Annotated in this window: 57 protein-coding genes (2 of these 57 running past the window's edge); 22 read left to right on the forward strand and 35 right to left on the reverse strand. The window is 45.2% G+C overall.

The annotated features are described in order from the left end of the window. From LG211_RS15205 to LG211_RS15220, 4 genes are all read left to right on the forward strand, one after another. Positions 1 to 78 carry the end of a hypothetical protein gene (locus LG211_RS15205; RefSeq protein ID WP_148397128.1) on the forward strand. It extends 336 nt beyond the left edge of the window, so the window shows 78 of its 414 coding nt (coding positions 337–414); its start codon lies off the left edge, out of view; its stop codon occupies positions 76 to 78. Between the two features lie 4 nt (positions 79 to 82). Beyond that, positions 83 to 1,138: a type IV pilus twitching motility protein PilT gene (locus tag LG211_RS15210; protein WP_148397129.1), complete on the forward strand. Its 1,056-nt coding sequence runs from the start codon at positions 83 to 85 to the stop codon at positions 1,136 to 1,138. Positions 1,139 to 1,152: 14 nt separating this feature from the next. Beyond that, on the forward strand, positions 1,153 to 2,343 hold the full coding sequence (locus LG211_RS15215; RefSeq protein ID WP_148397130.1) for a BTAD domain-containing putative transcriptional regulator: 1,191 nt from the start codon (positions 1,153 to 1,155) through the stop codon (positions 2,341 to 2,343). A gap of 92 nt (positions 2,344 to 2,435) precedes the next feature. Next, complete coding sequence (locus LG211_RS15220) at positions 2,436 to 3,539, forward strand: S8 family peptidase (RefSeq protein ID WP_253020739.1); 1,104 nt, start codon at positions 2,436 to 2,438, stop codon at positions 3,537 to 3,539. A 326-nt stretch (positions 3,540 to 3,865) separates the two neighbouring features. Here LG211_RS15220 and LG211_RS15225 read toward each other — a convergent pair whose 3' ends face one another. From LG211_RS15225 to LG211_RS15255, 7 genes are read right to left on the reverse strand one after another with little or no spacing between them, the layout of a single operon-like run. After that, positions 3,866 to 5,305: a M23 family metallopeptidase gene (locus LG211_RS15225; RefSeq protein WP_269477913.1), complete on the reverse strand. Its 1,440-nt coding sequence runs from the start codon at positions 5,303 to 5,305 to the stop codon at positions 3,866 to 3,868. After that, positions 5,278 to 6,549: a DnaD domain protein gene (locus LG211_RS15230; RefSeq protein WP_148397133.1), complete on the reverse strand. Its 1,272-nt coding sequence runs from the start codon at positions 6,547 to 6,549 to the stop codon at positions 5,278 to 5,280. Before LG211_RS15230 ends, LG211_RS15225 begins: the two co-directional genes overlap by 28 nt. Further along, entirely contained in the window at positions 6,539 to 6,739 is a 201-nt protein-coding gene (locus LG211_RS15235; protein WP_148397134.1) for a DUF1858 domain-containing protein, read from the reverse strand. Before LG211_RS15235 ends, LG211_RS15230 begins: the two co-directional genes overlap by 11 nt. A gap of 2 nt (positions 6,740 to 6,741) precedes the next feature. Continuing rightward, positions 6,742 to 8,067: a replicative DNA helicase gene (gene dnaB, locus LG211_RS15240; protein WP_148397135.1), complete on the reverse strand. Its 1,326-nt coding sequence runs from the start codon at positions 8,065 to 8,067 to the stop codon at positions 6,742 to 6,744. Positions 8,068 to 8,085: 18 nt separating this feature from the next. Beyond that, complete coding sequence (gene rplI, locus LG211_RS15245; protein WP_148397136.1) at positions 8,086 to 8,529, reverse strand: 50S ribosomal protein L9; 444 nt, start codon at positions 8,527 to 8,529, stop codon at positions 8,086 to 8,088. Between the two features lie 27 nt (positions 8,530 to 8,556). Continuing rightward, on the reverse strand, positions 8,557 to 10,311 hold the full coding sequence (locus LG211_RS15250) for a DHH family phosphoesterase (protein WP_148397137.1): 1,755 nt from the start codon (positions 10,309 to 10,311) through the stop codon (positions 8,557 to 8,559). Between the two features lie 28 nt (positions 10,312 to 10,339). Next, positions 10,340 to 11,074, reverse strand: coding sequence for a DUF2232 domain-containing protein (locus tag LG211_RS15255; RefSeq protein ID WP_269477914.1), 735 nt, complete (start codon positions 11,072 to 11,074; stop codon positions 10,340 to 10,342). 145 nt (positions 11,075 to 11,219) lie between these two features. On the opposite strand from LG211_RS15255, the gene LG211_RS15260 reads away from it, so the two are divergent. Continuing rightward, positions 11,220 to 11,888 (forward strand): M15 family metallopeptidase, encoded by a 669-nt coding sequence (locus LG211_RS15260; protein ID WP_269477958.1) that lies wholly within the window; start codon positions 11,220 to 11,222, stop codon positions 11,886 to 11,888. Positions 11,889 to 12,173: 285 nt separating this feature from the next. On the opposite strand, the gene LG211_RS15265 is transcribed toward LG211_RS15260, so the two are convergent. The 15 genes from LG211_RS15265 to LG211_RS15335 form a co-directional block, all read right to left on the reverse strand. Continuing rightward, the gene (locus LG211_RS15265; protein WP_253020735.1) at positions 12,174 to 13,091 is read right to left on the reverse strand and encodes an amidohydrolase family protein; all 918 of its coding nucleotides are present in this window, start codon (positions 13,089 to 13,091) and stop codon (positions 12,174 to 12,176) included. Further along, positions 13,091 to 14,209: a DmpA family aminopeptidase gene (locus LG211_RS15270; RefSeq protein ID WP_269477915.1), complete on the reverse strand. Its 1,119-nt coding sequence runs from the start codon at positions 14,207 to 14,209 to the stop codon at positions 13,091 to 13,093. Before LG211_RS15270 ends, LG211_RS15265 begins: the two co-directional genes overlap by 1 nt. 17 nt (positions 14,210 to 14,226) lie before the next feature. Continuing rightward, positions 14,227 to 15,642 (reverse strand): MFS transporter, encoded by a 1,416-nt coding sequence (locus LG211_RS15275; RefSeq protein WP_148397142.1) that lies wholly within the window; start codon positions 15,640 to 15,642, stop codon positions 14,227 to 14,229. Positions 15,643 to 15,889: 247 nt separating this feature from the next. After that, positions 15,890 to 17,320 (reverse strand): sigma-54 interaction domain-containing protein, encoded by a 1,431-nt coding sequence (locus LG211_RS15280; protein ID WP_269477916.1) that lies wholly within the window; start codon positions 17,318 to 17,320, stop codon positions 15,890 to 15,892. Positions 17,321 to 17,400: 80 nt separating this feature from the next. After that, positions 17,401 to 17,631, reverse strand: a complete 231-nt coding sequence (gene rpsR / locus LG211_RS15285; RefSeq protein WP_148397144.1) for a 30S ribosomal protein S18 — start codon at positions 17,629 to 17,631, stop codon at positions 17,401 to 17,403. An 18-nt stretch (positions 17,632 to 17,649) separates the two neighbouring features. Further along, complete coding sequence (locus LG211_RS15290; RefSeq protein ID WP_148397145.1) at positions 17,650 to 18,081, reverse strand: single-stranded DNA-binding protein; 432 nt, start codon at positions 18,079 to 18,081, stop codon at positions 17,650 to 17,652. A gap of 12 nt (positions 18,082 to 18,093) precedes the next feature. Next, on the reverse strand, positions 18,094 to 18,381 hold the full coding sequence (gene rpsF, locus LG211_RS15295) for a 30S ribosomal protein S6 (protein ID WP_148397146.1): 288 nt from the start codon (positions 18,379 to 18,381) through the stop codon (positions 18,094 to 18,096). Between the two features lie 115 nt (positions 18,382 to 18,496). Then, complete coding sequence (locus tag LG211_RS15300) at positions 18,497 to 19,099, reverse strand: hypothetical protein (RefSeq protein WP_148397147.1); 603 nt, start codon at positions 19,097 to 19,099, stop codon at positions 18,497 to 18,499. Positions 19,100 to 19,191: 92 nt separating this feature from the next. Beyond that, positions 19,192 to 20,214, reverse strand: coding sequence for a PfkB family carbohydrate kinase (locus LG211_RS15305; RefSeq protein WP_269477917.1), 1,023 nt, complete (start codon positions 20,212 to 20,214; stop codon positions 19,192 to 19,194). A gap of 4 nt (positions 20,215 to 20,218) precedes the next feature. Then, positions 20,219 to 20,869 carry a bifunctional 4-hydroxy-2-oxoglutarate aldolase/2-dehydro-3-deoxy-phosphogluconate aldolase gene (locus tag LG211_RS15310; protein ID WP_269477918.1) on the reverse strand — a complete coding sequence of 217 codons (651 nt, stop codon included), beginning with the start codon at positions 20,867 to 20,869 and terminating at the stop codon, positions 20,219 to 20,221. Further along, positions 20,866 to 22,317, reverse strand: a complete 1,452-nt coding sequence (locus tag LG211_RS15315) for a UxaA family hydrolase (RefSeq protein WP_269477919.1) — start codon at positions 22,315 to 22,317, stop codon at positions 20,866 to 20,868. Before LG211_RS15315 ends, LG211_RS15310 begins: the two co-directional genes overlap by 4 nt. Before the next feature lie 2 nt (positions 22,318 to 22,319). Next, positions 22,320 to 23,759: a tagaturonate reductase gene (locus LG211_RS15320; RefSeq protein WP_269477920.1), complete on the reverse strand. Its 1,440-nt coding sequence runs from the start codon at positions 23,757 to 23,759 to the stop codon at positions 22,320 to 22,322. Positions 23,760 to 23,769: 10 nt separating this feature from the next. Then, positions 23,770 to 24,780, reverse strand: coding sequence for a zinc-binding alcohol dehydrogenase family protein (locus LG211_RS15325; protein WP_269477921.1), 1,011 nt, complete (start codon positions 24,778 to 24,780; stop codon positions 23,770 to 23,772). 21 nt (positions 24,781 to 24,801) lie between these two features. Next, positions 24,802 to 26,766, reverse strand: a complete 1,965-nt coding sequence (locus LG211_RS15330) for a M20/M25/M40 family metallo-hydrolase (RefSeq protein ID WP_269477922.1) — start codon at positions 26,764 to 26,766, stop codon at positions 24,802 to 24,804. A gap of 71 nt (positions 26,767 to 26,837) precedes the next feature. Next, entirely contained in the window at positions 26,838 to 28,436 is a 1,599-nt protein-coding gene (locus LG211_RS15335; protein WP_269477923.1) for an APC family permease, read from the reverse strand. Between the two features lie 285 nt (positions 28,437 to 28,721). Between LG211_RS15335 and LG211_RS15340 the strand changes: the two genes are divergently transcribed. The 3 genes from LG211_RS15340 to LG211_RS15350 all read left to right on the forward strand — a co-directional run bounded on the left by LG211_RS15340 (position 28,722) and on the right by LG211_RS15350 (position 31,915). After that, entirely contained in the window at positions 28,722 to 29,366 is a 645-nt protein-coding gene (locus tag LG211_RS15340) for a GntR family transcriptional regulator (protein ID WP_148397155.1), read from the forward strand. A 23-nt stretch (positions 29,367 to 29,389) separates the two neighbouring features. Further along, a complete protein-coding gene (locus LG211_RS15345) occupies positions 29,390 to 30,103 on the forward strand; it encodes a glucosaminidase domain-containing protein (RefSeq protein WP_253020724.1) in 714 nt (237 codons plus the stop codon). A gap of 117 nt (positions 30,104 to 30,220) precedes the next feature. After that, positions 30,221 to 31,915, forward strand: a complete 1,695-nt coding sequence (locus LG211_RS15350; RefSeq protein WP_269477924.1) for a M28 family metallopeptidase — start codon at positions 30,221 to 30,223, stop codon at positions 31,913 to 31,915. Between the two features lie 396 nt (positions 31,916 to 32,311). Here LG211_RS15350 and LG211_RS15355 read toward each other — a convergent pair whose 3' ends face one another. Further along, the gene (locus LG211_RS15355; protein ID WP_269477925.1) at positions 32,312 to 33,232 is read right to left on the reverse strand and encodes a nucleotidyltransferase family protein; all 921 of its coding nucleotides are present in this window, start codon (positions 33,230 to 33,232) and stop codon (positions 32,312 to 32,314) included. A 161-nt stretch (positions 33,233 to 33,393) separates the two neighbouring features. Between LG211_RS15355 and LG211_RS15360 the strand changes: the two genes are divergently transcribed. Together LG211_RS15360 and LG211_RS15365 are read left to right on the forward strand one after the other, a co-directional pair. Further along, entirely contained in the window at positions 33,394 to 33,852 is a 459-nt protein-coding gene (locus LG211_RS15360) for a shikimate kinase (RefSeq protein WP_253020721.1), read from the forward strand. Positions 33,853 to 33,871: 19 nt separating this feature from the next. Continuing rightward, the gene (locus tag LG211_RS15365) at positions 33,872 to 34,420 is read left to right on the forward strand and encodes a ferredoxin domain-containing protein (protein ID WP_148398156.1); all 549 of its coding nucleotides are present in this window, start codon (positions 33,872 to 33,874) and stop codon (positions 34,418 to 34,420) included. A gap of 10 nt (positions 34,421 to 34,430) precedes the next feature. Here LG211_RS15365 and LG211_RS15370 read toward each other — a convergent pair whose 3' ends face one another. Both LG211_RS15370 and LG211_RS15375 read right to left on the reverse strand, forming a co-directional pair. After that, positions 34,431 to 34,535 carry a M15 family metallopeptidase gene (locus tag LG211_RS15370; protein WP_336246075.1) on the reverse strand — a complete coding sequence of 35 codons (105 nt, stop codon included), beginning with the start codon at positions 34,533 to 34,535 and terminating at the stop codon, positions 34,431 to 34,433. A gap of 277 nt (positions 34,536 to 34,812) precedes the next feature. Then, a complete protein-coding gene (locus LG211_RS15375; RefSeq protein ID WP_148398157.1) occupies positions 34,813 to 35,451 on the reverse strand; it encodes a phosphatase PAP2 family protein in 639 nt (212 codons plus the stop codon). Positions 35,452 to 35,615: 164 nt separating this feature from the next. On the opposite strand from LG211_RS15375, the gene LG211_RS15380 reads away from it, so the two are divergent. Further along, positions 35,616 to 36,383 carry a lysophospholipid acyltransferase family protein gene (locus LG211_RS15380; RefSeq protein ID WP_253020719.1) on the forward strand — a complete coding sequence of 256 codons (768 nt, stop codon included), beginning with the start codon at positions 35,616 to 35,618 and terminating at the stop codon, positions 36,381 to 36,383. A gap of 372 nt (positions 36,384 to 36,755) precedes the next feature. Here the strand turns inward: LG211_RS15380 and LG211_RS15385 are convergent, their stop codons facing one another. From LG211_RS15385 to dnaA, 10 genes are all read right to left on the reverse strand, one after another. Then, a complete protein-coding gene (locus LG211_RS15385; protein ID WP_269477926.1) occupies positions 36,756 to 37,256 on the reverse strand; it encodes a hypothetical protein in 501 nt (166 codons plus the stop codon). Positions 37,257 to 37,294: 38 nt separating this feature from the next. Beyond that, positions 37,295 to 37,939: a zinc ribbon domain-containing protein gene (locus LG211_RS15390; protein WP_253020718.1), complete on the reverse strand. Its 645-nt coding sequence runs from the start codon at positions 37,937 to 37,939 to the stop codon at positions 37,295 to 37,297. A 31-nt stretch (positions 37,940 to 37,970) separates the two neighbouring features. Further along, a complete protein-coding gene (gene trpS, locus LG211_RS15395; protein ID WP_148398161.1) occupies positions 37,971 to 38,951 on the reverse strand; it encodes a tryptophan--tRNA ligase in 981 nt (326 codons plus the stop codon). Positions 38,952 to 38,967: 16 nt separating this feature from the next. Continuing rightward, positions 38,968 to 39,702: a SigB/SigF/SigG family RNA polymerase sigma factor gene (locus tag LG211_RS15400; protein ID WP_148398162.1), complete on the reverse strand. Its 735-nt coding sequence runs from the start codon at positions 39,700 to 39,702 to the stop codon at positions 38,968 to 38,970. Then, a complete protein-coding gene (locus LG211_RS15405; protein ID WP_148398163.1) occupies positions 39,696 to 40,100 on the reverse strand; it encodes an ATP-binding protein in 405 nt (134 codons plus the stop codon). Before LG211_RS15405 ends, LG211_RS15400 begins: the two co-directional genes overlap by 7 nt. 10 nt (positions 40,101 to 40,110) lie before the next feature. After that, entirely contained in the window at positions 40,111 to 42,624 is a 2,514-nt protein-coding gene (gene gyrA / locus LG211_RS15410; protein ID WP_269477927.1) for a DNA gyrase subunit A, read from the reverse strand. Between the two features lie 17 nt (positions 42,625 to 42,641). Next, positions 42,642 to 44,561: a DNA topoisomerase (ATP-hydrolyzing) subunit B gene (gene gyrB / locus LG211_RS15415; RefSeq protein ID WP_148398165.1), complete on the reverse strand. Its 1,920-nt coding sequence runs from the start codon at positions 44,559 to 44,561 to the stop codon at positions 42,642 to 42,644. Between the two features lie 190 nt (positions 44,562 to 44,751). Continuing rightward, entirely contained in the window at positions 44,752 to 45,834 is a 1,083-nt protein-coding gene (gene recF, locus LG211_RS15420) for a DNA replication/repair protein RecF (RefSeq protein WP_148398166.1), read from the reverse strand. A 2-nt stretch (positions 45,835 to 45,836) separates the two neighbouring features. Further along, complete coding sequence (gene dnaN, locus LG211_RS15425) at positions 45,837 to 46,955, reverse strand: DNA polymerase III subunit beta (protein WP_269477928.1); 1,119 nt, start codon at positions 46,953 to 46,955, stop codon at positions 45,837 to 45,839. 189 nt (positions 46,956 to 47,144) lie between these two features. After that, positions 47,145 to 48,497 carry a chromosomal replication initiator protein DnaA gene (gene dnaA, locus LG211_RS15430; protein ID WP_253020715.1) on the reverse strand — a complete coding sequence of 451 codons (1,353 nt, stop codon included), beginning with the start codon at positions 48,495 to 48,497 and terminating at the stop codon, positions 47,145 to 47,147. A gap of 339 nt (positions 48,498 to 48,836) precedes the next feature. Between dnaA and rpmH the strand changes: the two genes are divergently transcribed. The 11 genes from rpmH to LG211_RS15485 all read left to right on the forward strand — a co-directional run. Next, on the forward strand, positions 48,837 to 48,971 hold the full coding sequence (gene rpmH, locus LG211_RS15435; protein ID WP_148398168.1) for a 50S ribosomal protein L34: 135 nt from the start codon (positions 48,837 to 48,839) through the stop codon (positions 48,969 to 48,971). 100 nt (positions 48,972 to 49,071) lie between these two features. Then, positions 49,072 to 49,410 carry a ribonuclease P protein component gene (rnpA, locus tag LG211_RS15440; protein ID WP_148398169.1) on the forward strand — a complete coding sequence of 113 codons (339 nt, stop codon included), beginning with the start codon at positions 49,072 to 49,074 and terminating at the stop codon, positions 49,408 to 49,410. 12 nt (positions 49,411 to 49,422) lie between these two features. Continuing rightward, positions 49,423 to 49,632: a membrane protein insertion efficiency factor YidD gene (gene yidD / locus LG211_RS15445; protein ID WP_148398170.1), complete on the forward strand. Its 210-nt coding sequence runs from the start codon at positions 49,423 to 49,425 to the stop codon at positions 49,630 to 49,632. 12 nt (positions 49,633 to 49,644) lie between these two features. Then, entirely contained in the window at positions 49,645 to 50,352 is a 708-nt protein-coding gene (locus LG211_RS15450; protein WP_253020714.1) for a YidC/Oxa1 family membrane protein insertase, read from the forward strand. Positions 50,353 to 50,388: 36 nt separating this feature from the next. Next, the gene (jag, locus tag LG211_RS15455; RefSeq protein ID WP_269477929.1) at positions 50,389 to 51,171 is read left to right on the forward strand and encodes an RNA-binding cell elongation regulator Jag/EloR; all 783 of its coding nucleotides are present in this window, start codon (positions 50,389 to 50,391) and stop codon (positions 51,169 to 51,171) included. Positions 51,172 to 51,220: 49 nt separating this feature from the next. Then, positions 51,221 to 52,588 carry a tRNA uridine-5-carboxymethylaminomethyl(34) synthesis GTPase MnmE gene (mnmE, locus tag LG211_RS15460; RefSeq protein WP_148398173.1) on the forward strand — a complete coding sequence of 456 codons (1,368 nt, stop codon included), beginning with the start codon at positions 51,221 to 51,223 and terminating at the stop codon, positions 52,586 to 52,588. 10 nt (positions 52,589 to 52,598) lie between these two features. Next, positions 52,599 to 54,479, forward strand: a complete 1,881-nt coding sequence (mnmG, locus tag LG211_RS15465) for a tRNA uridine-5-carboxymethylaminomethyl(34) synthesis enzyme MnmG (RefSeq protein WP_269477930.1) — start codon at positions 52,599 to 52,601, stop codon at positions 54,477 to 54,479. Then, on the forward strand, positions 54,476 to 55,186 hold the full coding sequence (gene rsmG / locus LG211_RS15470; protein ID WP_269477931.1) for a 16S rRNA (guanine(527)-N(7))-methyltransferase RsmG: 711 nt from the start codon (positions 54,476 to 54,478) through the stop codon (positions 55,184 to 55,186). The genes mnmG and rsmG overlap by 4 nt, the downstream gene beginning before the upstream one ends. A gap of 89 nt (positions 55,187 to 55,275) precedes the next feature. Beyond that, positions 55,276 to 56,085, forward strand: coding sequence for a ParB/RepB/Spo0J family partition protein (locus tag LG211_RS15475; protein WP_148398176.1), 810 nt, complete (start codon positions 55,276 to 55,278; stop codon positions 56,083 to 56,085). A gap of 121 nt (positions 56,086 to 56,206) precedes the next feature. Further along, a complete protein-coding gene (locus LG211_RS15480) occupies positions 56,207 to 56,980 on the forward strand; it encodes a ParA family protein (protein ID WP_148398177.1) in 774 nt (257 codons plus the stop codon). Further along, on the forward strand, positions 56,980 to 57,671 hold the 5' portion of the coding sequence (locus tag LG211_RS15485; protein ID WP_269477932.1) for a ParB/RepB/Spo0J family partition protein. Its footprint extends 202 nt past the window's final position; 692 of the gene's 894 nt are visible here — the first part of the coding sequence; the start codon lies at positions 56,980 to 56,982; the stop codon falls past the right edge of the window. The genes LG211_RS15480 and LG211_RS15485 overlap by 1 nt, the downstream gene beginning before the upstream one ends.

The following is a 57,671-nucleotide window of genomic DNA, read 5'->3' on the forward strand; positions in this document are numbered from 1 at the left end:
GCAGCGTTCAGCACATATGACCGGGTAACAATCCTAAAATGGGAGACAGAGAATTTATTGCAGGAGGATAACCAGTAGCGATATGGACATCACGGATGTATTGAAAGACGCATCGAATAAAAATGCTTCGGATATTTTTATCATTGCCGGAAGACCGCTGGGTTTTAAGATCAACAGCCGCATCGTGGATTATTCTGATCAGGTATTAATGCCAAAGGAGACTCAGGAGCTGATCTTTGCCATTTATGGATTAGCTGGCAGCAGGCAGACAGAAAAACTGCTTCGCAGCGGCGATGATGATTTTTCATTCGCAATTGCCGGCGTTGCCAGATTTCGCGCCAGTATTTACAAGCAGAGAGGTTCATTGGCCGCTGTCATTCGGGTTATTTCTTTTGATCTGCCCCAGCCGGATCATATGCATATTCCCCTGCAGGTCATGGATGCGGCGGAATACACCAAAGGGCTTGTCCTAATCACCGGCCCGTCCGGCAGCGGAAAATCCGTCACCTTGGCTTGTTTGATTGATCGTATCAATTCCACAAGAAACTCGCATATCATTACTTTGGAGGAACCGATTGAATTTCTGCATCCTCACAAGAAAAGTATTGTCAGCCAGAGAGAAATTTCTCTCGATACGGAGAGCTATCTCACTGCCCTGCGAGCATCGCTGCGCCAGACGCCGGATGTCATTCTTCTGGGAGAACTGCGGGACCCGGAAACCATCAACGTGGCTATGACCGCTGCGGAAACCGGCCATCTGGTCATATCAACGCTTCACACATTGGGTGCCGCCAATACCATTGATCGAATTGTCGATAATTTTCCATCGCAAAAACAGCCGCAAATCCGATTGCAGCTGTCGATGGTGCTGCAGGCCGTCATTTCACAGCAGCTATTAGTCGCGGAGGATTCCTCCCTGATTCCGGCCTTTGAACTAATGAAAGCCACTCCTGCTGTGCGCACAATGATTCGCGATGCCAAGACTCATCAAATTGAATCTGCGATTCATTCAGGGGCAAAGGATGGCATGATTAGTATGGACTCCAGCCTGCTTGAGCTGTATAAGGCGGGTCGGATCGATAAACACACGGCAACGGCGCACAGCTTTTCGCCAGAAGCCTTTTTAAGAAAATTGTAGGGAGGACAAAACCTATGGCAAAAGTGGAAATTTATATGCTTGGTCGTTTTATGATCGTCGTTGATGGCATTGATATTGTTCCCAAGCTGGGAAACTCCAAAAAGAAACTAGCGCTTTTACAATATTTACTTTTAAATAAAGATACCAACATCAGCAATTTCAGCCTTTTTGAAAGCATCTGGCCAGGAGAGGAAAACGCCAACCCGGAAAGCTCTCTGAAAACTTTAATCAGCCGCTTACGGCAGAATTTAAAGGAGGAGGGCCTGGATAAGGCGATTATCACCAAGCAGGGGGCTTATCGCTGGAATGACGCTTTAAATGCGGACATTGATATTTTCAGATTTGATGAACTCTGCCAGGAGGCGCTGGACGTGACCGAATTAACCGAAGAAACGGAGCCGATTTTTGAGGAAATCCTGCGTTTATATCAGGGTGATTTACTGTCCGGCTATGATACTGAAACGTGGATCGTTCCCAAGAGCATGTATTTCCATAACATATACTTAAAGGTTCTCTATCTACAGATCGATCTCTTGGAAAAACAGCAGCGATACAACGATATTATGCATTTATCCAGAAAAGGGCTGGAGGTGGATATGTTTGACTCCAAACTGAATCTTCACCTTATGACCTCACTGCTCGAGCTGGGAATGAAAAATGAAGCCATGTCCCATTATAACTATACGGTTAATCTTCACTATACACAGCTGGGGGTAACGCCTTCCACGGAGATCCTTTCTTTTTACAAGGACCTGGTCAAAGTGGAGCATGATTCCAATGCCAGCCTGGATATTATTTGCCGGGATTTGCAGTCGGAGGAAGAGGATAATGCGGCCTTTGTCTGCGACTATTCGATCTTTAAGGATATTTACAAGTTGAACATGCGCAATCTGGAGCGATTGAACATCACCATTTTCCTGGGGCTCATCACCATTCTTCCGGCGGATAAAAAAGAGCACACGGATTTGCTCCTATTGGATAAGATCATGGAGATGTTTCTTGATACACTCAAACATAATCTGCGGAAGGGCGATACCATTTCCCGATATGGCCCATCCCAATTCGCGATCCTGCTCCCGGCCATCAACCATAAAACCGGAACCATCGCTATGGAGCGTGTGAAAAAAGCATTTTATAGCCAGCATTCAATCCCGGATTTTGTGATCAGCTATAAGATTAAACCAATTGTTTCAAAGCCAAGATAGGAATCGAAGGCTGTAGATCCTCCAACGCCCGGTACGTTTATCTGTATGTATTCATATACATATAGAAATGACCAGGTTTTGGAGGTTTTTTAATGGAACAACAGCAAGGGCGAAACCGCCCGTTTATTTTATATCCGCGGCAGAATATTGAAGATATTCGTTCATGTGTTCTTGAAAATTTCGGCCGCATCAAATATGAACTTCCCTTTCTCAATGCGTTGTGCGTTGAAATTCCGGAAGAAAAGGTTCAAGCAATCAAAACAAATCGCCGTGTAGCCATGATGTCGGAGGATGTGGCGGTATCTAAGCTTCCGATTCAAAGCGCTCCTGTCGGAAGTCGCTCTTTTGAATGCCGCAGCAGAGGCTATCGGCGCCGGGGAGAAGGCGTCGCCGTCGCTGTCATTGATACTGGCGTGGCACCTCATTACGATTTAATTAAGCCGTTTAACCGAATTCTTTATTTTAAAGACTTTGTAAATGGCAGAAAAACGCCCTATGACGATGACGGGCATGGTACGCATGTAGCTGGAATTGTTCTGGGGAATGGGTATTCCTCAGGCAAGTTCCAGGGAACCGCTCCTGGCGCCGCTCTGGTTTCGCTGAAGGCCCTTGACCAGGAGGGAAATGGAAATGCTTCCGATATTCTTGCCGCCATGCAATGGATTTATGATAACCATCAGCGCTATAACATACGGGTTGTCAATCTTTCTCTGGGAATCGCCTCTTCTCCTTATACACAGATCGATCCCCTCGTTCTGGGCGCTAACGCACTGGTTTTTAAAGGACTTTGTGTTGTTGCTGCCGCGGGCAACAGCGGACCTGACCGGCAAAGCATCACATCTCCCGGAACCAGCCCCTTTGTTTTGACCGTCGGTTCATGTGATTGTGATAATCATATTCCCGACTTTTCCAGTCGGGGGCCAACTCCTTCGGGCCAGCCTAAGCCGGATGTAGTTGCTCCCGGCGTTGATATCATTTCTTTGTCCTCACAAAACCCGAAAGGGTACATTGCTCAGACCGGAACGTCCATGTCCTCGCCGTTTGTAGCCGGTCTTGCTGCTGAATATTGCGCCAGGCACCCTCAGGCCCACCCTCTGGAGGTGAGAAGCGCCCTGCTGGATTTGGCCCGGCCGGTAAGCAGCGCCAGCCGCAATGAACAGGGCTGGGGGAGGTTATATAGGGGTGTTTTGCGGTAATTGGCAGACCAGCCGGTTCGCCAGTCCGGGCGGATTTTGATGTGCCAAGATTTTTGGTGATACCTGTGGTTTGATGTCCATTTTTTGCAAAAACAAAGAAGAGAAAATCGGCTGTCGATTATCTCTTCTTTATTCATTTCATCTTTCTTTCAATCCACAGGTCTCCCTGACATATAAATTATATCACGTTCTAGCAATAAGCATCAGCATTCATTTTCGTAGAAATTGTTCTATAATTTAACAAATCAGGGACTGCGTATAACTGAATATATCAAGCATTTTAAAAGCCAGTCCAATTTCCTGGACTGGCTTTCTTCTTTTTTCAACTATGGCAAATATTTCATCGGATCGACCGGATCTCCATTGACACGAATTTCAAAGTGACAATGAGGGCCAGTGCTCCTTCCGGTGCTCCCGGACTCCGCGATGTGATATCCCTGGTAGACCTTATCGCCTTCCTTGACCAGAAGTTTGGAGTTATGTCCATAATAGGTCTCCATTCCGTTCTGGTGGTCGATGATGACCAGGTATCCAAAGCTGCCTTTATATCCGGCCCAAGTAACGGTTCCGCCGTCAGCGGCAACGACATCACTTCCCATTGCACAAGCCAGATCGACACCATTATGGTTTCTTCCCCAGCGCGCACCGAACGGTGAAGATATGCGATAATTGGTAACTGGATATATGTATTTTCCTGATCCGATCGTAGGCGGCCTCTCCTTAGTGCCCACAAGAATGACCTCTGTCGTCGGTTCTTTTTCAACTTTTTCCACAATTGGAACCTTTGTTGATTCCTTGCCGTTGCTCTTTTCGACCCTGGCTGTTATGACTTTTGTACCCTTTTTGCCTTTGGTCTTGACTTCTTTTTCGCCTTCGTAGATCTTGTCGGACTTCTTTTCTACGGTTTCAAAATCGATAGGTTCTTCATATGTAACCAGCTCGGATGCCTTGAGTGTAACGACCGGTGCTTCCTCCTGCAGTTTAACCTCGCTGCCCACCTCCAGCTTTTTGGGGTTAATTTCCGGATTCATTTCTATGATCTGTTCTTCCGTCATATTGTTGCTTTTAGCCAGGTCCGCCAGAGTTTCTCCAGCAGTGACAATATGTGTTTTTTCAACAACAGATCCGGTTTTCAGCGCATGTTTAGCATCCTCTTCCTGCTGCAGGTTGTCCAAATCCGTGTTGACCTCTTTGATTTCTACATCTTCAACAAATTTTGCGTCCTCAACGACTACATTCTCGCCTTGATCGGTATACTCATCTTTAATTGCACTGAGCACATTCTTTGCAGATTCTTCACTGTCAACGACTGCTGCATGTTTTCCGTTAACAGTAATACTGTAAGCTTTTACATTGACATCGCCCACATAGGTAAGTCTTTTAAGCACTTCTTCCGAGGTATCGATATGGGTGTCTTTACCAAAGGCTGACACACGTTTAAAGTCGATATCCTTCTTTTTATCAATGACAACCTCGATATCCCGTTCTTCGGTAAGGGCGCTCTGTACCAGATCGGTGATCTTAAGAACGTCCTCCTTATCTTTAACAATTCCCAAAACCTTTCCATTATAGGAGTATGCATATGCCATATAGTGGTTGAATATGCCCAGCATTCCTACCGTTGCGACGATAAATGCAGTAAATACTGCTAAAATCAGAATTCTGTGATGTTCTGCAAATTTTCTAAATTGGGTAAATTTTCCCGGCTTTTTATTATTCAATTTTTCTGTTAATGTGTTTATTCGGTTGCTAAATTTTTCTGCCATAGTTCCGCCTCTCTCGTCCGGAGGTTAAAGCACTCGCAGCGCTCACCCTCGTCGTTAGTCCCGGTATCCTTACATATTTTACACTTATAGTGCACATCCAGATAATCGAGTTCAAAGTCGTTGTCCGTCAAAAGAACTGCTCTTTCTCTGCTCAAACTGTCTACCGTATCCTGCAGTCTCTTGACCTCAGTTTGTTTGTCTATCCTGTTCGAAATGATGACTTTAGACATTTGCATGCTGCAAGAATTCATTTCTTCTTCTACTTCCCGCAGACGCGGGATTTTGTTATAAACTTCTCTTTTGCGTGCCTCAGCTTCATCTTCTTCCTTATTTCGCAAGTAGTTGTAATATTTGAGAACTGTGGAAACAGACATTGCTTTGGGCTTGCCGTCAACTGTGCCATTCTTCTCTTCAAACCAGTTCACCAGTACTTTGTTGACATAATTGATGTTTGGGTTGGATATGCCGCTGGTCTTTCCGCAGGCCTCCAACACCTTGTCGATGGTGTAATTCATTTCTTCAAACCAGCGGTTCATGATCTTTTTTTCTTCTTCTGTCGGATTTCGATCAAACCCCAGCGCCTTAAGAACGCGTTTGTATAGGTAGTGCCTCTGGTCCCGCTCTTTCAAGTATTCCTCCACCGCCAGTACATCGTTTAGACCCTCTGCCACCCAGCGTTTGACAACAGCCGCTACATAGCGGATGTTCTTCTTCTCTCTGGAAACGCAGTAGGAGTATGCGTAAACGATAACTTCCGGTGAAGCGTTAAAATCGTTGATCCAGGAAAGGATTTCCATCATCTCGGCGCCGCTGATCACTCTGCCCACAATTCGCTCGATGGAACGATACATGCTCTGAATATTTTTATCTGCCATGACCGCTTTTGCGCTGTCATCCACTTGCTTCTTTTTCTTTTTGGGCGTCTTGCCGTATAGCAGCTCTTTTAGGTTAATAAATTCTACCTGATAATTAAATTTGTCTTCTGCATGTTTTCGGCATTTGCGAATAACACCCATGCTTTCCCAATAAGTCCATGCTTTGAGCACATCCTCTTCCTGCAGGCCCAGCTGTTTGGCTATGGTTTCATTTTCCATATCCTCCCCCAGGGTTCCATACATAAGGGCAAAAAGATAAACCTTCACATAGTCTCCGGGAGCTGAAGCCATGTATTCGTTGATAAAAATATTCTCGACATCCGTGTCCAATAAATAGTAGTCTTTTATTTGTTCTCGCCTAAAGTTCATTAGCCTTGTTCAGATCCTCCAATAGTTTGCTCAGATCGACGCTGTGGCCTTCTGCCGCATCCTGGAGGGTCTCGCCGCTGCTGCCCGGGCAGCCCACACAGTTCAGTCCGTGAGAGATAAAGACGTCCTCCAGCTGGGGATTTAAGTCTAATATCTCGCAAATCATCATATCCTTGGTGATTTCCTTCATGGTTACCTCCCAATGCTGCTCTTGTCAGCAAATCTTGTGTATTTACCCAGCCATGTCACATCCACTGTGCCGGTCGGGCCGCTTCTGTGCTTGGCAACAATAACTTCGCATTCTCCAGGCTTATCGGTATCCTCATTGTAATATTCATCCCGATAAAGGAAAATTACAATATCCGCGTCCTGCTCGATAGAACCGGATTCCCGCAGGTCAGCCAGCATAGGCCTGTGGTTGGGCCGCTGCTCCGGGGCACGTGACAGCTGAGAAAGAACAATGACCGGGCAGTCCAGCTCTCTGGCCAGGAGCTTGAGATTTCTGGAGAGGGCCGAAATTTCCTGCGTTCTGCTGTCCGTTTTTTTACCTTCCAGATTCATTAGCTGGAGATAGTCAATGACGATCAAGTCCAATCCGCTCTCTGCTTTCAAGCGGCGGCATTTGTTCTTCATCTCCATGATGCTGATGCCGGGCGTATCGTCGATATTTATATTTGCTCTGGAAAGAACGTCCAGCGCCATATTGATCTGGTCCCAATCTTTTCTTTCCAGGTTTCCTGTTTTTAAATTCTGCATATCAATACGGGATTCCATAGAGAGCAGTCTCTGTCCAAGCTGCTCTTTGGACATCTCCATACTAAAGATCATCACGCTGGCGTCGCCCTTGATCGCTGCTTGCTGCGCCACACTTAGGGCAAAAGCAGTTTTTCCCATGGCCGGCCTTGCGGCCAGTATGATCAGGTCGGATCTCTGCAGACCGGAAGTCATCTGATCCAGATCGCGAAATCCAGTGGTCAGTCCGGTCAAATTTCCGTCCAGCTGGGAAATTCTGTCGATAATATTGATGTTTTCCAGCAGTACGTCCTTAATATGGGCAAAATCGCTCTTCTGCCCTTTTTGGGCTATTTCAAAGATTCCCTGTTCCGCAAAATCGAGAATCGCATTGGTATCCATATTTTCTTCGTAGCTCTTTTGAACAATATCATCGGCCGTGGATATGAGCCTGCGAAGGGATGCCTTTTGTGAAATGATCTTTGCGTATTCGGCCGCGTTGGATGTGGATGGGACATCTGCCGAAAGTGTTGCTATGTACGCCCTGCCGCCTACCATTTCCAGCGAATTGCGTTTTTTCAATTCTTCGGAAACGGTCAGCGCGTCCACCGGCGCGCTTCGTTTATATAAATCCGTAATTGCTTTAAAAATCTCTTTATGGGTTTCGCTGTAAAAGTCATCCGGCGTCAAAAGCTCTACCACATCGAACAGAGCATCCTTATCCAGCAGTGCCGAACCTAGTACCGAGCGTTCAGCCTCTCCATTATGAGGAGGAATTCTTTCCATGTTTCGTTCCTCTTCTCTTTAGACTGTAACAGTCACTTTCAGCTGAGCGGATACTTCCGGATACAGCTTAATCGGAACAGTAAATGTTCCAGTCTGTTTAATAGGGCTTTCCAGTTCGATTTTTTTCTTGTCGACTTTGATCTTATGCTGGTCCGCCAGCGCCTGGGCGATGTCTTTGGATGTAATGGAGCCGAAAAGTCTGCCGCCTTCGCCGCCTTTTGTCTTGATGGTTACGGAAAGAGCGCTGATTTTTTTAGCTGTTTCTTCGGCAGACGCTTTTTGCTCTGCCTTTTTTTCTGCCGCGATTTCTTTTTGTTTTTTTAAGCTCTTTATATTGCCCTCTGTCGCTTCTTTGGCGATTCCCTTGGGAATCAGCATATTCCTGGCGTAGCCGTCGCTTACTTTTACAACGTCTCCGGCTTTGCCTGTACCTTTTAAATCTTTTTGCAATATTACTATCATTTTATTGTAACCTCCTAATGTGATGAGTTAAAGAAAATCTTTCAGAATTTCTTTTAATTTTTCCAAAGTTTCTTCCGGCGTCATCGTTACCTGAGCACCGGCCGTGTTGAGATGTCCGCCGCCTCCCAGCTGTTCCATGATCAGCTGCACGTTTACATCTCCCAGAGATCGGGCGCTTACCACGGTCTGGCCATGCTCGTTTTGTCCGGCGACAAAGGTCGCCTGGATTCCCTGTACCGTGAGAAGCTCATCGGCTACCTGGGAGTTGACGATTTGGGCGTTGGGGTTCCTTCCTTGACAAACGGACATCGCGATGCCGTCTTCCAAGAACTGAGCATTGGCAATGCACTTTGCCCGAATTTGAAAGCTTTCCAAATCCGCCTGAAAATATTTTTTAACGGTAACCGTATCAGCTCCGCATCTGCGCAGCCATGAGGCCGCCTCAAAGGTACGTACGCCGGTCTTTACAGCAAATCGATTGGTGTCTACGGTGATTCCCGCCAGCAGCGCCTCCGCCTCCATTTTTTTCAGAGACTTTTTATCCCCGGAATACTGGATGATCTCGGTTACCAGCTCGGAAGTGGAGGAAGCATACGGTTCCATGTAGGAAAGAATCATGTTGAGAATCGCTTCCTCGGCCTTACGATGATGGTCTATAACAACAATTTTTTCCAAATCCAGGAGCTCCGGGCATTCCACCAAACTAGGTCTGTGGGTGTCCAAAACTACGATCAGAACGTTCTCGTCGCTAAGGGAAATTGCTTTTTCTGAGTTAATAAAATTATATTCTTCCGTTTCCTTAGCTGCCTGGTAAATAGCGGTGAGAGCTTCATTGTACCCGTTTATCACGATATAGGCTTCTTTTTTTATGTTGGCTGCTATTCGAAAGATGCCCAAAGCAGCGCCGAAGCAGTCCATGTCAGGGTTACGATGACCCATAATAATTACTTTGGATGATTGCTCCATCAGCTGTTTGAGCGCATGGGCGATCACTCGGGATTTCCCTTTGTTACGCTTTTCCACAGTCTGCATCTTTCCGCCGTAATATTCGATGCGCCTTACGTTTTTGACCACCGCCTGGTCGCCTCCGCGGCCAAGAGCGATCTCCAGTGCATCATTGGCATACTGTTCCGTCTCCATTGGATTCTTGCCGGCTACACCGATGCCGATGCTCAAGGTTACGGGAAAGTCCGATTCGGTCTCCAGCTCGCGAATCTCGTCCAAAATCGGAAATTTTGTCTCAACCAGCTTTTCATAATATTTGTACTCGAAGACCATGAAATACAGATGTTCCTTGTATCTGGTAATAGATGCGCTCATCTTCGTTCCCCAGCTCCGAACCACCTTGTCGATCTCCGAAGCCAGCATCATTTGTTTTTCTTCTCCTGTGCTGGAAGTAAGTTCATCGAAGTTATCCACATTGACGATAGCCATACAGCTCCGTTCCTCGTTGTGAAGGGTTTTGAGCATCTCATAGGTGGTGACATCGAAAAAATACATAGCAATACTGGCCAGCTCACCGTCTCCGATAAAAGAAGTCAATATCTTGAAAATTTTATCGTTGCGGGAAATGGTCAGCGATCTGCCCTCCCTGGTTGCTGCTATAATCTCAGCATGCTTGATCCCTGTAAGAGCATATATATCCGCCCCCCGGATGCCGTCATAAATGAACACCTCGTCGATCTTGGAGCTGGCTCTGGATACTTTTCCCTGGGGATTGAGTACGCAAAGAGGCACCGGTGAATATGCGGCAAGTAATTTTTCTATTCGACTTACATACATGTAGTATAATCTCCTATTCCGGTATCATCTAGCTGAGTTTTTCTTTCAATCGGAACATTACGTCCGCGAATCCCAGGAGAAGCAGTGCGATCTTGCCCAGCCCGGTAAAAAGAAAGAAAAGAATGATGATAACAGCGATTGCCTTGGGCGCCCCTTTTTTATGACAGAACATAAAAATTACGGACATGCCCTGAAGGCAGAACACAAAGTTAAACAATGCGTTTATATTGGCATATAGCAGGTCTCCTATTTTTATCCCGGTTTTTGCCAGAACCCAGGATAAAAGGAATATTATCACCCAGCCGATAATAACATTTCTTGGGAGGTCAAATTCGCGAAATCTGGGCATTTTGAGCGCTAACGCGCCGCCCGGTTTTACGATCCTGCTAAGTATCGTATATTCGATATAAGCTGCGATTGCTGTAAAGATACAAATGGTGGACGGCACTAGATCAGCAGCCTGTCCATACACCTGGGTAAAAAACTGTACCCGCTCTGTCTCAGTCGTCTCTTTCCCAAGCAGGTCCCCGAACATCGGGTCCTTTGCCAAGGTTTGGGCCATGTAACGGACGCTTTCCTGGAGCGTATCTAAGATCCCGTTTCCTGTGGCAGAAGCAATAATCATAATAAGAATGGATCCGATAACTCCTGCAAAGATCCCTTCCAGTACCACCCGGTAAGGCGAAAGCCTTTTTCCCATGGCTTGAATCATGATGGGAACAGGCAGAACCAATGCCGCTATGAAAACAAATGTCAAATACATGAAAGGTTCCTTCCTTGCGGCAGTACCGCAATTCGATGGTTGAAGTTTATTATAACACAATTAAACGATCTTGTCTGCCACTAGATGTAGTGCCTGTTTTTTGATAAAATACTGTATATGAAAGGAGGGCAGCGTTTTGAATAAAATGACAATTTGCCTGGTCAGCTGCCTTTTACTGACGTCCACATCTGTTTTTCCTCAGATCACCCCGTCATCCGGCGCCGTTTATCAAGAAGGCTTTTCTTATTGCGAAATTACACCTTTTATTGCTTCCCGAATTGAAGGAAAATCCTACCGGGAAAACCCGGATATTTCGCTGGCTGATCTGCGTTATGTAAGGATCAAATACATTGATTTTGAAGGTAATGAAAAGGACGGCGAGCTGATTGTCAATCGCAGGATCGCCCGCGATACAGTGGAAATCTTTTATCAGCTTTATCGTCACAAGTATCCCCTGCAGGAGGTGTCTTTGATCGATGATTACGGGGCCAGTGACGACCGCTCCATGGAAGCCAACAATACCGCGGCCTTTAATTACCGCAAGATTACCGGCAGCACCAGTCTGTCCCGCCACGCCTACGGTATGGCCATCGATATCAATCCCCTCATCAATCCATATGTGAAGGGATCGACCGTGCTTCCCGCCGGCGGCAACGTTTACGCCCAGCGCAGCGCTGAAAAGTGCACTGGAAAATATGCTTCTTTTATGATCCAGCGAGGAGATTTTATCTATAAGCTTTTTATGGAGCATGGTTTTACCTGGGGCGGTGACTGGAGAAGTGTGAAAGATTATCAGCATTTTGAGAAGGAGTAGGGGCTGGATCTGTTTTGCGCCAGGCTCCAGCGCGTCCTGCAGCCTGGACAGCAAAGCGGCCGGCGTTGGCGGATAGACAAGGGGAACTCAGGGTCAGCGGCGGTGGCGGCAGGTCTTCCACAAGACAAAAGTTAAATCTTATGCCGGGAATCTATTCGAAATAGGAAAAAACAGGCTGCTTGTCCATAGAAAAACAGCCTGTTTTTTATTTTTCAGGGTTTGGAAGATTGTCTTTGCTTCCTTAGGGTTCACATAGAACTCTGCCAGGATTATGCGACCCACAGGCTAAGTTCTATTTTTTAGCAGCTCCTCCGCATTTTTATAAAAGACACGCGCTTCTAGTTCTTTGTCTCCACCGCAGGCTTCCTCCACAATTCGAATCGGGGCCGCTTCTTGTCCCCAGGGCCAATCGGTGCCAAAGAGGACCCGCCGCTCTCCGAATCTTTTCAGGAACTCCTTCACTACAGAAGATGGCTGGAATGACGTATCTACGTAAAGATTTTTCATATCTGCACCTTCCCATAACTGGTCATAATCAAACGTTCCGCCGCAATGAGCGCCCACGAAATTAATGTTGGGAAACCGGGACACTAATTCTAAAAAGTCCGGATTGGATCCATTTTCAGGCGCATTGCGGTAGCTTTCTTCCGGATGAAAGTAGCAGAAGCTATAAGTATGACAGATAACCGGCTTACCCGTTTCCTCCCAAGCCTTCAGCGCTTCTGCCACCTCAGAGGACAGCAGCTTTTTCCTCTGCAGGATAGGGTGTATTTTCAGGCCCGCCGCACCTTTTTCTGCATCCTGCACAATTTTTTTACTAGCAGCCTTTCCCAAGTCAAAGTCAATACATGTGAAAGGCGTTATTCTCGGATCCAGCTTGGATGCCGCCAATACTTCTTCAAAACCGACATGAGGCAGCACCGGCAAAATCCATATGCCGGTAATTTTGTTTTCATCCATTGACGTTTGCAAGTTCTGCAAAGTGGCTGTATGGTTCCTCGCCTGCTCTTCGTTGAGCGCACTTTCACTAAATACCAAAGGGTCTAAATTCTCAAATTCCTCCGGCATCAGCATATTGTTTGCTTCCAGCTGTTCCAAGTAATTATGATGGTCCCGCTTCCTTACATTTTGCTTAAAAGTAATGTTCTTTCCATAGAGGATATCGCCTAAATGGCCGTGCGAATCGATTATTTTTCTGCCCATTATCTTCTCCTTTCACTGAGGATTTCCGCAACCTGTTCTTTTGGTAATGCAAAGATTTTATTATGTTGGATTCCTTCCATTGTTTCCGCTGCGCAAAGAGCATTCAAAATAGCCTCTTCCACCGCATCAGCAACCGCTTTATAGATGGGATCCATTCTATGATCGCCGAGAATTTGCGCTACAGCTTTGGTATGGGTGAAAGCATTTTCGTTGGCTGTGGAAAAGGCCACAAAGATGTCCCCTGACCCATTTTCATAGCCGGAACCCAGCTTGCCGATTCCAATGGGAACCCGCTTGCACATCTTTGATAGCTGAATGGGATTGACGGGAGCGTCCGTGGCAAGTACGACGATGATTGATCCCGTGCCCGGTTTGGCCATTGCCATGTTGTAAACCGGGTCAGCGCCGGTAAGTTTTTCGCCCATGGGAATTCCATTTATTGTGAACCATTTTCGCGCGCCGTGATTGGCCTGCACTAGAACACCCACCGTATATCCGCCGTCTTCCCGGCTTAACTTTCTGGATGAAGTGCCGGTACCGCCTTTAAATTCATGACAGACCATCCCGGTGCCTCCTCCCACGTTACCTTCTTCGATAAAGCCTCCGTGGGCGTTTTCCAATGCTTCCATGACGTGATGCTCTTTTACATGAAATCCATTGGTATCATTGAGTATGCCGTCATAGGTCTCTCCCACTACCGGATAAAAATATCCGCTGCCTTCTATTTCATTACCCTGGAAAACCAGCGGATGATAAAATTTATTTTCCAGCATCCACTTTGTCACCGAATCCCGGACAATGCCCACGCTATTCGTATTGGTGATCATAATCGGGCCGTGTATAAATCCAGAATCATCCATCCAATGGGTTCCGGTCAGCTCCCCATTTCCATTCAAATCATGCCGCCCTGCATATACGACACTTCTCTGTCTGCCTCTGGGTAAAATCGCCGTTACCCCAGTTCGGGCAAAATTAGATCCCATGCCACTGTAATCCTCAGGTTCTCCTTTTATAATTGTGCTATAACCCACCATGACACCATCCACGTCGGTTATGGCATTGTATGTACCGGTTTCTCCGTCCAAGCTGATTCCCAGTTCCCTTGCTCTTTTTTTCATAATAATCTCCTTTTTTATTAACGTCTGATTAGTTTTTCAAACCCCGCTTCACTATGGGGTTTACCTGTTTTCTTTTGCTCTAAGGCACGCTTAAGTGCTTGGTGGCGCGCTTTGGTCACCGGATAAACGATGGCCAGCAGTCCGGCACAGACGCCCAGAATTCCTGGAAGAAGGGTATTGGCGGAAATGATTGTTTCTGCCGCTTTTGCCTCCTGTCCGGCAACATCGTATCCTCCAAATTGTAAAAACACGCCCAGCAGCTGCATAGAAACGGCAGTTCCACATTTTTGAATCAAATCCATCAACCCGGCCATAGCACCGATCCGCTCTTCTCCATTAACATATTCGTCTAGTTCGCTCAAATCATACATGAGTGAAAAGTAAACAGTAAAAAAGGTTGTATTGCCAAAGGTAAAGAAAAATGCCATGGCGATGGCCCATTCAAAAGATTTTACTCCGATGATGCCGAACAGACAGAGGACAGTTCCGCTGAAAAGCATCGCGCAGCAATAGACATGTTTTTTATCAAACTTTTTCCCCAGTCCATTGATGACCGGCGCCCAAAGCACGGAAAATAGTCCGATGCACGTGAAATAGAGGGACTGCTGTCCTGCTGTAACCTGAAAATTAGTTGTCAGCATATAGACTGCGCCGCCGCTGGCAGCCGCCGCAGCCATCGCCCAGAAAAAAACGGTGATTCCCAAAAATCTGACCGGCCTCAGCTTTAAGACCTCCAGATAAGATAAAAAGAAATTCTTTCTTTTCTCTTTCTCTCCTTGTGCCGGGCTGGGATTGGCGGCCTCTTTTCCTTTTGTACATAGGAGGCAGATTGACATTCCTAATATGATCAGAATTCCAAAGACAGTACCAACGGTCCTCCACCCCTGAACTGGACTGCTATCCAAAGTTTCCTCTACAAAAGCTACGATCATCGGGGGCAGAGCTAAGGCCAGAATCATGGTAGCGTAGCCGACCGCGCTTCCCCAGGCCCTAACACTGGTCCTTTCTTCAAAGTCATCCGTTAATTCTCCGCCCAAAGCGAAAAATGGGATTACATAGGTCGTATAGCAGGTATAATAGGCCATCGCAATCACCATAAAATAAAGTACCTTTATATTTGAGGGCAAAGGTAAATCGCTGAAGATTAAATACATACAAATCCCATACGGGAAAACGGCTTTTGCCATAAACGATCTGCGCCTGCCCATTCTGCTCTTACTATTATCAGACAAATAACCGATAAACGGATCCAGTACACCATTCCAAAGTACTGCGATTGAAGAGACCATTCCTGCCTTGACCGGCGCCACGCCGGCAATATCGGTAAGAAAAAACAGAAAGTAAAAGTTAAAGATATTAAGGGGTATGGCGTCGCCAAAAGCTCCTATGGCATATCCCAGCTTAGTTCCGACAGATAATTTTTTTTCTGTCATAAAATTACTCCTTTCCTATTCCATCAGTTCAATAGGCTTTGGTTTGTACAAACACTATCTATTTATACAGCAAGGATTATGCCATCTAAAAACTATAAATATTGCCGAAAACCCACCTTTTTTTATGAAAATTCAAACTTTTTAGCCATTAAAACAAAGGAGCGTCTAATTCTTTTGACACTCCTTCCTCCTTTATTTTCGGCATTCTTCATAAAAACGTCTAACTTTTTAGACACTGTAAAGGTTTTTAGACACTTTTGCTGCTATGGGCCAGCTTGTTATATAAGGTTGCCCGGGAAATTTTTAATAATTCCGCTGCTTTCTGCTTGTTTCCTCCGCATAAGTCCAGGGCCTTTTCAATCACCTCTTGTTCAGCCAGTTCTCTGGCTTTTTCCAAAGGGTTTTTTTCTGTAAAAATGGTGCTTTTCATTTCCCCATATAAGCTTTCTGAAACGAAATCGCCCAAATCGCCGGCTTCGATCTGTTTACCCACACAGAGGTTCATTGCCCGTTCAATCAGGTTTTTTAATTCCCTGACATTTCCCGGCCAATTATAGCAATAGAAATATTTCATCACTTGGGGAGAAACACATTCCACCTTTTTGTCCAGCAAAGTGTTCATTTCCTGGATGCTTTGTTCTACAAACAGAGGGATGTCTTCTTTTCGCTCTCGCAGCGGAGGAATGGTCACTCGCATAATATTCAAACGGTAATAGAGATCCTCTCTAAATTTTCCTTCCTTCACAAGCAGAGCTAAGTTTTTATTGGATGCAGCAATAATCCGCACATCCATTTTTTTTGTTCTTCCTCCGATCCGGCAAAATTCTTTTTCCTGAAGCACACGCAGCAGCTTAGGCTGGATGTGGTAAGGCAGCTGATCCACTTCATCCAAAAAGAGCGCCCCTTTCTCGGCCAGCTCCAGTTTGCCAGGTCTTCCGCCCGGTTGTGCACCGGTGAAGGCCCCTCCTTCGTAGCCGAACAGCTCTGATTCAAAAAGGCTTTCCGGTATGGCCGCGCAGTTGATTTCAATGAACGGATAATTCATCCGCTTGCTCAGATTATGGATAGAATGTGCGACAAGCTCTTTTCCGCAACCTGTTTCAGCTTCGATCAGGACCGTCGAATCGGTTTCGGACATCCTGACTAATTTACTTTTTAGTTCTCGAATCGGTACGCTGTCTCCGATTATATCAGCAAGGGAATATTTCTTGTGCGCTTTTTTTCTTTTTTTGCCGGAAATAATTCGTTTGATTCGATCGGAAAAGTCCAAAAGTCCATCAGCTGATAGAGCCTCCAGTTTATTAAAAAACAGGTCGACTTCTTGAGCGGTACTGAATAAATCAAAGTCCACAACGCCAATCATTTTTTTGCCCTCATACAGCGCTTTCATTCTGGCAATATTGATACCGCTCATTCCCAGGTAAACAGCCAGCTCCTCGTTTTTTTCCGATTCCAGAAAATCTATTAATTTGCTGGCGGGGTATATTTCCCTTATGTTTTTTCCAAGGATCTCTTTAGAGAAATTTTCGCCTTCTGTTTGGGTTATTTTTTCCTTCAATTCCTTTGCCATATATCGTATGGTTCCATCTTTGTCCACAACCACCAACCCACTAATATGATCCAGAATTCTTTTGCATTCTTCAAGCGTAAGCTGAAAATCGCTGCTCTTCCTATTCATCTCCAGGTCCTCCTGTTTCCAACTAAAGAAAAAAACGGAACCAGCTGTCTTATTCTGCTGATTCCGCTCTCTTGTTCTTCTTAGTCTGCTGTATAAGGCAGCAGTGCAACGATTCTTGCTCTCTTGATCGCTCTTGTTACTTCTCTCTGGTGTACTGCGCAAGTTCCGGTGATTCTCTTAGGAAGAATCTTACCTCTTTCCGTTACATATTTTTTCAGTTTTTCAACGTCTTTGTAATCTATGGTTTCTGTCTTGTCCGCACAGAACTGGCATACTTTTTTTCTTCTCATGCCGCCGCGTCTTCTATCCATGACATTATCTCCTTTCTCTTAGAATGGGATGTCCTCATCCTCGATGGCCTGGAATCCCTCTGGAATCCCCATGTCATCCTTCTGCGGAGATGAGGCCTGCTGTTGTGCCGGCCGATCGCTTCTTTCGTTCCGATCTCCCCAGTCTAAAAATTCTACGTTATTAGCAACTACTTCCGTGGTATACACAGTCGCCCCATCTTTGTTGGTATATTTTCCTGTCTGTATGCGTCCCTGTATTCCTACAAGTCTGCCTTTTCTCAGGAAACGTTCGCAGTTTTCCGCCTGTTTTCCAAATACAACCACATTGGGAAAATCGGCCTGCTTTTCGCCTCCGGCTCTTACCGGACGGTCGATGGCTACGCTGAATCTGGCAACCGCCATCTGCGTTTCGGAAGTATATCTTACTTCAGGGTCTCTTGTTAATCTGCCGATCAGTACTACATTATTCATACCCGCACCCCTTTATTTCTCATCTTTGTTAATGATCATGTGTCTCATTACATTATCTGAGATTTTCAGTCTTCTGTCTAATTCTTTAGGCAGATTTTCACTTGCTTTAAATTCTACGACTACGTAGTATCCGTCATTTTTCTTCTGAATCGGATATGCAAGTTTTTTCATTCCCCATACGTCTGTTTTGGTGACTTCGCCATCCGCGCTGATGATCTGCTGAACAGTCTCAACGGTAGCATTCTTTTTCTCGTCCTCCAAAACTGGATCGATAATGAACATAACTTCATAATTTGTCATTCGTTTCACCTCCCTGTGGACTAAATGGCGCCCGCCTTCTGCCGGCGCAGAGAGCATTAAAAATTTCAATGCCTTTCTATTATACACTACTTTGTGCAAAAATCAAGAAAAATCTTTACACCGGAATAATCAATCCGCCCATGATGATTTCCATCATTTCCTCAGTCAGCTCCATATCCCAGCTGTAATTATCGTTTTTCGTCAGCTTAACGGTAAGCGTCTGCGGCTCACCGGGCGCGGCCTGGCTGGCCTTTTCCACCTGCTTTGCGAAAATACTCAAGCACTTTTTGTTTAGACTCTTTTTACTGTTCTTTCCCGTGTAAAGATTATCCTCCATATAGGAATAGGCTTCCTTATTATAATCTTTCAGAACACCGCTGAAATCCGAATTGCAGACCTGGACCTGGGCCGTGGCTGCGGTTTCGGCCTGGTTTTTTTCTACAGAATCAATTTTATAAGTGAAGTTTTTAAAAAGGCTGTTGTAGATCAGATCCAAATCCTCTTTGTTTCCCGCGCTGTGGAGGAGCATGTTGATATCCTCATTTTGCGTATACAAAATCAGCGTATCCGTATCCTTTTTCTTTAAACCTTCAAAAAATGCTTCTGTCACCTGCTCCGGCTCGGTGATTGTCAGGGTCTGGGTAAAATCTTTCATGCTGCATCCCCAAAGCCCGCTGGCCGCGGCAAGGATCATAACGATTGCGATTATCTTTTTCATACCTGAATTCTCCATACATTTTTTCTATTATATCATGTATGGCGCCAGTTGGCATGTTTTCCCGTCATATTTTGTTGTCTGCTGGGAAGGATTTATCGCTGCACCCGCCCGCTGCCGTCGCCGGCCGCCAGCGCATTCACTTCTTCAACGCTCACCCTGTTAAAATCACCCTCCACAGAATGTTTGAGACAGGACGCCGCCGCAGCGAATTCCAGGGCATCTTTCAGGGACATGTTTTTATACAGCCCATAAATCAGTCCTGCTGCGAAGCTGTCTCCCCCGCCAACCCGGTCGACGATATGAATCTCATACTCCTTTGAAAAGAAACATTGGCTGCCGTCGCTGATCATGGCGGCCCATCGGTTATCATTGGCCGACAAGCTGGTTCTCAATGTGATCGCAGCGTATTTAAAGCCAAACCGCTCAATCAGCTGACTTGCAACAGAACAATAACCTTCATGATTGAGTTTTCCCCCGTTCACATCACTATCCTCGGCCTGTATGCCGAAAATCTTTTCCGCATCCTCTTCATTGGCAATGCAGATATCCACATAGTCCATCAGTGGTTCCATAATACGCTGCGCTTCCTGAGAGGACCAGAGTTTTTTCCTGAAGTTGAGATCGCAGCTGATCGTCATATCCCGCTTCTTGGCTTCCCGGCAGGCTTCTTTTACCAGCACTGCGGTATTCTCGCTCAGGGCCGGCGTAATTCCGGTAAAATGAAACCATTTCGCCCCATCAAAAATGGCCGGCCAGTCAAAATCTCCCGAAACCGCCTGGGCAATGGAGGATCCGGCTCTGTCGTAGATAACTTTGGAAGGCCTCTGGGATGCTCCTGTTTCCAAATAATAGATTCCGACCCGATCCCCTCCCCGGACAATGCTGCCGGTATCCACTCCGAAAGAATTCAAGCTGCGGATGGCTGCCGCTCCAATCTCGTGGGGAGGCAGCTTGGTGACAAAAGCAGTGTCCACTCCAAAATTGGAAAGGGATACGGCAACATTTGCTTCCCCGCCGCCAAAAGTCGCTTCCATACGGTCATTCTGAAAAAAGCGCAGATAGCCTTCTGGTTTCAGCCGCAGCATAATTTCTCCAAACGTAATAATTTCCGCCATCTTCTTACCTCCTAATCTCCTTTACAAGTTTCATCGCCTTCCGGCACCTCTTTGTCACTTCTTTCCATCGATCCTGCTCTAATAAATCCGCTTTCACCATAAACGTGCCGCCGCAGGCAGCAACCGCTGGGCTGGACAGGTATTCCCCCAAATTATCCATGGAGATTCCGCCGGTAGGCATGAATTTCACTTGCTGATAAGGACCGGCAAGGGCTTTTATGGTTTTGACCCCGCCGAACTGCTCTGCCGGAAAAAATTTCAGGACGGTCAGCCCCATCTCCATGGCCCGCTCAATCTCCGTAGGCGTGACACATCCGGGGAATACAGGAATGTCCCGATTCAAGCAAAACTCCACCACCTTTGGATTGAAACCCGGGCTGACGATAAACCGGGCCCCGGCATCTTTCGCCCTTTGGGCCTGCTCTACGGTAAGAACGGTACCGGCTCCCACCATTAGACGATCACATTGCGCGCCCATGGTTTCGATAACTTTTTCCGCCCCTTGAGCGCGGAATGTAACTTCCGCGGCCTCCATTTCTCCATCTGCCAGCGCCTTTGCCAGCAGCGCAGCCTTATTTGTCTGATCCAGCCGGATGACAGGAATAATTCCTGCCCGGAAAAAAGTCTGTACAACGCTCTGGTATTGTTTGCTCATAATGTCACTCCTTGCTTAAAAATCGCGATATCCCGGTAACCCCTGCTCTCGCTTTTCGTTCGATCCCCGCTGGCTGTTTCTATAACACAGCGGTAAAAATCTTCAACAATCTTTTCCCGGTCCCCTTCATCCGCCATAAAGCCCCCATCGAAATCGAACCAGTTGTTCTTTTTTTCATAAATGACATGGTTGGAAGCGATCTTAACGGTAGGAACCAGGCTTCCGAAAGGCGTTCCCCTGCCTGTGGTAAAAAGAATCAAATGAGCGCCGGACAGGGCCAGGGCCGTGGAAGCCACCAGATCGTTTCCAGGGGCGGAAAGCAAATTCAGCCCGGGAACCTTTACCGGTTCTCCATACTGTAAGACATCATTGACAAGGGAGCTGCCGCCCTTTTGCACGCAGCCCAGCGATTTATCTTCCAAAGTGGTAATGCCCCCCGCTTTATTTCCCGGGGAAGGATTTTCACAAATCACCTGTCCGTGGCGTCTGAAATAGTCCTTAAACTGATTGATGAGTCCAACTGTTTTAGCGAAGGTCTCTTCATCTCTGCACCTGTTCATCAACAGTCTTTCCGCTCCGAACATCTCCGGAACTTCTGTCAGGATTACGCTGCCGCCCTGGCCGCACAAGCGGTCGGAAAACCTGCCCACCAGGGGATTTGCCGTTATACCGGAAAGGCCGTCGGAGCCGCCGCATTTCAGACCGACCACCAGCCGGCTCACCGGAACCGGCTGCCGCCGGAAGTTTTTCGCATAATCGATCAGATCGCGTACCAATAAAGCGCCGTCTTCAAGTTCATCCTCCGTATCCTGGCATTGGAGAAATTTTATCCGCTCCAATGAAGCCGGCTGACCTGGCAAATAGTCCTTTAAAACGTCCAAGTTGCAATTTTCGCAGCCCAGCCCCAAGAGCAGAACGCCTCCGGCGTTGGGATGACCGGCCAGAGCGGCCAATGCCCTGCGGGTATTTTCTTGATCCTCGCCCATCTGTGAACAGCCATAAGGATGGGTGATGGCATAAACCCCGTCAACCTTTCCCCGTGCGTATTCCTTCGCTTTCTCAGCAAGCTCCTGGGCAACGGAATTCACACAGCCCACAGTGGCAATAATCCAAACCTCATTTCGAACCGCGCACCTGCCGTCTTCCCGCACATATCCGCTGAAAAAAGAAGCTTTCGATCCTCTTAGTTCTTGAGTTTTCAAGGCTTTACGGTATTGATAATCTTCTGTATCGCCTAATAGCGTTTTTACGTTGTGGGTATGGACCCATTGGCCCTCTTGAATGTCTTTCTCAGCCCGCCCGATGGGGCAGCCGTATTTGATAATGGTCTCCCCCTTGGAAATTTTTTTTAAAGCGAATTTATGACCCTGGGGTATCTTCTCTTTTTTCACCAGATCGTTCAAGGCGACCGCCACGTTATCCTTCTCGTTTATTTTAATCCAGTCCATCTCTAACACTCCTTGAGAAAACCAGCCAGAGCCTCTGCCATCCCCCGGCTTTCGATTTCATCCATTAAGGCTGCCGTCATCTGCACCAGGCCTTGAACCTTGGATAGATCCTCCTGGAAAAAATCCTTCTGTTTAAGCAGTTCATGGACAAGGGCCTCATTGGTCTGAAACTGTCCGGCCCTGCGGAAAAAAGCGAGGACCTGTTCATCGTCCCGAACCTGCTCATGTTTGTAGTAGACAATCAGCGCTGCCAGGGCAAAGACGGTACATGCAGGCAGCGTCCCCTTGCGGGCGGCATATTCTTTCAGTGATGGCTTGATTCTGGCCGTCCATTTTGAAATGCTGTTGAGGGCGATATCGGTCAGCTTGTGGTCGATAAAGGGGTTGGCAAAACGATCGAATACATCTTCAGCAAATTGGCGCAAATCTTCCTCGGGCAGGTCCAAGGTTGGAATGACTTCTTGAAAAACAAAGGTCCTGACAAACTGGTTGATCTTTTCATCTTCCATGCTTTCTCTGACAATTTGTTTTCCTGCGAGACGGGCCACAGGGACCAGGCAAGTATGGGCCCCGTTGAGAATTCTCACCTTGCGGGTTTTGTAAGGCTTGTGGTCTTTTTTTACCAGGATCGGCAGCCCGGCCCTGGTAAAAGGAAGGCTCCCTTCCAAATCCTCTGTACCCTCAATCACCCAAAGACCAAAGAATTCAGCCGCATCCATCAAGACGTCCTCATATCCGTTTTTTCCGTTTTCTTCCTCCGGATCGGCAGGGTATCCGGTGACGATCCGATCCACCAGGGTGGAGCAGAATCGATTTTCCTGCTCTACCCATTGGATGAAGTCCGGCCCCAAATCCCAGTCCCGGCTGTGGGACAGCACGCAGTCTTTCAGCTTTTTTCCGTTATCATCGATGAGTTCGCAGGAGAGTATGATAAATCCCCGCTGGCTGGCTGTGCGGGAAAATCGTTCATACAGCAGCCTGGTCAGCTTTGCCGGAAAAGTTCCGGCAGGTTGGTCGGAAAACCGGCAGGTGCCGTCGTAAACGATCCCGGCCTCCGTTGTGTTGGATACGATATATTCCATCTCCTCATTTCTGGCCAACTCCAAAAAAGAAGGAAAATCTTCATACGGATCGATCCCTCTGCTGATGCAGCTGATGATCCGCTTTTCATTTCTGATTCCTTGTCTGTCCCGGCCCCGCAGGCAGAGAGTGTACAGTCCCTCCTGCCGGTTGATATCCCCAATGCGTCCTGCCGGAATGGGCTGGACAACGGCCACTTTACCGTTGAAACCACCCCGCTCATTGGCAAGGTCGATAAAGTAATCGACAAAGCCCCGCAGAAAATTCCCTTCGCCGAATTGAATGACTTTCTCAGGAGCCTGCCGGAGAAGATAGCCGTCATAGTTTAATATATCCAGAGTTTCATACGTTAATTTATCCATGGACCCTCCTTTAAAATTCGATCAAAACCTTGAGCATGTTTCCCTGGCTTGCGTCAAACGCTCTGAAAGCTTCTTCGCTTTCTTTGAATTTATAAACGTTGGTAATCACCTTGTCAAAAGGAATTGCTCCTTTTTTCGCCAGCTGGATGGATTCCATAAAATCTTCTTTTAGAGCGTTGCGTGAACCGTATACGGTTAACTCCTTTTTTTGCAGCATGGTAAAGTTAAAATCCAAATTCTCTTTGCCCACACCGATTAAAAGAACCTTGCCTGCGAATGCCGCTCCATCGACGGCCAGCTGGAAAGTCTGCGGAAGCCCCACAGCCTCTACGGCTGTATCATAGCCCCGTCCCTGAGTGAGGCTTTCTATTTTTTCAGACAAATGGCCATCGTTGAGCACGTATTGGTCAAAGCCGAAGGTTTTTACATAGTCCAGCTTTTCCCTGGATATGTCGCAGATATGGACTTCCGCGCCCATGATTTTGGCAGATAGTCCGGCCATTACACCGATGGTTCCGGCGCCGATAATCAGAACCTTATCTCCGGCTTTGATGCCCGCCCGTTTGATTCCATGGTACCCGATGCAGAAAGGCTCGATGAGGGCCAGATGCTTTGGGTCAATGTCATCTCCCTTATACAGCCGCTCCACCGGCATGGTGATGTACTGGCGAAAGGCCCCGTCCCTTTGGGCGCCCATGGTTTGGTTATTTTCGCAGCAATTGACAAATCCCCGCTGACAGGCATAGCATTGACCGCAGTTAAAATACGGGTTGGCTGTGACGATCATGCCCTTTTCCAGTCCCAGTTCATTTTGGCCGATGTCAACGATTTCCGCAGAAAATTCATGGCCCGGAATCCTTGGATAATCGGCATAGGCAAACGTCCCCCTGTATGTGCCCAGGTCCGATCCGCAGATTCCGCCGTAAAGCAGCTTGAGCACTGCTTCGCCCTCGCCTTTCTTTGGCAGCTCCGCCTCTTTATAGACCAGTTCCTTTGGTCTTTCAATACAAATATAATCCACAAAGATACCTCCTTTTGTTCTTTAAAACTTGTTGTTCAGCAGCTTGATTGCCTTCTCTGCTTTTTCCGCGGCCTCAGTTTCCTTTAAAACGGCCTGATTATAGCAGCGCTGCTGACGATCCAGGGCCTGCTCCAGCCGCTCCCTTTCCTGATAACCGTACTTGTTTTCCAGAAGGGACCTGATTACAGCGTACAAGTCCTCATTGCCGTTTTCGATCAGGCCGGTGCCCCAGCTGTCTTTTGGCTCCTCTGTCACCTGCTTTACAAAATAATCATAGGTGTCCCGACTGAAGAACGGCGCATAATAATTAAAATCAATTTCCATCAGATGGTCCGCTGCAGAGGAATACTGCCCTTTCTCTGAACAGGCAACGGCTTTTTCCAACGCCTCCACATTGGCAGCGTACCTTTGATGGGGAGCGATCATTTCATCGTTCCAATTGAGCCGGATAAAGTGCTGGTGGATAAATTGATAAATTTTGTGAAGTTCCTGATTTAAGGCTCCTTTATCCGCCGGAATCCGGCCTTCCGCCAAGCAGCCTTCATTGAAATCGGCCACATGCTCCTTGAGCAGGACCGCCTCCCTTACCGCTTTCTTAAAAATCTGAACATCGGATTCTTTCAGGACTGGGGCAAGCTCTTCATAAATCCCCCCAAGCCTTCTCTGCAAATTGATGGGGCAGATCGCTTTTGCGTCCAGATGGGCAATGATATGAGCAAACAGGTTATGAAACAGTTCAAAGGCTTGATCATCAAAACCTGCTTCCCAGGAGCTGTCCGAGCTGTGGAGGACTTTCCGGTCCGCCAGGCACCCATCGTAGGCTCCGGCGACGAAGCTGGGAATTCCCGCTTTTGTATAACTGAAATCTTCTGTGGAGGACGTCAATTTCATATTTGTTTCTATCTGGTATTCTCCTGTGTTTCCATAGGCGTTCACGGCCTCTTGTACAAAATCGTACAGCTCCTGGGTGCAGACGATACAGAATTTCCGCTCTCCCTTTACTGCATAAAACCCATCCAGGTTGACCACTGCGAAGCCCGTTTCCTTCCACTCCGGCCGAATATCCGTGATCTGCCGATAGGCTCCGATCGCCCAATCGTATTTGCTGTCCATCAAGCCCCATTCTTCCGCTCCGTGGGCGACAAATCGCAGCGTCTTTTTGGGTCGAACTCCTTTTTCTGTAAATGCCTTAGCCAGTCCCAGAGCCCAGCCGATTCCCTGTACATCGTCAAAGACCGTGTAATAATAGGAATCGTAATGGTTGATGATGTAGATAACGTCCTCTGTTTCCCCAGGGATGTCTCCCCAGATATTATAGGAAATACCGCCTTCTTCGACCCTGCTGTCCACATTCAGGACGACGGATATTTCCTTTGTGCTGCTGGCAGCAATCTGCTGTTTCAGCCGAAAGCCGTCTTTCTTTCCAATGGAAAAGGCCAGCAGATCCGCCGGACCGCAAAGATCTTCCGACACCAGCACGTTGTCCCCTTCCTGCCCGAAACCTCCCGTATTGATGCAGATCACCCCCAAGGCTCCCCGAAGCTTTGCTTCGTATGCGGGAAAATTTATCCACCAGTCGTCGGCCTGATTGATTTCGATCAGCACCAGCTTTCCCTTGGGATCTACCTGTTCATAGTCCTGTTCCGTTCCTTTTCCTGCGAAGATCATGGACACTTTTTTCTTTTCAAAGACCGCATGGCAGGCGTATCCGCCCATGGAAACTTCCTGCTTCTCCCCGCTTTCTTCCGTATAAGTCAGCGAAGTTTCTTTTAAAGTCCAGGCATCTACCGGGAAGGGATCCTTTGTAACTCTTACAAGTCCGGCTTCATTAAATTTTTTTACCAGGTAGTCCGCCGCCTCATGTTCCGCGGGGGAACCGGCCCAGCGGCCGCCGATCTTGCTGCAATCGGTTATCCGGGACAGCTCCTCGATCACTTCTTTTGAAAAAGTAATGTTTATTTTTTCCTTTTTCCAATCGCTGTTCATTTGTATCTCCATCGACATAATACAGGGAGCAGGATATTCCTTCCATGCTCCCTATCCACTGATTATAATTATTAGAAAATCTTTGCCGGATCTTTTTTCTTGCCCCAGATCATGAGGATGATTCCGATAACGCCTGCGGCAATGGTAAGGTATTTAATGGCTGTAATAAAGGTCTGGAAAATATCCGGGCTTCCGTAGCCTTCCGCATAAACCGCCGGATTCTCGTACCACGGGAAGAAGAAGATGGCGATGATGCCCAGGATCGCCCACATGACCAGAATCACGCCTGTCCTCAGGATGTCTCCCGGCGCCAATTTTGTAGCGGGGTTGATGGGATACCGCTGAGGATCGATGGATGTCATTCCGCCGTAAACTTTCTTGATGATGATGTAAGCTGCAGGTCCGCTGATTACGCCGATAATACCGAATAGGAAATAATCGGTTCCGTTCAAATATAAGGCGATCACTCCGATTATAAAGGGTACCGAGCTGTAAGCGATGAACACTCCGTCGCTTACCTTTAACTTAAAGGGGCCGTCCGGATGGGTCTTTCTCACTCTTCTCAGAATGCCCGATATCTGGGTCAGGCTGGAAGCAAAGATGCTCATGGTAACGGTAATGATAACCAACTGTGTAAAGTTGAACTGGCAGATAATAAAGGATACAACAGCTACGCTGAGCACGCCCACATAGGGAACGCCTCTCTTCTTGTCGCATTTAACCAAGAACTTTGGACAGAGGTTGTCGGCGGCCATTACGAAAAAGCCTCTGGATGTGGACGCGATGTATCCGTTGAACAGTGAGACGTTGGACAGAACTGCAACAATCAGGAAGAAGCTGAAGAAAATCGGTCCTCCGTATTCTCTGGCCACATCGATGTAAGAAACACCTTCCGAACCCCAGTTATCCCACTGGCCGATAGAGGAAAGTCCTGCAGTTGTGGGAACGATGTAGGTCAAAATGATCAATGGAATGGCGATCATCAATGCTTTTGGTATGATCTGCGGTTTTTCCAGTTCTTCGCTCATGATGGACATGGCTTCCATTCCTCCGTACATCCACATGCCGATGGCCAGACCATAACCGATACTTTCAATCAAGCTTTGTCCCTCCGGTATAAAGGGCTGGACCGGCGACTGATTGTAATGGGCGAATCCGAGAATCGCCACGATGGCGAAAGCTGCCAGAATACTGATGGATATAATGGTATTGACGATTGCTACGTCCTTGATTCCTCTCAGGTTGACGATTGTAAAAACCACGATAAAGGCAATTTTTACAATGTATTCCTGCGTTCCGGTCAGATGAAAGGCGCTGGCCATGTAATTGGATGCCAGCACGACGAAGGTTACGGTATTAAAGTAGCCTCCCAGAGTTCTCCACCAGCCCATCTGGAACCCCCAAAATTCACCGCAGGTTTCCTGAACCCACTTGTACGGGCCTCCTTCGGCCGGTATGGCAGATCCCATCTCGGCGCAGACAAAAGCCTGCGGATATGCCCAGACCAGCGGTATGATGATCAGCATGACCATGCACAGGCCCGGGCCCACGCTGGGTACCATGTCTTCGATTCCATAAGCCCCTGCGGCTGTCAGAGAATAGATGGTGCCCACTACGGCCAGAAGTCCGACTTTATGGCGTTTCAGCCCTTTGTTGGATAAATCGTTCATATCTCCCTCCATAATTATAAAATGAGAACAACGGCATTTTGCATATCTGTTGCATATCTGTTGTATACAACAGATCATGTGATTATTTTAACCCCTTGTAAAATGTTTGTCAACTATATTTTGAACAATCTGACCATTTCCCGGCCATCTTTATTTTTTAGCGGGCTTTTCCTTTTTTTAATCCCTTTTTTTCCAATCTTGTAGTATACTTTTAAGCATAAAGGGACCATTCCTTTGATTTATTTTAGAAAAAAATCTCTGAAGATTAATGATAAAAGGAAGAATATGCAAAAAGAAAGTTTAAAAAACAAAGCTTATAACTTGATCAAGACAAAGATCGTCAATTGTGAATATCCGCCCAATTCCTTCTTGAACGAAACCCTGCTCATGGACGAAATCGGCTCCAGCCGGACGCCCATCAGGGAAGCGCTCAGCAAGCTGGAACAGGAGAATCTGGTTCGGATCCTTCCCAAAAAAGGAATTATGGTGTCGGATCTTTCCATCAATGAAATCAGCATGATCTTTGAAACCCGGATTTTAATTGAGCCGTACATCGTCGCCCATTACGGGCAGCTGGTTCCGTCCGACATTCTGTCATCCATGAAAAAAACCTTTGATTTGAAAAATTTATCCCACAGATCGACCAATGAAATTTACGTGAAGGATGATCAATTTCACAAATTACTGGTAAATTCCAGCAAAAATCTATATTTTATGCGGACCATGGATTACATCTACAACCAAAACTTCCGCCTGCGGGTTATGACCGGAAATCAGAATCAGGAACGGATCCTGGCTTCCAACAACGAACACGTAAATATTATCGACCTGATGCTGGGCGGGAAATTCGATGAGGCAGGAGAAGCGATCAAGACCCATCTGGAGAAGGCCAGGGAAGCTAGTTTTTCCAGTTTCATCAATCATTACTGAACTTGATTTGAGGACATATGCTTATGGATACGGTTAAAAAAAAGAAACGATTCAAAAACGGGTTTTTGATTTTACTCCTCGTCGATCTTTTACTCCTGCTTCTCATCTGCTCTTCGGCGGCAGCAGTGGTCTGGGCTGCGCAGAATATGGTGGAGGAAGCCGAAAAAAAAGAGGCGGCCAAGGTGGAGGCCATGTATGAAAAAGCCTCAGAAGTGAATCTCCCTGACTCCTTGCGCCAGTATACTGCCGACCGGCTGACAAAGCAGGAATCCATTCCTGCCTATTCCCTGGAACAGATTTACGACCTTGATCTGAGAAAGCCCAGCGGCGTAACGGAAGCCGATTTAAAGCTGGTCACCAGCCAGGGGCTGGTCGGACTGGAGGAAGCCTTTGTTCGCGCTGAGGAAAAATACGGAGTCAACTGCGTTTTCCTCATGTCCATCGCTTCGCTGGAAAGCGCCAAAGGAACCATGATGTTCCGGCCCAACAATATGTTTGGCTACGGCCGAAGCGGATTTTCTTCCAAGTCTGAAGGCATCAACGTGGTTGCCAAAGGCCTTTCTTCCAAATATCTCAAGCCGGGCGCCAGTCTTTACGGCGGCAGTCCCACAGTAAAAGGTGTCAACAAACGCTATGCCGCAAATCCCCAGTGGTATGCCAAGGTGGGGAATTATATGGTGGATTATTACGCGGTCATCAGCAAGCGTCATAAGGAAGCACTGAGCAGAATTAAGTAACTAAGGAAAGGCCGGAACGTTGATGTTTGATGAAATTTTCTTTTTTACCTATATCTTTGCCGGATTTGTGGGCTTTCTCGTTTTAAGGATGTAAAAGGAAAGATTGCTCTGGCCGGCGTGGATCAGTGGAATGTGGCCTGGATCGATCAATATATGAATGAAGCCGCCCTTCACGGCGCTGCGGCCATCGTTACATACAGTCTGGAAATCGGCTACGGATCTTACTCCGACGATATGATCAACATGCAGGATTTATGCGCAAAAGACGTGATCCCTTGCGTCAGCATCAGCCGTAATCACTACAAGGAGCTTTCCAAAGCCATAAAAGAAGGTAAGAATAAAGCGACTTTGGAAGTCGATAATGTTATGGAGCCGGATAAGGGCACCATCTACAATGTGGTTGGAAAAATCAAGGGAAAATCCTCTGACCAGCAAATCATTGTCTCCGGTCATTATGCCGTATATTTCAATGGTTTTCAGGATGATAGCTGCGCCATCAGCCTGATTCTTTCTATGGCCAAGGCTATGAAGGATTCCGAATATACCCCGGAAAACGATATTGTCTTCGTATGCCACGGTTCTAAGGAATGGGGCGCCATCGGAAGCCAGTTCGACTGGACCACCGGCGCCTGGGAAATGATCAACAACGCTCATCCTGATTGGGCCGGAAAAACCATCGCCATGCTCAACTTCGAGCTTCCCGCCGTTTACGATGGAGCAAAACAGGGCGAGATCCAGTGCGATCCCGACTTTGCTCCCCTTGTGAAAGAGTTTGTGGAAAATTTCGGAATTCTTGCCGCGCCTGAAAACGATATTTATCCCGACGGCTTTAACAGCACTTCCGTCGATACTTTTTGCCTGGAGGACGGGGTTTCTTACCGGGCCAGCGGCGTTCCTCACTCTGTCAATATCCCGGGATTCGATAAGGAAAAAGATAAAAACTGGAACCGCGACCGCTATCATACGGTGGCCGACGACAAGGATACCTACAATGCGGATGTTATGACCACCAATCTCAAGACCTTCGGCGCATTAGCCATCTATGTGGATCAGACCCCGGCCCTCAAGCTGGATATGACTGCTACCTGCGATGATCTGGATGAGGCGCTCAACGAGGATTTGGCAAAGGCAGCCGGTGCGGATACGGAAGCTTATAAGGCGGCCTCCAAAGAACTGCGCGCTTCTGTCGACAGCCTGAACAAGAAGATCGATGATGTCAATTCCCGCTACGAGAAGGCTGTTTCAGACGGCGCTTCTGAGGATGAGCTCACGGCCATTCGGTCAGAAGGAAAAGCGCTGAATAAGACGACTTTGGAAACCTTCAAATATATCCAGGATCATTTTATCGGCATTATCCTCACTTCCGATATGGTCATCAAGCACATTCCTTACCAGTCCAATATCGAACTGATCTCAGACGTTACGGCAGCTCTGGAAAAAGACGTGCTATCCAATGAAAAGGAGCAAAACGGCGCTCTGGATTTGGCTGGTCAGATCAACGTCAGAGCGGAATTCGGATATTATTCCTTCAGCCCAAAGACCTGCAAAGCCTCAGAAGAATCGCTTCTCGAAGACAGCAACAAGGGCAATCTTTTCTGGGGAACGGGCAAAGGCCCAAAGCTGGCGGATACGAAGGATGCGACCCGCTCGCTTCTGAAAAAATCAGCCGCCGGGGAAAAGGGTTCTTACAGCGAGGAAATCGAAATTTACAACAAGGCCCTAAAAGCCCAGCAGAAGGAAATGACAAAAACCATGGAAGCCGAAACTAAGGCTATGAAGGAGCTGGCTGACAGCTTGAAAGCGAAAATTTAGGAAGTAAGATTTTGTTCATCTGAAATCAAAAAGGGCTGTCGCATTAGTGAAAACGAATGCGATGTGCCCTTTTTTCGATCCATTTTTTGAAAGGAGCAGCCCCTTCGGCCCAGGATTCATAAAGGGTGAAAAGCAAAATGATCGCTCGAGCTTGTTTTGGTCTAAGTTTACGATGATTTTTCATCGCGGGAAGAGAAAATAAGGTAGAAAAGAGATAATTTCCTGCTGTTTTTAGGAGGATTGGCAGCGAAAAAGGCCTAAAATCATCGCTGAAAAGGCTGCTAGTCTCAGATCACGATGATTTGCTCCCAGCCTCGACTCCAGGCCCCGCAAACCCGCAACTTTGCGTAAATCCAGAAAATTTTCCGGACTTAAAATTTCCTGGTATCCTTTACCCTATTTCCACAGCTTGTCCGGGTAAAGCCCTTTGTCCTTCATGGACTGGAGAGCAGCCACCACCTGTTCCTTATCGGCCCGGTAGGTCACTCCGTACCATTTATCCTGGGAAGGAAGAACTTTTACCGTTGCTTTTCCTTCTTTCACCAGCCGGTCCGCCACCATAGGCAGATAATATTCGCCCTTGAGCGGATTCTCTTTTATCGCCTGATCTAAAAAAGCAGGAAATCCTTTTTCCATTTCTTCCATCATGCTTTTGGTAAAGCCCCAAAAATTCATGGACACCGTTGTTCCATCGGGAAGAGGTATCCAGGACTGGCCGTCGTCCTCCGTATAGCAAATACCTTCCGGCCGCCTCATGATCTTGGTGCGCTCAGTAACTTGAGTCAAATTACCTTCTTCCGTGATCTCACATACGCCGCGGGCCACATGTCCGTTTTCTGTAATGGTGTTTTCCAATTTGAAGCCCACCATGCAGTAGGAATAGGTTGCGCCGTCCTTGCTGCTGATCAGGAAATCATAGATGCTCTGGAACCCTCCGGCTCCATAATAATCGTCGGCATTGATGACTGCAAAGGGTCCGTCGATCAAATGTCTGCAGCTCAAAACTGCATGGGCTGTTCCCCAAGGCTTTTCCCGGCCCTGCGGAACCAGATAACCCTGGGGGAGATCCTCCAGCTTTTGAAAGGCGTACTCCACCTGTAGATGCTTTCCCGCTCTGTCGTCGATTAAAGCCCGGAAGTCCTCTTCCATTTCTTCTTTAATAACGAATATGACTTTTTTAAATCCGGCCATCATGGCATCATAGAGGGAAAAATCCAAGATGATCTCGCCCTGATCGCTGATGGGGTCCATCTGTTTAAGCCCGCCGTACCGGGAACCCATTCCCGCGGCCATTATAATTAAAGTTGGTTCTTTCATAACGCTTCCTCTTTTCTGATGTTTTTAACAGGGCCTGTCCAATGCAAAAGCCCTGTTATAGTATACGATAAATGACGGCCGCCCGCAAGCCGGGGATACTTGCCTGCAGCCCATTTGTGTCGTATACTGAAAACATAACTTATATTTGATCGGGGGACATTATGAATCATTCAAGAATCTTTGTAATTGGCTTTATGGGAAGCGATCGACGGGGGCTGGCTGAAAAGCTGGCAAAAGAGTATCAATATCGCGTTTTTGATTTGGACGATGAAATTGAGAAGAAGGACGGCCGCACCGTCCAGAGAATTTGCATGATGATGGGCGAACACGAATATCGGAATAAAGAGTACGAAATGCTGTGCCTTTTGGCGGAGGAAGAGGGGATTGTCGTTTCCTGCGGGGACGGTGTTATGCTGGATGAAATGAACAGGGACATACTCGAACAAAACAAAGTCATTGTCGCAGATGGGGACATTTCCCCGAAAACCTTGTGGGAAAGGGCAAAAGATGAGAAGGGGCTGCCTTACGCCTTTATGAATCAAAGCGATTCTTCCTTAAAGAAAGAAAAATTCTTTGCCCTTTACGAACAACGCAAACCATTGTATAATCAATTTATATGAAAATCTTAGGAGGATTTCAATGATTTACAAAAGTGAAGATGCTGAGAAAAGAAGCGCTTTTCTTGTAGCTGATAAAATGGTTGCCGCCGCCAAGACAGCTCCCAAGGGCTGCGGAGAAGACAAGGTCATATCTTTTATTTTAGATGGAAACGATAAGGACGTGCTCAGCGCCCATATGCGAGACATCGCCAAGGAAACGGGAGCTGACTTTTTTGAAAGGGACGCTAAAAATGTGGATGACAGTCATTGCATCGTATTGCTTGGTGTTCTCAGCGATCCGCTGGGACTTGATCCGTGCGGCATGTGCGGATTTGAAAATTGTGCGGAAATGACGAAAGCCGGAGCAAATTGCGCCTTTAATGTAACCGATCTGGGCATTGCTGTCGGATCGGCCGTCTCCATAGCCGCTGATAATCGGATCGATAATCGGGTCTTATTTTCAGCCGGACAGGCTGCCTTGAGGATGGGATGTTTCCCGTCCGGCGTGAGAGTCTGCTTTGGAATTCCTCTTTCCACTTCATCAAAGAGCATTTTCTTTGATCGGGACCCGGAAAACGTGATGGTTTAATCGCTGAGATTTATTTTTCAAAATGCTGATAATCTTTCAGTGCTTTCCAATCCCCGCCCCAGGTAAAACCATGTTTTTTAAACAGCTTGTATATAAAGTCATTTTTATGAATCATCGCAGCGGCTTACTTGCCGCTGTATTTTTTTACGTCACGCTGGGCTTAAACCTTGCCGTTTGCGGGCTCCACGGTTGATCCTTTTACATAAGGATTAAGCTGCTGGTGTTGTTGGCTCTCATGGAGCGGTTGGATTTGCCAAGATGTATCATAGAACGCGCCGACTTTGAGTCTGGCTCCGGCCGCATGGGAGCAGTCAGGAAATAAAAGTAAAAAGACAAAAAAAAGGAAAATACATGCTCATATTTTTTTAATTCATATAGACAACCTTTCTTCTTTAATGCGGCAGTCCTGCTCTTTTTTCATACCGTTCTTCCATGGCGATGAGGACCATCAAAATAGCCAGCCCCAAACACCAGCCTCCCAGAACATCCGTTGGAAAATGAACACCCATATAGATGCGGCTCAAGCCGATAAAGATCCAGGGTATAGCCAAAAGCACCGTCAAGAGATTGGCCTTTTTCCTATCTTTCACATAACGCCTCACCAGATAAATCAACATTCCAAAGACAACCATGCTGGTTATGGAGTGGCCGCTTGTAAAGGAGTATCCTCCCTGATCGATCAGATGCAGGCTCACATCCGGCCGGGGCCTCTTGAATATGATTTTAATAACTTTATTGAGGGCTGTCACAGTGATGGCGCCCACGGAAACCGGTATTCCATAACGAACTCTGGTTTTTCGAAAAAACAGCAGCAGTATGCACAAAATGGTTATGCTCTGCCAGTTTCCCATATATGTAATGACCTTAAGTATTGGAGTCAAAACATCGTTTCTCAAAGAATAGAACCACTCTCTGATCACAGTATCAAAGGCAAGCTCCCCTCCGCCCACGACAAAACAGGCGATTATAAGAAAACCCGCCAGTCCGCCAATCATCAGAATCATTTGTTTTTTTGACATATTGTTCATCATCCGCCTTCCTCTTTTATCTATCCTATTATATATGGTTTCTTTTAAAAATACACGACGTTTTTTTGCCGTCCTTGTCCAAATTATGGAACTGAATACTGAGAAAATTTTTCGACGCGGCTCTAAAATTATGGTATAGTAGATATACTAAGATTCAGGAGGGCTATATGAAAATCATACGAAACATACCAGGGTTTTTTAAACTCTATACCACATTAAAAAGGTTAAATGAATATAAAAGCGAAATTGAGGACGCGAAAGCAAAAGGAGATGTGGAGCGGGAATGCCGCAACATCCTCATGGCAGAAACGGTTTGGTCCAGGGATGTTCTCAATATGTTCGGTTCGGAGCTGGTGGTCCATGGAGAAGAAAATCTGCCCCAGGAAGGACCGGTTGTCTATATCGCCAATCATCAGGGATATGCGGACATTATCGCTTATACGGCTTCGCTGAACACAATTCAGTTCGGATTTGTAGCAAAGGATAATCTGGGCAAAATTCCCATCTACGGCGAGTGGATCCGCAGAATACGAAGCGTTCTTATAAAACGGGACGACCCCCGCGCTTCCTTGAAGGCTATCGATGAAGGGATCGAATTGATCAACCAGGGCTTTTCCCTCATGATCTTTCCCGAGGGAACCAGGAGCAAAGGGCCTGATCCCGGCGATTTTAAGAGAGGCGCTTTCAAACTTGCCGTCAAGCCGGAAGTCCCCATCATTCCGGTATCGGTCTTTGGAAGCTATAAGATGTATGAAGAAACCGGCATTCTCAAAGGAACCAGAATCGATGTCATGATCCATCCCCGGGTAGAAACCAAGGGACTTTCCCGGAAAGAAGAAAAACAGCTGTGCCTGGATGTTGAAAAAACAGTAAAGGACGGAATCGCCAAACTGCGGGAGCTGCAGAACAGCTTGAAGGATGACCAGGGAAAATAAAGGGTTAAATAAAGGCCCGAGACCAGGGCAGACAAAGCGGTCAAGATCGGCCAGGCTGGCGCGGCCTCCCCGTATGGAGAAAATCATCGTGATCTGTGCCTAGCAGCCTTTTCAGCGATGATTTTAGGCCTTTTTCGCTGCCAATCCACCTAAAAACAGCAGGAAATTATCGCTTTTCTACCTTATTTTCTCTTCCCGCGATGAAAAATCATCGCAAACTTAGACCAAAACAAGCTCGAGCGATCATTTTGCTTTTCACCCTTTATGAATCCTGGCCCGAAGGGACCGCTCCTTTCCCAACAGTTCACAAAATGGGTCGAAAAAAGGGCACATCGCATTCGTTTTCTAATGCGACAGTCCCTATAATCCTTTTTACGCGTCTGCCCCTCCCGGAACATCGTTTCCATCTGTTGTTTCTTCTGCCGGCTCCTTAGTCGGCTTTTCAGTCGGAGCCTGAGTTTCCGGCTCAGCAGGCTTCTGCGTTTGCTCGATGGTCTGCTCCTGGGTTTGTTGGGTAGAAGGTTGGGCGTTTTGGTCGTCTTTGTCCTTATAAACGTAAAAATAGTAATACGCGCCCGCTGCCGCCAAAAGCAAAACGATGATAATAACCAGTACTGCCGGCAGGATGCTGGTCTTTTTCTTTACATGTTTATGTACCACTGGCCGCTTGGATCCGCTCCTAGCGGATTTTTTAACCGTCTTTTTAGAAGAACGGCTGCTGCTTCTCTTATTGCGTCCAGAGCCGCTTTCCTCATAATCTTCGTACTCATCCTCATACGGAAGATCCCGGTCCATCGGACATCCGCAGTTCGGACAATTTTCTGCGTATTCCGAGACCTGGCGGCCGCATTCCGGACATTTGATTAATGCCATGATTAATTCCCCCTTTGATCTTACTTAAGCTTCCCCTTTTATTCATTCGCAGGTGCATCCGGTGCTTCAGTCGGTGCTTGTGTAGGAGCCTGCGTTGTAGACTGCTTTGTGGTCTGTTTCTGTGTCGTTGATTTTGTAGGTTTTGTCGTGGCCTTCGTCTCTTTTTTCTTAGTCGTTTCTTTTGAGGACGGCTGCTTCTCATCATAACTGCGATAAGTTTCTTGCGTGGTCACATCGGTATGATCGGTCATATCCGATGGATCTTTATTGGCTTTAGAAGGCCCTGCCATCGCAAAATAATAGGCAATACCTCCTCCGATTACGACGATGGCAATAATAACAATAAGGGCTATTTTCAGTCCTCTTTTATCATCCTTTTTCTTTTTCGATTTCTTCTTGCCAGAAAATGCGCTTTCCGAATTTTTTACCAGCCTCTGCTGACCCGGCTTTCTCTTCTGTCCGCTCCTGCTTCTTCCGGCTCTCGCCTGCTGCATGGCCTCTTCCAGCTCTTTCTGGCTGTAAACCTGCGTATTGGTGTTACTCTTCGTTTGATTGTTGTCCCAGCTGCGATCATCGATTTGATTTTCCTGGGCAATATCGGACATGGGACAACCGCAGTGGGGACAGGAACTGGCAAATTCCGAAACATATTCGCCGCATTCAGGGCATTTTAAAAGTGCCATAAGCATGCTCTCCTTTTTCGATTTTCCTCAATCAGATTCCAAGGCCAAAGTTATCCTTTACCCGCTTCATGGTTCTTTCCGCAATGACGCCTGCTCTTTCAGCCCCGTCTTTCAAGGTTTTTATCAACTCTTCAGAATTCCGAATTTCGTTGAACCTCTCCTTGATCGGAGTAAGGGCATCCACTGTTACTTCCACCAGATCCTTTTTAAAGTCACCGTATCCCCGGCCGTCGTAATCTTTTTCAATCTCAGAGATGTCCTTGCCGGAAAATACACTGTAGATGTTGAGCAGATTGGTAATTCCCGGTTTGTTTTCCGGGTCAAAACGAATGCTTCCCTCTGAATCGGTAGTCGCCCTCATAATGGATTTTTTAATCTTGGAAGGCTCATCCAGCAGAGAGATCCTGCTGTGGATATTTTCGGCGCTTTTGCTCATTTTCTTTTCAGGATCGTCCAGGGCCATGATTCGTGCCCCTGCCTTTAAGAATCTTCCATCGGGTACTACAAACGTCTTTTTATATTTATTATTAATTCGAATTGCGATATCCCGGCAAAGCTCGATGTGCTGTTTTTGATCATTTCCCACGGGAACAATATCCGTATCATAAAGAAGAATATCGGCAGCCATTAGAATGGGATACGTAAACAGCCCTGTGGGCGCGGATTCTTTGCCCTTGCTTTTATCTTTAAATTGAGTCATTCTGGACAACTCTCCAGTATAGGAATTGCACGTGAGAACCCAAGAAAGTTCAGAGTGTCCCGGTACGTCGGACTGAACGAAAACGATGGATTTTGAAGGATCTACCCCAACGGCCAGATACAGGGCCGCCACATCCAGGGTGTTTTTTCTCAGCTCCTTTGGATCCTGGGGTACGGTAATCGAATGCATGTCAACGATGCAATAGATACATTCGTTTTCCTCCTGGAGCTCTACAAATTGCTTCAGCGCTCCTAAATAATTTCCTATATGAATATTTCCTGTGGGCTGCACGCCCGAAAAGACTCTTTTCATCTTGCTCCATATCCTCCTAGCATTGCGCTTCTCTCTGAAAGCGCTCTCTAATATTTTTTTCCGCCCGGGAAATCGTCATCTGTGAAACGCCCAATCTTTTTGCGATCTCTGCCTGGGATTTATCCTCTACGAACCGTTCTTTAAAAATATATTTGTTGGTATCACTCAGCTCATTGAGTACCTTGGAGATCATTTCCGTATATTCCAGCCTGTCATACCCTCCGTCTTCAATGGCCGCGTACTTTTCAAGAGCCGAAGATTCTCCTTCTTCTCCCGACTCATCAAAGGTCTGGTTAAGGGAATAAGCATTGTAAGCCATGCTGCCTTCCATCGCCTGCAGAACCTCTTCTTCTGAGTAACCGATATAATCGGCCAATTCAGGGATGGTCGGATTTCTCTGCAGCTGATTGAACAGCTCTTCCCTGGCCGACTGGATTTTTCCTGAAAGTTCTTTCAGCCTTCTGGGGACCTTGACGCTCCATTCCTTATCGCGGAAATATTTTTTAATCTCCCCGATAATTGTCGGCGTGGCAAAGCTGGAAAACTCATATCCCTTGGACGGATCAAATCTCTCTACAGCAGCAATCAGGGCCATGGCGCCGACCTGATACAGATCATCGTATTCCACACCCTTGTTCAAATATTTTCGAATCAAAATATCTACCATATACAGATAAGATTCCACAATTTCATTTCTCAGTGTTCGATCTTTTGTCCTCTGATATTGGTTGAACAATTCTTCCTTCAGCATCTATTCTTCACCATTCTAATACTGTTGTTTCCGTCTTGTGCCTTAACGATTTCTACTTCATCCATCAGTGATTTAATGATATATACGCCCAGATTGCCTTCATTGGGACAATCAAGACAAGGCTTTTTATGCTTTTCGAGACCATGTTCGCAAGACTTGTCAGAAACTGTGACAATCATCCGATCCTCCTCGATCATACATTCAACCTCATAAAAATTGCTGAAACCATCGAAACCGTGGCATGTAATATTCTTACATGCCTCTCCAACTGCGATTTCAATGTCTTCAATGGCTTCGATATTAAAATTTGCCGTTCCCGCGGCGGACCCAACAGCCAGCTTGGCTATTTTAACATATTCGGGTTTACCCGGTATTGAGAATTTTAACAAATCACCCATTTGGCTTCTCCTATTCTGTTTTCATATGAATCTGACTACTGCCGCTGTCATTTGATTTTTTACCTTCTTCTTTCGGCTCATCGTCTATATCTTCCTCTTTGATCACCTTTGCCATGGCAATAATATTGGAATCTTCTTCAACTTTCATAATTTTAACGCCCTGGGTCGCTCTGTTCAAAACAGATACTTCCTTGGCTTCTATACGAATTACAATACCGTCGGAATTAATCAACAGTATCTCATCATCCTCATTGACCACCATGGCGCCTACCAGTTCACCCGTCTTTTTAAACTTGGCCTTATCGTAAGTCAGCAGGCCTTTTCCGCCTCTTACCTGAATCTTATAATCTTTAACCGGCGTTCTCTTTCCATAGCCATTAGTCGTTACAACCAAAAGCTGCTGATCCGGCTGTACCAGTTCCATGGAAACGACTTCGTCATCGCCTTCCAGCTTGATTGCACGAACGCCTCCTGCGATCCTTCCCATTGGTCTTACATCGTCCTCTGAGAAGCAGATGCATTTTCCATGTTTGGTAACAATGATTACATTATCGGTTCCCGTTGTCTGTTTGATATCCACCAGCTGATCGTCTTCTTTCAGATTAATGGCAATCAATCCGGTTTTACGATTGGTATCAAAGTTGGCAAGAGCTGTCTTTTTGATGGTACCATTCTTTGTTACTGCAATCAAATATTTTTCTTCGGAAAATTCCTGAATTGGAATCACAGCTGTGATCCGCTCTCTCTGCATCAGATTGAGGAAGTTAACGGCAGGGGTGCCCTTGGCCGTTCTGGTCGCTTCGGGAATTTCGTAGGCTTTGATCTTATGCGCTTTTCCCGTATTGGTAAAGAACATCAGATAATCGTGGGTCGAGGTCATGATCAGATTTTTTACAAAATCGTTTTCCCTGGTGGTAAGCCCGGTAATTCCTTTGCCGCCTCTTCTCTGAGTTTTATAAGTGTCCGCCGGTATACGCTTGAGATAACCCAGGTGGGTCAAGGTAACAGCAACCTGCTTTTCCTGAATCAGATCTTCTTCGTCAATTTCCGTCGCATTGGCTGTAATCTTGGTTCTTCTCTTATCTTTATATTTTTCCTTGATCTCTAAAAGTTCTTCGCGGATAACATTCATCATCTTGTCATCGTCCGCCAGCAGCGCTTTGTAATAGGTAATGCGCTTTTGCAGTTCCGCGTATTCTTCTTCAATTTTTTCCCGTTCCAAACCTTGCAGACGGGCCAGTCTCATATCAAGAATCGCTTGAGCCTGTATTTCTGAAAGGCCAAAACGCTCCATCAATTTTTCTCTGGCATCGTTGTAACTGGAACGGATGATTCTTATGATCTCATCGATGTTATCCAAGGCAATGCGCAGACCTTCCAAGATATGGGCTCTTGCCTCCGCCTTTTTAAGATCATATTTTGTTCTTCTGGTTACCACATCGAACTGATGCTTCAGGTATTCATACAGAATCTCGTACAGATTGAGAATCTTTGGTTCGCCCCTGACAAGAGCGATCATGATCATACTATAGCTTTCCTGCAGCTGGGTATGCTTGAACAGCCGATTGAGGGTAATCTGAGGATTGGCATCTTTTTTCAGTTCGATGACGATTCTCATACCTTCTCTGCTGGAAGATTCGTCGCGGATGTCGGAAATTCCGTCCACCCGTTTATCCTTAACCAGCTCGGCAATCTTTTCAATCAGTCTGGCTTTGTTAACCTGATAAGGAATCTCGGTCACAATGATCTGGGATCTGCCGCGGGTAGTCTCTTCAATCTCCGTCTTTGAACGTACAATAACTTTTCCCTGTCCGGTGCGATAGGCATTTTTGATATTGTTCTTTCCCATAATCATGGCGCCTGTCGGGAAGTCCGGTCCCTTGACAATTTGAATCAGATCGTCAATGGTACAATCTTTATCTTCAATCATCTTTACCGCAGCATCGATGACTTCTCCCAGGTTATGGGGCGGAATAGAGGTCGCCATGCCAACCGCGATACCGTTGCTGCCGTTGACCAGCAGGTTGGGAATTCTAGAAGGAAGAACCACTGGTTCTTTCTCTTCCTCATCGAAGTTGGGCATAAAGTCAACCGTTTCTTTGTCAATATCCCGCAGCATCTGCAGGGCGAAAGGCGTCATCCTTGCCTCTGTATAACGCATGGCAGCTGCGCCGTGACCGTCTACGGAACCAAAGTTTCCGTGGCCGTCCACCAGCATGTATCTTGTGGAAAAGGGCTGCGCCAGCCTTACCATAGCATCGTAAATGGAACTGTCCCCGTGAGGATGGTATTTACCCATTACTTCACCGACAATACGAGCTGATTTCTTGTATGGCTTGTCCGGTGTTACGCCCAGTCCGCTCATTCCGTATAAAATTCTCCTGTGAACGGGCTTCAGTCCATCCCGCACATCAGGAAGGGCTCTTCCAACGATTACGCTCATGGCATAGTCGATGTAGGAGTCTTTCATTTCCTTGTATATCTCATGTTGGATCAGTTTCTGATCCTCAATTAAATTTGCCACTTGTTACCCCCTGTTTTCTAAATATCCAGATTTGCATAGGTTGCATGTTCCTCGATAAACTTTCTTCTCGGCGGAACCTTGTCTCCCATCAGCGTGGTGAAGATATCATCGGCCGCTGCCACATCATCCAGCGTAATTTGAACCAAGGTTCTGGTTTCAAAGTTCATGGTCGTATCCCATAGCTGGTTTTCATCCATTTCACCCAGACCTTTATATCTCTGAACTTCTGCTTTTCCAGGTTTTTCGGCGATGGACGCCAGCAGCTTTTCCTGCTCCGCATCTGAATAAGTGTAGTGAACTTCTTTTCCCTTCTTTACCTGGAAAAGAGGAGGCTGGGCAGCGTAAACATAGCCGCCTTCTATGAGCGGTGTCATATACCGATAGAAGAAGGTCAAAAGCAGCGTCCGGATATGGGCGCCGTCCACATCGGCATCGGTCATAATAATAATCTTATGATACCTGAGTTTTTCAAGGTTAAAGTCATCTCCGATTCCGCAGCCGAAGGCGGTAATCATATTTTTAATTTCATCAGAGTTCAAAATCTTATCCAGCCTTGCTTTTTCAACGTTTAAGATCTTGCCTCTAAGTGGAAGAATCGCTTGTCTTTTCCGGTCGCGGCCGTTAATAGCCGTACCGCCGGCCGAATCTCCCTCTACCAGAAAGATTTCAGAAACGCTGGGATCCTTCTCCGAGCAGTCGGCCAGTTTTCCCGGCAGGGAAATACCATCAAGAACGCCTTTTCTTCTCGTCAGTTCTCTGGCTTTTCTGGCTGCTTCCCTGGCTCTTGCGGCCCGCAGGCATTTATCAAGAATAATTCTCGCCTGAGCCGGATTTTCTTCCAAAAATGCAGTCAGGTTCTCATTGGTGGAAGTTTCGACGAATCCTCTCATCTCACTGTTTCCCAGCTTGGTTTTGGTCTGCCCTTCGAACTGGGGATTGGTCAGCTTAACTGAGATGATGGCCGTCAGTCCTTCCCTTACGTCTTCGCCGGAAAGCGAGTCATCATTTTCTTTCAAAAATTTATTTTTTCTGGCATAGTCGTTGAATACCCTTGTCAGGGCTGTCTTAAATCCCACCATGTGGGTACCGCCCTCAGTAGTATTGATATTATTGGCATAGGATAGAATCAGCTCATTGTATCGATCCGTATACTGCATGGCGATTTCAACTTCCATATCCTTTTTCTTTACTTCAAAATAAACGATATCCTGGTGAAGCGCTTCTTTATTCTGATTCTGATGTTTTACAAATTCCCGGATTCCGCCCTCATAGTGGAATACCTCTTCTTTTTTCTGTCCTTCCCGTTCGTCTTTTAGGGTAATTTTGATTCCTTTATTGAGAAAGGCCATTTCCCTAAGGCGGTGTTCCAATGTGCCGTAGTCGTATTCCGTTTCATCAAAGATCTCAGGATCCGGCCAGAAAGTAGTCTTTGATCCTGTCTTTCTCGAATTTCCGATCTCTGTCAGGGGAGATGTGGTCTTTCCTCTTTCGTAAGTCTGTTTATAAACTTTTCCATTTCTGCGTATTTCCACTTCCATGTGGGTTGAAAGTGCGTTGACAACCGATGCTCCTACGCCGTGAAGACCTCCGGAAACCTTATATCCGCCTCCGCCGAACTTTCCGCCGGCATGGAGGACCGTATGAATGACTTCCACAGCAGGAATTCCCAGTTTTGGGTGCTTGTCTACCGGCATGCCTCTGCCGTCATCTTCAACCATGATCGAATTATCTTTTTGAATGGTTATATTGATTGTCGTGCAATAGCCTGCCAGGGCTTCGTCCACACTGTTGTCCACCACTTCGTAGACCAGATGATGCAGGCCCCTTGGTCCGGTACTGCCTATATACATTCCCGGCCTTTTGCGGACCGGCTCTAATCCTTCAAGCACTTGAATCTGTTCAGCATTGTATTGCTGCTGCTTTACATCTGCGCTCATTAATCGCTTCACCTCTTTATCTTTTGATTTCAGAATCTGTCAAATTCCATAGATATATCATTATACAACAAAAACGCACCATTTACAAGTTTAAGTGCGTTTTGATGTTTTTTTATTATAATCTTGTTTTATCAAGCTATAAGGCTCATTTAAAGCGTCTGAGACTAATAAATTTCTTTTAGAATAGTATTTAAGAAATTATTTTTCCGTTTTCTATGTTAAAATAGCGGATTTCCCCCAGGGATTGGATAGCCTGACGGGAAATTTCGGTGGTGGTAATAAAGATCTGCGTGTCGCTCAAAGACCGGATCAAAAAGTTCTGCCGTTCCTGATCCAACTCAGAAAGAACATCATCCAATAAAAGAATTGGATTTTCGCCAGTCTCTTCTCGAATCAGACGGATTTCCGATAGTTTGAGAGAAAGAGCCGCTGTCCGCTGCTGGCCTTGCGATCCGAAATTCCGTATATCGATGCCGTTTGCTTTTAGCTGAAGATCGTCTTTGTGTGGACCTTTCCCTGTCGTACGGTTCCTAATATCGCGCCTTCTGCATTTTTGGAGCTCTTCAATAAAAATTTGTTTTTGATTTTCACAAGTCTGAATGCTGGGTTCATAAAAAATTTCCAGACATTCTTTGTGATTGGTGATTCCCTGGTGGATTTGACTGCTGATTTTGCTGAGTTTTTTTATGAATTCATTCCTCTGAGCAATGATTCGGCTGCCGTACTGGGCCAGCTCTGCATCCCAAATCTCCAAAACGCCCTCATCAATGAGCGGCTCTTTCAAGTAAGCATTTCTTTGAAGCAGCGCTTTTTTATAACGATTAAGATTATCGTAGTAAGAAGGCTTTATTTGGCACAGTTCCCGATCGATGAATTTTCTTCTTTTTTCAGGCTCATCCTTAACGATCCTCAGATCTTCTGGTGAAAAAATAACGATATAAATCTGCTCTAAAAGCTGAGACATTTTTCTAGCCTTGGCACCGTCGATTTTAATGCCCTTTTTTCCTTCCTGGTTTACCGCTATATCTACCACCAGCTCCTCTTCTTTAAATGCTTTTACCCGAACCCGAAAAAAGTCTTCTCCAAACCGGATCATTTCTCGATCTTTGTTGGTTCGAAAAGACTTTCCCATAGATGTTATATAAATACTCTCCAATAAATTGGTTTTTCCCTGGGCATTCTGCCCAAGGAAAATATTTACGTTTTTATGAAATTCTGCTGTTAGCTGCTCATAATTCCGAAAATCTTTCAGCTGTATTTCTTTAATATACATAATTAGTAGTTTGATGCTATTCTTACTGGAAGAATCAGATATTCGAATGTATTTCCAATCAAAGGTTTTACCAGACAAGGGGTTGTACTGGTATTGAACTCCATGAGAACTTGTTCATCGCTGACTGCTTTTAAAACATCGATTACATATTTGGAATTAAATCCGATTTCCAAATCCTCTCCTGTTTTCTCCATAACGATTTCTTCCTTCACATTCCCTTCTTCCGATCTGGAGGTGATCGTAAGAAGATTATTCTTTATGGTCAATTTTATTAAATTATTCTTTCCTTCCTTAGCCAATAGAGATGCACGCTCAATGCTTTCCAGCAGAACGGCCCTTCCCACTTCCACTTTTGTCTGATTCTGAGTCGGAATAATATCTTTGTATTTGATAAATTCGCCTTCCAGTAGCCGAATGACAATTTTAGTGGTTTCTACCAGTATGACGGCCTTTTTATTGCTGAGCATAATTTGAATATCACCTTCATCTTCTGCTTCCGAAACAATTTTATTGATTTCATTGAGGATTTTAGCGGCGACGACGATCTTTGTGCTTTCCGCACTCTTCATAGGTTCTCTTGCAACAGCCATACGGAAGCCATCAAGTGCAACCATATTAACTGTATCCGGTTCAATTTCCAATAAAACGCCTACAATAATTCCCTTTGATTCATCAATGCTGGCGGCAAAGGAGGTTTTTCTTACCATATCTTTAAAAATTTCTTTATCAAAGGATAAGGTCTCTGGTTGTCCTTCCAGCTCACTGATATTTGGAAATTCGTCGGCAGCAAGTCCTACGATTGTAAATTCTGAAGATGCTGTTTTAATAAGAACATTGTTGTTTTCTTTTTCTTCAATAAGTATATCCTCATTGGGAAGTTTGCGGATAATGTCACTGAATAGCTTTGAAAGGACAACAATCGATCCTTCTTCTTCCACGTTAACATCAATTTTCTTTTCAATACTCAAATCCAGATCAGATGCAGAGAGTGTCAAAGTACCGTCCGATGAAGCTTTTAATAAAATTCCTTTTAAAATGGGAATTGTTGTTCTCGAAGTCACTGCTTTTGAAACTGTATTTAAAGCTTTTGATAATGATTGCTGGCTGCATGTGAATTTCATAGTTTTACCTCCAAAAGGATCCAAAAGACCTTTATTCTCTTTATATATATTTATAGTAATAGTAGTAATAGGGGCTGTTGATACTGTTGATAACTGATTTGCGCTTTCATTTTTGAACGAAATTTGTTCGTCAAAAATTGTTTGTAACCTGTTTTTTTTGTTCAGTTGGTATGTGCATATCTTGTCAGTTTATTTTCCGTTTAATTCGTCTTTGAGCTCATCAATAATATCAGCTGTTTCTTGGCTTGTCTTTACTTCCGCGGCAATTTTTTCATAAGCGTGGATGACGGTGGTGTGATCTCTTCCGCCAAAAGCTTCTCCAACTTTGGGCAGTGAAGTTTCTGTCAGTTCTCTGCACAAATACATGGCAATTTGTCTTGGATAGGCCAGGTTTCGGGTTCTTTTGGCGGATTCAATATCGGCGATTTTAATATTAAACTTTTTGCAGACTGTCTTTTTTATCGATTCACAAGAAATATTAAAGTCGCTGGCCGATAAAATATCTTTGAGGATGTTTCTAGCAAACTTAACGGTGATCTTTTCATTTAAAAGCGTTGAAAAACTGGTGATCCTGGTAAATGCGCCTTCCAACTCCCGAATATTAAACTTAATTTTTTCCGCGATCAAGCCAATGACTTCAAAGAGGTCGTCGTCCAGATCTACGTTTTCCAATTCTGCCTTTTTTCTAAGAATGGCCACTCGGGTTTCATAGTCTGGAGGCTGAATATCAGCGATCATGTTCCATTGAAATCTCGATGTAAGCCGGTCTTCCAAGTTGACCAGCTTGTTGGGCGCTCGGTCGCTGGAAATGATAATTTGCTTGTTGAGATCATAGAGCGTATTGAAGGTATGAAAAAATTCTTCCTGCGTAGCTTCTTTTCCTTCGATAAACTGGATATCATCAATCAGCAAAACATCGATGTTTCTGTATTTTTGTTTGAAAGCGCGAATCCGCTTGCGGTCCTCCAGTGATTTGATCAATTCGTTGGTGAACATTTCCGATGAAACATAGAGTACCTTTTTTTCAGGATGATTTTCCATTATGTAGTGGCCGATGGCATGCATTAAATGGGTTTTTCCAAGACCGGAACCGCCGTATATGAACAGGGGATTATAGGCCATGGATGGAGCATCGGCAACGGCCAGGGCTGCTGCGTGGGCATATTTGTTATTATTGCCTACAACGAAGTTTTCAAAATTGTAACGTGGATTGAAATAAAATTCATCCTTGAGGATTTTTTTCGGATTTTCTTTTATCTTTTTCTCTTCAATTTCATCTTCACTTTCATCGGGTTTCAACTGTATGACGACCCGATACGGTTCTTTTATAACCGTTTCTGCTTTTTTTTGAAGGTTCTCAATATACCTGGTTTCCAGGACTCTTTGTGAAAAGCTGTCGGGCGTCTCCAGATAAAATAGCTTTAATTCTTCGTTGATTTCTTTTGGTATAAGAGGAAGGAACCAGGTTCTATAACTTACACCGGTAAGTTCCAGCTCAAAGAGCCTTAACATTTCTTCCCAAATTGCGTTCATATCTTTCATTGTGATACTTACCCTTTTCTTTTATCCGCTTTTTTGCTATTTTTGTGATAGCACTATCATAACAAAAAAGTTATCCACAGGCAAATGTAAAATTTTTTTTGTTGAAAAAATAAAATTTGAGGAAGTTATCCACTAGTTGTGGACAAAATTGTGCAAAGTTTTCACAGATGCAACTAGATCTTGATTCTTCTCCAAAAATATCAAGCACATCGAATTAAAACAAGGATAAAAGAATTGACATGACACTGGCTCAAAGGTATAATGGTAAGGCATATGTACATGCTTTATACGGATGATGAAACATATGGAATTAAATAATAGTAAGGAGGTGTTTTGAAAATGAAAATGACTTATCAGCCTAAGACAAGGCAGAGAAAAAAAGAACACGGCTTTAGAAAAAGAATGAAGACGAAAAACGGTAGAAATGTTTTAAAGAGAAGAAGAGCAAGAGGAAGAAAAGTGTTATCAGCATAGAGACCGCAAGCGTGGTCTTTTTGTCTACTTCAAGGGTTATGGATCTGCGGCCCCGCCGCATGAACGGATAAATGCCCTTTAACACAGAGAAAGTTAAGCTATGCTAAAAAAAGAAATATTAAGAAGAAACGGCGATTTTTCTTCCATCTATAAAAAGGGAAAGTCTGTGGGAGATCGTTTTGTTGTTGTTTTTTACAGAAAAAATAATCTCCCCTATACCAGAATCGCTTTTTTAGCAAGCAAAAAAGTAGGAAACAGTGTAACGAGAAACAGAGCCAGAAGGCTTATGAAAGAGAGTTACAAAACGATTCAAGAACAGCTGGCTATAGGATACGACATAATCTTTATAGCGCGAAAGACAATTATTAATTCGAAATATGCGGATGTGAAAAAATCAATTGAAGCCGCAACCAGGAGAGCAGGTATTTTGAAAAAATAAGAAGGTGATGCTTTGAGAAAACTATTGATTCTCTTGATAAAGGGTTATCAAAAATTTATATCCCCTTTATTTCCACCTACTTGCAGGTTTTACCCAACGTGTTCCACCTATTTTATTCAGGCATTGGAAAAGTATGGATTTTTCAAAGGCAGTTATCTTGGAATCAAAAGAATTTTAAAGTGTCATCCCTTCAACCCGGGAGGTTACGACCCTTTAAAATAGTGGAGGAAATGAATGTACACAATATTAGGAGTAATAGCAAAACCTCTTGGCTGGTTACTTAGTTTTTTATATGGATTTATTGATAACTACGGGATTACGATCATTGTTTTTACGATTATAGTAAAACTATGTCTTTACCCGCTGTATATAAAACAGACAAAATCCATGGCCAGAATGTCGGAAGTGCAGCCTAAGATGCAGGCGCTTCAGAGGAAATATGCCAACGATAAGGAAACTTTAAATATAAAGATGGCGGAGATGTACAAGGAAGAGAAGTTCAATCCGATGGGCGGTTGTCTACCGATGCTCATTCAGATGCCGATCATCATGGGTCTCTTTGCATTGCTCAGAACTCCGATGACTTACATGAACGATGACAGCATGTTATTCGCAGTACACGAAAAATTTCTGTGGATCATGGACCTCAGTCAGCCGGATAAATGGATCCTGCCGATTTTAGCGGGTATTGCAACCTTTATCGCATTTTCTTTGAATCAGCAGCAATCGGACGATACCGGAGCAGCGGCTCAGATGAACGGCATGATGAAGATGATGAAATACATTTTTCCGATCATGATTGTATGGATGGGCAGATCCTTTCCTGCAGGCCTGGCGGTTTACTGGGCTCTAGGACAGGTAATGCAGATCTTCTTTAATTTACATCTGAAGTCAGTCAGAAAGAAAATGAAAGAAGAAGCGAAGAAAAAAAAGAAAAAATAACTGAATCCTTTCGTTTATATATGGAGGAACATGAATATGGATTTTTCAGAAAAATGGGGTACGGACGTTGAAGAAGCGGTCAAATTGGCCCTGATTGATTTAAAGCTTGAAAGAGATGAAGTCGAAGTGACTGTTTTAGAAGAACCTTCAAAAGGTTTTTTTGGAATCGGTTCAAAGCTAGCCAAGGTGAGAGTGGAACCTAAGAAGAAAGAAGCTGTACCGGAGCCGGAAGTAAAAGCTGAATACAAATCGGAACCGGTTGAGATGGATACTAAAGAAGATAAGCGGCCTGAACAAAGAAAAAAAGAAAAGAAAAAGAGAGAAAGAAAAAAGCCAGTTATTCCAAGAGAGCCGGAAGAAGAACTGACTGTAGTGGAAGAACATCCGGCACTTGAATTTCTCAGAGAAACGACTGAAAAAATGGGACTGACTCTGAACATTACGGCAAAGACTGGAGATAATAGTGTTTATGTTAATATGAAGGGCAAGGATTCCGGTACGGTCATTGGAAAAAGGGGACAAACTCTGGATGCGATCCAGTATCTGACCAGCCTGGTCGTTAACAAAGAAAACGAGAAGTATATCCGGGTTGTAGTCGATGCGGAAAACTATCGATCCAAAAGAGAAAAGACGCTGGAGCAGCTTGCCAACAGACTTGCTGAAAAAGTTGTAAGAACCAAGAAGAGCGTTAGGCTGGAACCGATGAATCCTTATGAAAGAAAGGTGATCCATGCCACTCTTCAGGGAAACCCCAATGTAACGACGAAAAGCGAAGGTGAAGAACCGTACAGAAGGGTTATCATTGAGCTGACAAAATAAGATGAGAGTGACCCGCTGTTTGCGGGTCTTTTCGTTGAAAGGATGAAATATGGAAGAGACAATTGCTGCTATTGCAACTGCATATGGAGAAGGAGGGATCGGCATTGTCAGGATCAGCGGTCCCAAAACCTTTGAAATCCTGGAAAAAGTCTTTATACCGGCCAGAAGCGGGATCATAAATCGTAAATTGACATATGGATATGTGGAAGATCCCAAAAGCGGCCAAAAAATTGATGAGGTATTGGCTGTCTTCATGAAAGAACCGTACACTTATACGAAGGAAGATGTGGCGGAAATCCATTGCCATGGAAGCATGGTTTCCCTTCGAAAAACGTTGGAGCTGGTTCTGCGGCAGGGAGCCCGTATGGCTGAGCCGGGAGAATTCACAAAGAGAGCTTTTTTGAACGGACGATTGGATCTTTCACAGGCAGAGGCAGTCATCGATCTGATACGGGCAAAGACGGATAAAACCTTCGATGTGGCGCTGGGACAATTGGACGGACAGCTTTCCCAAAAGGTAATTCATATTCGAAAGGCCCTGTTGGATCTTCTGGTAAATGTAACGGTTAATATCGATTATCCTGATGAAGATATCGAGGAGATGACCTACGAGGAATTGGAAATCGAAATATCGCAAATAAACGATATGATTGAAAAACTACTGGTTACAGCTGATACAGGCAGGATTATAAGAGAAGGTCTTAATGTTGCCATCATCGGAAAACCCAATGTGGGAAAGTCTTCTTTGATGAATGAATTACTTAAAGAGACGCGGGCGATTGTAACGGATATTCCAGGAACAACAAGAGATACCATCGAAGAAGTTGTAAGTATAAAAAATATACCGGTGAGGCTGACCGATACTGCTGGAATTCGGAAGACCGATGATACTATTGAAAAGATGGGTATCGAAAAGAGCAAAAAAACCTTCAATGAGGCGGATCTCATCATTTTTGTCATGGACAGCAGCCGGGAGATCTCCCAGGAAGACCAGGAAATCATTCAATATATCGGAGATCGCAGGGCAGTGGTTCTCATCAACAAAATCGATCTTGGAAAGTCGTGGAACAGAGAGAAAGTTGAAACCGTGATGCCCAATGCTTCGGTAGTGGAAACTTCTTTGCTTAAAAAAGTGGGGATCGAGGAAATCGAGCAGGTTATTCTGGACATGGTTTACAGCGGAGAAGTTAAGCAGAATGAAAGTCTGATGGTGACCAATGTCAGACATAAAGAACTTTTAGAAAAGGCAAAAGACGCGCTCGCCGATGCCAGACATATGACCTTGGAAAGGGAGGCGTTGGACTTTATTGAAGTTGATCTGAAAAATGCGTATGAATGGTTAGGCGAAATTATTGGAGAAACGGTTTCCGATGATATTATAAATGAAGTTTTTTCAAGATTTTGTTTAGGTAAATAGGGGAAAGAAAATGGCACAATTTTTAATGGGTGAATATGATGTGATTGTAGTAGGAGCGGGCCACGCCGGATGTGAAGCAGCGCTGGCCAGCGCCCGCATGGGAAAAAAGACGTTGATCCTTTCCATTAATCTTGAAGCTGTGGCCATGATGGCCTGTAACCCTTCCATTGGAGGTACGGGTAAGGGGCATTTGGTCCGTGAAATCGATGCTCTTGGGGGTGAAATGGGAATCAATATTGATAAAACCTTCATCCAAAGCAAAATGCTCAATACTGCGAAAGGACCTGCCGTTCATTCCCTGCGGGCCCAGGCGGACAAAAACCGCTATCATGAAGAAATGAAAAGGACGCTAGAGCTGCAGGAAGGTTTGGACTTGAAGCAGGGAGAAGTGGTTGATCTGGTGATCGAGGATGGAAAGGCCTGCGGCGTGGTTTTAAAGACCAATTCTGTCTATCGGGCAAAAGCGGTCATTTTGGCTACCGGTACCTTTCTCAAGGGAAAGATTTTTATCGGTGAGAGTGCTTTTGACAGCGGGCCTAACGGCCTGGCACCATCCATGGAGCTGGGCGATCAGCTGCGAAAATATGGACTTCCCATGCGCAGATTCAAAACGGGCACACCGGCCAGAGCTTTGGGGAAAAGCTTGAATTACGATAAAATGACGGAGCAGACGGGAGATGAACAAATCGTCCCATTTTCCTTTTTAAATGATGAGCTGCAGGGAGAACAGATTTCCTGCTGGCTGACTTATACCAATGAGGAAACCCATACGGTCATTCGAAATAATTTTCATCGGTCAGCGCTGTTCGGCGGTCAGATTGAAGGGGTGGGTCCCAGATATTGTCCATCCATCGAAGACAAGGTTAACCGCTTTGCTGATAAAAAAAGACATCAGCTTTTTATCGAACCGGAGGGCCTTACTACAGATGAGATGTATATACAAGGAATGTCGTCAAGCCTTCCTGAAGATGTACAAGAACAATTTTATAAGACAATACCTGGTTTAGAAAACCTTGAAATCGTAAGGCCAGCTTATGCAATCGAATATGATTGTATTGATCCGTTGGATTTAAAATTAAATTTAGAAAACAGGCAAATTGAATATTTATTTTGCGCTGGTCAATTTAATGGAAGCTCCGGCTATGAGGAAGCAGCGGCGCAGGGTTTGATGGCCGGAATTAACGCAGTGTTAAAAATTGACAGACAAAATTCTTTTATTCTCGACAGAAGCGAGGCTTATATTGGCGTTCTAATCGACGATTTAGTGACAAAAGGTACTAATGAACCTTACAGAATTATGACCAGCAGAGCGGAATATAGGCTGGTTCTCAGGCAAGACAACGCAGATCTCCGTTTGACGGAGAAGGCTTACGCCCTGGGATTGGCTTCGAAAACCAGATATCAAAGATTTTTAGAGAAAAAAGAAATCGTTGAGGAGGAAAAAAAGAGATTGGCACATGCGATGGCAGCGCCAGAAGAAATTAATCTTGTTTTGGAAAATTTAGGAAGTACGCCGGTTAAAACAAAGATCTCTCTTTTGGAACTGATGAAGCGTCCTCAAGTTACCTATGAAAGTCTCAGCGCGGTTGATCCTGAAAGACCGGAACTTTCCAATCATGCGAGGAACCAGCTGGAGGTTCAGATTAAATACGAGGGGTATATTGGCAAGCAGGAACAGCAGATTCAGCGGTTTAAAAAATTGGAAGATAAAAAGCTGGACAGCAATTTTGACTACGAACAGGTGGAAGGCCTGAGAATCGAAGCCCGCCAGAAACTCAATCAATTCAGGCCGGTTTCTCTGGGACAGGCGTCGAGAATTTCCGGCGTATCCCCGGCGGATATCAATGTGCTGCTGATTCATTTGGAGAAGATGAGAAGGAAAAAATCATGAAACAACTTGTAAAGGCTTTCGAAGAATTAAAGATTAATTATGACGATATACTTTTGAAAAAGTATGAAACATATATGGAAGGTATTTTAAAGTGGAATGAGGCTGTAAATCTAACCTCCATAACCGAACCTTCTCAATTTATACAAAAGCATTATATTGATTCCCTGCTTTCTGTTATTTATAAAGAATTTCAAAACGCCGAGCTGATTATCGATGTGGGAACGGGCGGCGGATTTCCCGGGATTCCTTTAGCACTTGCAGCTCCCGATAAAAAATTCGTTCTCATCGATTCTCTCAACAAACGGATCAAAATTATTAAGGAACTTTGCGGAGAATTGGAGATCGATAACGTTACGGCTATTCATGGAAGGGCGGAGGAGTTGGCCCGCAATAAAAACCACAGACAGAAATACGATCTTTGTGTTTCCCGGGCCGTAGCCAATATGGCGACTCTATCTGAATACTGTCTTCCTTTTATAAGAAGAGGCGGGTGGTTCCTAGCTTATAAAGGACCAAATACGGATGAGGAAATCAAGGAATCTGCAAATGCCCTGCGTATGCTGGGAGGAAAGATTCGGAGAGAAGAGCATGCGAAGCTGTCCAATTTTAATTTAGAACATAAGATTATTTTTATAGAAAAGACGGGCGATACCCCTTCGAAATATCCGAGAAAAGCGGGAACTCCATCGAAAGACCCCCTAAAATAGAAAATTTAGGGGTTTTTTGTTGAAAGAAAACCCTTTTCCCAGTGTATAACTCCTGCTAAGATAAAACTGGGACAAGGAGGGAGACATATATGCTGATCAAAAAAGTGACCGAGATTCCTATCGATTTAATCTTTGCCAATCCGGAACAGCCGAGAAAAATATTTGGAGAAGAAGAGCTTCTTGAATTGAGAGACTCCATTAAAGAATACGGTGTTATACAACCGATTATTTTGAAAAGAAACAATAACGGGTCTTACATAGTAATAGCAGGCGAGCGGAGACTGCGGGCAGCTGGGATGGCCGGACTGACCAAAATACCTGCTATTGTCCGCGAAGCGGATGATAAGGATGCTGCTATTATCGCTTTAGTGGAAAATGTACAGCGTGAAAATTTAGGTTATATGGAAGAGGCGCAGGCATACAATCGATTGATGGAAGAGTTCGAACTTACTCAGGGGGAATTGGCAGAGCGGGTCGGAAAAAAGCAGTCGACTATTTCCAATAAAATCAGGCTGTTAAGCCTGCCGGAGGATATACAGAAAGCATTGATTGCCAATCGCCTGACCGAACGTCACGCCAGAGCTTTGCTGAAAATACCTGATGATGAAACCAGGAGAATGGTCATTGACCGTATCGTTTCGCATGGCCTTAATGTAAGGCAAAGTGAAAAATTAATTGAAGATGTCTTGGAAAAGCAGCAGGAGGAAAAACGCAAGCAAAATAAAATAAGATATATTAGTTATAAATTGTATCTTAATACGATTAGAAAAACATTTAATGAAATCTTTCAAGTAGAGCAGGGAGCCAAATATACGCAGGAAGATAAAGGGGAATATTATGAAGTAAAAATAACCATACCTAAAAACACTCCAAAACAGAAACAGGTAGTTAACCAATAAAGGAATGTTTCACGTGAAACATTCCTTTTTTTTATGTAAAAAGTATAGTAAAAAAAAGCCCTATGGTATATAATCAAATTATGCGAAAAAATTGCTTATGTTTTAAAAAGGAGGAACTAATTTGGGAAAGGCAATTGCAATATTCAACCAGAAGGGCGGCGTAGGAAAAACGACAACGAACATTAACCTGGCAGCGTGTCTGGCATTAAAGGGGAAAAAAGTATTAATTTTGGATATTGATCCGCAGGGAAACACTACTAGCGGAATTGGATTATCCAAGAAAGAACTAGGTAATACTTCTTATGAAATTTTAGTAGAAGATCATATAGATCCAACATCGGCGATTATTCAGACTGAGGTACAAAATTTAGATATCATTCCTGCCAGCGTGCAGCTGGCAGGAGCAGAGGTAGAGCTGATTCAGCTCCAGGGAAGGGAAAAAAGGCTGAAACATGCATTGGATCAGATAAAGCCTGACTATGACTATATATTTATTGATTGTCCACCCTCACTGGGACTTCTGACTATTAATTCGTTGACAGCAGTTGATTCGGTTTTGATTCCTATTCAGTGTGAATTCTATGCCCTTGAAGGCGTAAGTCAGCTGATGAGTACAATCGAAATTGTTAAGAAAAATATGAATCCAAATTTGGAGATCCAGGGCGTAATCCTCAGTATGTTCGACGGACGGACAAATTTATCTGTTCAAGTAGTGGAAGAAGTAAAAAAATACTTTAAGGAAAAGGTCTATACCACTGTAATTCCAAGGAATGTAAGACTTGCTGAAGCTCCAAGCTATGGAATGCCAATTATGCAGTACGATCCAAAATCAGCTGGAGCCCAGGCTTATCAGGAATTTGCTGATGAGTTTTTAAGTCTGGAGGATGAACAGTAATGGCGGCGGCAAAGAACAGAGGGCTGGGCAAAGGACTGGATGCATTATTCAGCACCTCAGAAATCGATACAAAAAAAATAAACAGCGAAAAGGCAGATGAGATAAGGGCACAGGGGATTGAATTTATAGACATTAACGATATTAAACCCAATGAAAATCAGCCAAGAAAAGTTTTTGATGATGTAAAATTGCAGGAGCTGGCCAATTCCATAAAAGAACATGGGTTAATTCAACCGGTTATTCTTCGCCAGGCGAAAAAAGGTTATGAAATCGTTGCTGGTGAAAGACGCTGGAGGGCATGCAGGAAAGCGGGTCTGAAAGAAATACCCTGCATGATTAAAGAGCTGACCGATGAGCAAAATATGCTGGTGGCAATTATTGAGAACATGCAGAGAGAAGATCTAAATCCCATCGAAGAAGCGGAGGGTCTTAATCAAATGATCAGTTCCTTTGGTATGACCCAGGAGGAAGTATCCAAAAGCGTTGGTAAAAGCAGACCTTACATAACCAACTCTCTTCGTCTGCTAAAGCTTCCCCAGGAAGTGAGAGACATGGTTTCCGAGGGAAAGCTTACAACCGGACACGCCAGAGCGATTGCTGGAATTGGTGACCGGGAAAGACAAATACAGCTTGCCGAATATGTGATTAAAGAAGAACTGTCTGTCAGAGAAGTTGAAAGGCTGATTAAAGA

Source organism: Hominibacterium faecale, assembly GCF_020734085.1.
Lineage (GTDB): Bacteria > Bacillota > Clostridia > Peptostreptococcales > Anaerovoracaceae > Hominibacterium > Hominibacterium faecale.

Excerpts from the sequence above, each read along its gene's own strand:
- LG211_RS15400 (WP_148398162.1), bottom strand. The coding sequence starts at position 39,702 with ATGCTGAAGGAAGAATTGTTCAACCAATATCAGAGGACAAAAGATCGA.
- LG211_RS15220 (WP_253020739.1), top strand. The coding sequence starts at position 2,436 with ATGGAACAACAGCAAGGGCGAAACCGCCCGTTTATTTTATATCCGCGG.
- rpsR (WP_148397144.1), bottom strand. The coding sequence starts at position 17,631 with ATGGATAGAAGACGCGGCGGCATGAGAAGAAAAAAAGTATGCCAGTTC.
- LG211_RS15340 (WP_148397155.1), top strand. The coding sequence starts at position 28,722 with ATGCAAAAAGAAAGTTTAAAAAACAAAGCTTATAACTTGATCAAGACA.
- LG211_RS15355 (WP_269477925.1), bottom strand. The coding sequence starts at position 33,232 with ATGAAAGAACCAACTTTAATTATAATGGCCGCGGGAATGGGTTCCCGG.
- LG211_RS15405 (WP_148398163.1), bottom strand. The coding sequence starts at position 40,100 with ATGGGTGATTTGTTAAAATTCTCAATACCGGGTAAACCCGAATATGTT.
- LG211_RS15210 (WP_148397129.1), top strand. The coding sequence starts at position 83 with ATGGACATCACGGATGTATTGAAAGACGCATCGAATAAAAATGCTTCG.
- LG211_RS15300 (WP_148397147.1), bottom strand. The coding sequence starts at position 19,099 with ATGAAAAAGATAATCGCAATCGTTATGATCCTTGCCGCGGCCAGCGGG.
- LG211_RS15290 (WP_148397145.1), bottom strand. The coding sequence starts at position 18,081 with ATGAATAATGTAGTACTGATCGGCAGATTAACAAGAGACCCTGAAGTA.
- rsmG (WP_269477931.1), top strand. The coding sequence starts at position 54,476 with ATGAAACAACTTGTAAAGGCTTTCGAAGAATTAAAGATTAATTATGAC.
- gyrB (WP_148398165.1), bottom strand. The coding sequence starts at position 44,561 with ATGAGCGCAGATGTAAAGCAGCAGCAATACAATGCTGAACAGATTCAA.
- rpsF (WP_148397146.1), bottom strand. The coding sequence starts at position 18,381 with ATGACAAATTATGAAGTTATGTTCATTATCGATCCAGTTTTGGAGGAC.
- LG211_RS15270 (WP_269477915.1), bottom strand. The coding sequence starts at position 14,209 with ATGAAAAAAAGAGCAAGGGAACTGGGAATCAGCTTGGACGGAGAAACC.
- jag (WP_269477929.1), top strand. The coding sequence starts at position 50,389 with ATGGATTTTTCAGAAAAATGGGGTACGGACGTTGAAGAAGCGGTCAAA.
- LG211_RS15265 (WP_253020735.1), bottom strand. The coding sequence starts at position 13,091 with ATGGGCAGAAAAATAATCGATTCGCACGGCCATTTAGGCGATATCCTC.
- LG211_RS15305 (WP_269477917.1), bottom strand. The coding sequence starts at position 20,214 with ATGGCGGAAATTATTACGTTTGGAGAAATTATGCTGCGGCTGAAACCA.
- trpS (WP_148398161.1), bottom strand. The coding sequence starts at position 38,951 with ATGAAAAGAGTCTTTTCGGGCGTGCAGCCCACAGGAAATATTCATATA.
- LG211_RS15345 (WP_253020724.1), top strand. The coding sequence starts at position 29,390 with ATGGATACGGTTAAAAAAAAGAAACGATTCAAAAACGGGTTTTTGATT.
- LG211_RS15450 (WP_253020714.1), top strand. The coding sequence starts at position 49,645 with ATGTACACAATATTAGGAGTAATAGCAAAACCTCTTGGCTGGTTACTT.
- dnaN (WP_269477928.1), bottom strand. The coding sequence starts at position 46,955 with ATGAAATTCACATGCAGCCAGCAATCATTATCAAAAGCTTTAAATACA.
- LG211_RS15310 (WP_269477918.1), bottom strand. The coding sequence starts at position 20,869 with ATGAGCAAACAATACCAGAGCGTTGTACAGACTTTTTTCCGGGCAGGA.
- LG211_RS15330 (WP_269477922.1), bottom strand. The coding sequence starts at position 26,766 with ATGAACAGCGATTGGAAAAAGGAAAAAATAAACATTACTTTTTCAAAA.
- LG211_RS15255 (WP_269477914.1), bottom strand. The coding sequence starts at position 11,074 with ATGTATTTGACATTTGTTTTCATAGCGGCATTGGTTCTGCCTGTTCCC.
- LG211_RS15360 (WP_253020721.1), top strand. The coding sequence starts at position 33,394 with ATGAATCATTCAAGAATCTTTGTAATTGGCTTTATGGGAAGCGATCGA.
- LG211_RS15250 (WP_148397137.1), bottom strand. The coding sequence starts at position 10,311 with ATGTATGTAAGTCGAATAGAAAAATTACTTGCCGCATATTCACCGGTG.
- LG211_RS15260 (WP_269477958.1), top strand. The coding sequence starts at position 11,220 with ATGACAATTTGCCTGGTCAGCTGCCTTTTACTGACGTCCACATCTGTT.
- rplI (WP_148397136.1), bottom strand. The coding sequence starts at position 8,529 with ATGATAGTAATATTGCAAAAAGATTTAAAAGGTACAGGCAAAGCCGGA.
- LG211_RS15365 (WP_148398156.1), top strand. The coding sequence starts at position 33,872 with ATGATTTACAAAAGTGAAGATGCTGAGAAAAGAAGCGCTTTTCTTGTA.
- recF (WP_148398166.1), bottom strand. The coding sequence starts at position 45,834 with ATGTATATTAAAGAAATACAGCTGAAAGATTTTCGGAATTATGAGCAG.
- dnaA (WP_253020715.1), bottom strand. The coding sequence starts at position 48,497 with ATGAAAGATATGAACGCAATTTGGGAAGAAATGTTAAGGCTCTTTGAG.
- rnpA (WP_148398169.1), top strand. The coding sequence starts at position 49,072 with ATGCTAAAAAAAGAAATATTAAGAAGAAACGGCGATTTTTCTTCCATC.
- LG211_RS15215 (WP_148397130.1), top strand. The coding sequence starts at position 1,153 with ATGGCAAAAGTGGAAATTTATATGCTTGGTCGTTTTATGATCGTCGTT.
- LG211_RS15335 (WP_269477923.1), bottom strand. The coding sequence starts at position 28,436 with ATGAACGATTTATCCAACAAAGGGCTGAAACGCCATAAAGTCGGACTT.
- LG211_RS15235 (WP_148397134.1), bottom strand. The coding sequence starts at position 6,739 with ATGAAGGAAATCACCAAGGATATGATGATTTGCGAGATATTAGACTTA.
- mnmE (WP_148398173.1), top strand. The coding sequence starts at position 51,221 with ATGGAAGAGACAATTGCTGCTATTGCAACTGCATATGGAGAAGGAGGG.
- rpmH (WP_148398168.1), top strand. The coding sequence starts at position 48,837 with ATGAAAATGACTTATCAGCCTAAGACAAGGCAGAGAAAAAAAGAACAC.
- LG211_RS15385 (WP_269477926.1), bottom strand. The coding sequence starts at position 37,256 with ATGGCATTAATCAAATGTCCGGAATGCGGCCGCCAGGTCTCGGAATAC.
- LG211_RS15315 (WP_269477919.1), bottom strand. The coding sequence starts at position 22,317 with ATGGACTGGATTAAAATAAACGAGAAGGATAACGTGGCGGTCGCCTTG.
- LG211_RS15225 (WP_269477913.1), bottom strand. The coding sequence starts at position 5,305 with ATGGCAGAAAAATTTAGCAACCGAATAAACACATTAACAGAAAAATTG.
- LG211_RS15390 (WP_253020718.1), bottom strand. The coding sequence starts at position 37,939 with ATGGCACTTTTAAAATGCCCTGAATGCGGCGAATATGTTTCGGAATTT.
- LG211_RS15280 (WP_269477916.1), bottom strand. The coding sequence starts at position 17,320 with ATGAATAGGAAGAGCAGCGATTTTCAGCTTACGCTTGAAGAATGCAAA.
- LG211_RS15375 (WP_148398157.1), bottom strand. The coding sequence starts at position 35,451 with ATGATGAACAATATGTCAAAAAAACAAATGATTCTGATGATTGGCGGA.
- dnaB (WP_148397135.1), bottom strand. The coding sequence starts at position 8,067 with ATGGAAAGAATTCCTCCTCATAATGGAGAGGCTGAACGCTCGGTACTA.
- LG211_RS15320 (WP_269477920.1), bottom strand. The coding sequence starts at position 23,759 with ATGGATAAATTAACGTATGAAACTCTGGATATATTAAACTATGACGGC.
- LG211_RS15275 (WP_148397142.1), bottom strand. The coding sequence starts at position 15,642 with ATGACAGAAAAAAAATTATCTGTCGGAACTAAGCTGGGATATGCCATA.
- LG211_RS15380 (WP_253020719.1), top strand. The coding sequence starts at position 35,616 with ATGAAAATCATACGAAACATACCAGGGTTTTTTAAACTCTATACCACA.
- LG211_RS15230 (WP_148397133.1), bottom strand. The coding sequence starts at position 6,549 with ATGAACTTTAGGCGAGAACAAATAAAAGACTACTATTTATTGGACACG.
- mnmG (WP_269477930.1), top strand. The coding sequence starts at position 52,599 with ATGGCACAATTTTTAATGGGTGAATATGATGTGATTGTAGTAGGAGCG.
- LG211_RS15370 (WP_336246075.1), bottom strand. The coding sequence starts at position 34,535 with ATGATTCATAAAAATGACTTTATATACAAGCTGTTTAAAAAACATGGT.
- LG211_RS15475 (WP_148398176.1), top strand. The coding sequence starts at position 55,276 with ATGCTGATCAAAAAAGTGACCGAGATTCCTATCGATTTAATCTTTGCC.